Genomic DNA, 57,671 nt, shown 5'->3' with positions numbered 1-57,671 from the left:
TAGCGCGACGCGCAGTTGCGCCCAACGGACGGTGGTGTTCGTCATGTTCGATCCTGCCGGGTCCCGATGCCCGATTGGGTCTGATTACACCTGCTTGAGTTTGCTTACGCCTGCTCACGCCCGCTCACGCGCCTCGCGTGAGGCTTCCTGCACGCCGCGCACAGCGGCGGCAACGATCAACCTGGTAAACACGACGCCGATCAGTCCGAGCAGCACCGCGTCGATGCGGCCGAACACGATGGTCGGCACGACATCGCCGTAACCGACGGTCAGAGCCGTGATCGCGCAGAAGTACACGGTCTCGCCCATCGGCGAAGGGGGGCGGTTCAGCGTTTCCACGACGCCGCCGAAATAGAACATGCCAACAGTAAGGATAACGAATATCAGTAGAAGGCCGCCGGGCAGCAGGCGCATATACCAGATGGTCCGGCCCGATTCCAGCAGGATCGCTCGCGCCTTCGGGGCGTGGACCGCTTTTTGGGGCGCGTCGTTCATGGCGTGTTCCTCTCGAGCGATACAGAGCCACGCGGCGCAAACCGCTCGAATATCTGCAGCATCAGGCACGCGTATGCAGTGACGGCAAGAAAGAGCGCCATGCGCACCGCGAATGCTCGGTAGACGTCCTTGCCCGCCGCGCTGTCCTGGACAGACTGACCCAGCAAAATGATCATCGTCACGAGACCGTTCAGCCAGAAGCCAGGCGAGTAGCGCGTTGGACGGATGCGATACAGCTTGCGTGCCACGATCAAGCCGAACAGCAGCATCCACAGATAGAACATCCAGATATTCACAAAGAGCCTGAGCGAAAACCAGAACGCAACGGCGAGCAGCCCGCCAAGCGCCGTGGAGCCGAGCAACTCACGCGCCGCGTCGCGTGCCGACGTGGTGCAGCTTTGCCGGCCGAGACTCACGGACTTCATGATGATCGGCATGTAGCTCGCCGGGTCGTTCATCGCCAGCAGCCAGGCGGGCATGACCACGAGCGCGGCCTGCAAGGCGACGCGCGATGCCATTGCCTGCGGCATGACGCGCGCGGCGGGTTTGGCGAGCACAGGTCCGGTCTCGGGAAAGAGGGCGTGGCTCAAGATCGAAGCGAGCACGGCGAGCAGCAGTCCTTTTACGAGCGCGCCGACCACCGTGGCGGCCAGTTGCTGGTCGGCCACGCCGGCTGCGGTAATCATCGTGAGGCCCGCCGCGAGGAACGTCGCTACGAGGTTGTTGCCGCCGCGCAGCCCGGAGCGAAACGCAAGGAAGAGGCAAAGCCCGACGAGCAGCACGCCGGCGAACGGGTAATAGCGCAGCACAGGAACGAGCAACAGGCCGCTGCCCGTTGTGCCCGCAACGACCAGCGCGAGTGCGAGCGCCGCCTTGAGCGAAAGCGGCCGGTTCTGCGTGGCCAGCAGAAAGACGGCGAGGACCGGCGCGATCACCGGAATCGGGAACTCGAACGCGAAGCTGATAGCGAGCGTGAGCGCCGTGCCCGTGGCCAGGCGCAGCGCGCGGCGGCCGGGAGGCGATGGGCTCGTTTGCATTGGGGCCGCTCAGTAGAGGTAGGCGAGCCAGCTCATCACGCGCAGGAACACGCGGCCGAGCGGGTTGAGCGGGTTGCCTGTGCCCGGAAACGCCATCACCTCGGCCTGGCCGCCCACACGAACATTGCGCAGCCGCGCGCGTTCGTGATCGTCGAACTCGACGATCACGGGAAAGCGTTGTGCGGGCCTCAGCCAGTCGCGGCTGTTCTGCACGGTGGGCAGGGTGCCGGGCGGCGTGCTTTGGCCAACGCTCACGCCATAGCCGATGCTGCGGATGCGTCCCGTGAACACTTCGCCCGGCAGCGCGTCCAGTGCGATCGCGACGGGCGTGCCCGCATGAAGATGGCCCAGATTGTTCTCCGTCATGTCCGCGCTGACCCAGACATCGTGAATGGCGATGAGCGTCATGACCGGATTGCCCGCGGCCGCGAACTGGCCGACTTCGGTGCGCAGGTCGGTGATGACGCCGGCCGAGCGCGCACGAATGCGCGTGTTGGCGAGATCGAGCTCGGCTTTTTCGAGCGCGCCGGCCGCACTGCGCAACTGCGCGTTTTCCGCTTCATTGCCGCCTTGCTGCTCGCGCGCGCGTTCGATTTCGGCCCGGGCGCTTTCGACCTGGCTTTGTGCCTGCTCGTGCGTGGCGCGCGCCACTTCGAGCCGCCGCAGCGAGACTGTGCCCTCGTCTTCGCGATACAGCCGTTCCAGCCGGTCGCTGTCCTGACGCGCCTTGACCTCGTTGGCGAGGGCCGCGCGCAACGAGGCTTGCGCCGATTCGATCCCGGCCGTGCTCGCGCCGATCTGCCGGCGCGTGGATTCGAGGTCGGCGCGCGCGCGGTCGGCGGCAATGCGATATTGCGTGTTGTCGATCTCGAACAGCACGTCGCCCGCGTTGACCTCCTGGTTGTTGTGCACGAGCACGCGCGTCACGCGTCCCGATACCTCGGCTGCAACGGGCACGACGTAGGCCGCTACACGCGCTTGCTGGGTATACGGCGTGAAACGGTCGGCGAGCAGGTACCAGATCAGACTGATGGCGATCAGGATAACGATCCACTTGACCGCCTTGCCGGACGAGTCGGAAGCCGGTGGCGGTGCCGGCGGCGGGCTCGAAGGTTCGGGCGCGCGGCTCATTGTGTCGGCCCATCCGGTTGATTGCCAGGACGCTGCGCGGCGGCGGGAGGCGTCGTTTCGTCGAGCAGGTCGCCCCAGTCCGTGCGCCGCTGCATTTGCGCGCGCGTGGCGGGATCGATGAGCGGCTGCGGCAGATCCCAGCCGCCGTCCACGGCCTTGTACAGCGCAATCAGGCTGCTGACGGCGTTGCCGCGATTGACGACGAACGCGTCCTGCTGCGCGGAGAGTGCGCGCTGCGCGTCGAGCACGCGCTGGAAGTCCGAGTACCCTTCGCGGTAGATCGTATTGGCGAGCGTGAGCGAGCGCTGCGCAGCGCCTTGCGCGTCGTGCAGGATCGTATCGCGCTGCAGCGCCGCGTTCAGCGCCGTAGCGGCGTCGTCAGCCTCGCGCGCCGCTTCGCGCACCGTATCCTGATACGCGACGATCAACTGCTGCAGGCGCGCGTCCTGCACGCGCACGTTGTTCGTAATGCGGCCGTGATCGAACACATTCCATGTGATGCTCGGGCCGCCCACCACGGCAAGCGTGCTCGGCGCCCCGGCAAGCGAGCTGGCGCTCCACACGAGCGAGCCGACCAGTGAAATCGACGGGTACAGATCGGCCTTCGCCACGCCGATCAGCGCCGACTGCGCGGCCATCTGTTGCTCGGCCGCGCGCACATCCGGGCGGCGCAGCAACAGCTTCGCAGGCACATCCTGAAGCACGGCTCGGTTGATGAGCGGGACGAAGCCTGCTTTGGCAGGCTGTGCGTCGAGTTCCGGCAACGGTCCGGGCGGGCGCCCAAGCAGCACGCAAAGCGCGTGACGCGCCAACGCAATCTGGCTTTCGAATACAGGAATGCTGCTCAGTGTGCCGAGATACTGTGATTTCGCTTGCTGGAGATCGAGCTCGTCGGTTTCGCCGCTCTTGAAGAGCTTTTGCGTGATCTCGTAGCTGCGCTTTTGCAGTTGCGCGTTCTCGCGCGCAATGCGCAGGCGCGCTTCGGTCGTGCGCAGCGTGAAATAGGTGTCCGCAACTTGCGCGTGAACAAGCACGAGCGCGTCTTCGCGGTTGTCCTGGGCGGCGAAGAATGAGGCGTCGGCCGATTCGATCGCGCGGCTGAAGCGGCCCCAGAAGTCGAGTTCCCAGCCTATGCTGAAGCCGAGACCATACTGAACGTACGCGCCCGAACGCGGGTCGAAACCGTCGTGGCGCTTGCGTGCCGAGGCCAGCACGTCGGCGTTGGCCTGCTGCACCTGCGGGTAACGCCCCGCGAGCGCGATACCTAGCTGGGCGCGCGCCTCGATCACGCGCAATGCCGCGATCTTCAGGTCGCCGTTGTTTGCATCGGCCGCGGCAATCAGCTGTTCGAGATTGTCGTCACTGAAGACGTGCCACCATTGCCGCGCGTCGGGCGGCTCACCGGGCTGCGCAGCGATCACCGTGACCTGATCGATCGATGCGCTGCTCCAGTGTTCGCTCCAGCTCTCATGTTGCGGCTGAAAGTCGGGGCCCACGTGCATGCACGCGTTCAGCAGCGTGCTGATGCAACAGGCACCGAGAGGCAGCCAGTGAGGGCGCTCGCAGAGGAACACAGGTCGGCCTCGCGGCTCAAGCCTGCTGTTCTTCTCGTGTGCGTTCGGGTTGAGGCTGGTCTTTCACCCAGCGCCAGAACAGTTGATAGCCAACGGCGAGCATTACCGGGCCGATGAACAGGCCGATCACGCCGCCTGTGACCATGCCGCCAATCGCGCCGATCAGCACCACCGGCATGGGCACGGCCACACCGCGCCCGAGCAGCAACGGCTTGAGGACGTTGTCGGCGAGGCCTGCAACGAATTCATACACGGAGAAGACGATCGTCGCCGTGCTCACGCCCTGCGTCATGATCACGAAGATAATGACGGGCACGGTGATGAGCGTGGCGGGCAACTGCATGATGCCGATCAGCAGCACGGCCAGCGCGAGCAAGCCCGCGCCCGGAATGCCCATCACGATGAAGCCAACGCCGATCAGCACCATCTGGATGAATGCGATGCCCACCACGCCCTGCGCAACCGCGCGTATCGTTGCCGTGCAAAGATCGGCGATCTGCGGGCCGTTTTCCGGGCCGGAGATGCGCGAAGCGATCAACACCGTGCTGCGGTAGCCCTTGTCGCCGTGCGCCATGAGAATGCCCGCAATGATCAGGGACACGAAGAAAACCAGCAATGCGGCGCCAAGACCGGTGAGCGTGCCAAGCAGCGCGAGGCCAGCCGCCTTTAGTTGCGGTGCAAACCGCTGCACGAGACCGGTAATGTCGGTCGACGCCTGCATCCAGAAGTCGTATACGCGCTGGCCGACGATTGGCCAGTGTGCGATCGAGTCGGCGGGAGGCGGAATATTGAACGTCCCGCTCTTCGCAACGCCCATGGCATGCTCGATCGAATCGGCCACGGCGACGCCCAGCAGCCAGGTTGGCGCGAGGATCACGCCGAACGCCACGAGAATGATGAGCGAGGCGATGAGTCCATCTTTGTGAGGGAAACTGCGCTGCAGCCGCATTTGCAGCGGAAAAAGCGTGACCGCGAGAATCACGGACCAGACCATGAGGTCGAGGAACGGGGCGAAGATGCGAAAGCAAAACATCGCCAGGACGGCAATCAGCGCGGCGCGGATCAGGACATCGAGCAAGTCCCGGGACTGCGCCTTTGGCGTTGACGTAGTGGGCAGCAGCATGGTCTGTCTCTCCTCTGGCCTGACGCGCAACTCGGGCGCGCCGTGGCTCCTATCGCGTTCCGGCGAGGGCCGCCAGAACCCCAGGTAGTACGAGAAACTGTCCGCTAACGTTGCGTTCGTTCCCGGCATGACCCCGTGACCGGGAGCACAACTGCACGATGTTTGCAGTCGCCTGCGAGTTGTGCGGAACGCGCTGTTGAGTTGAGTCTATTACACGCGATGAAAGGCGACAACGAATCTGCCGCCCGCCTTGGGTCGGCGACGAATCGGGTTAGCCGTGCGCTGAAAATGGCGTCGTGCGCGCGGCGCGAGTCTGATTCCTATTCGCACACCTCAATGTCCCGCACCGCTCGACGGCACGCAGCTGAGAATCAGTCGATCGCCTTTGCCCGCACCGGCGGCCAGTGCCGCGTTGTGGAATTCCTGGCTGCCGCAGCGCCACTCGGCGAGGTAGTCATTGCGACAGCCTCCCGATTGCGCGGCGGTCATCGACACCGGATAGTTGCAGGTTAGCAAACCGTCGCAGTGCTCGGCGAGATCGCGCGTGACATTGCCGTGTGGCGCGCCGCAGTTGCTGCCGTACGTGCCGGCGACGATCGCTATCGTTGCTTCGTTCAAGGCGGCCGCCGCAGCCGGGATGGGAACGCAGACAAGGCTAAGCGCTACCCATGCGCTCGCGAAGGCGATGGCAGTTGGTTTCATGATGCACCTCCCAAGCCGGCGTCGCGTACGCGTGCAAGCGCGGCTTTCGATCGATGTTTAAAGCTTAGGGCGGTTGCGGCGAAGGGCAAGACGGTGCCCGGCGATGGTGCGGGTCTACGCTGCAGTGCACCAGCAGCAGTCATGCAAAGCACACGATTGGTGGTGCGCCGCCAGTCCGGACTGCGCGGGCCGGGCGCGCTGTCTGAGCGGGCGGAGCCGCGCCAGCCGGGCGTTGCGCCGGAGCGCGCGCCGCTTGCGCAGAGTGTGGCACACCTATTGCTTAATCACTGCCGGGGCCAATGACGGCTCCAGTGAATTGCATCATCGTCCCGCCGTGCGCGGGGCTTTTCGGTCTTGCGGGGCAACGGCGTCCCGAAGCAGCACTCCACGGCACAGCGTGCGTGGCAGGTGCGCTTCGGGACGCTTTTTTTTGCTTCGCTCGGTGCGCCCCTGGTCTGGCAAACCCTTGGCGATGCTATTTGCACTACTAAAGATGAACATGCGGGAAACGACACCTGACATCTCGGCGGAAATCGTTGGCGAGCTCATCAATCTGGCCGGGCGCCAGCGCATGCTCTCGCAGCGCGTCGTCCTGCACGCATTGCTTGGCTTGCGTGGCGACGCCGCCGCGCTCGTGATCGCGCGCGAATGCCTCGATACATTTGCGGCTTCGCACGCGCGGCTGGTACAAGGCGACGACCACTTTCCGGGTGTGTTTTCGAGCGCCTTGCGCGAACTCTATTTCGGCGCGCGCAAGGCCGACGAGCGCATTCGCGCATTCACGAAGCTGGCCGAGCATGCGTGCGCGTGCCTCGAACGCTCAGTTCAGCCATCGACGGACGATGGCGTGTGCGAGGCAGCCGTGACGGAACTCACCGCCGCCGCCACGCCGCTGCTCGAACTGCTGCAAACGCTCACCCAGGCGTACCAGGACGAATTGCGCAGCGTGGAAGCGGCGGCGGCGAAGCGCCAGGCCGGCATCGTCGACGAGCTCGCCGCCATTTCCCTGCGCGCGAACATCGTCGCGCTCAATGCAAGGGTGGCGGCCGCTCGCGCAGGCCAGTTCGGCCGCGAATTCGCTGTAATTACAGCCGAGCTGGCGCACGTAATAGGTGAAATGGACCGGCTCGTGCAAGGCGTGGTCGGCAAGCCCGAAACGCGTGACGCCGCGCCCGAAAGACATTCTGGATTCCGAAATCAACGGATGCATGCCCGACTTGCGGGTTGAGATCCACTATTGGGGAGAACCTCGTGAAAGACCTGGTAAGTTCGCTCAAGAGCGGTAACTGGCGCGCATTGATCGCGTGCTTCCTGTACTTCGACACCGGCTTCACGGTGTGGGTGATGTTTGGCCCGCTCGCGCCTTTCATTCAGAAGGACATCGCGATGACGCCGGCCGAGCTGGGCTTGCTCGTGGCGGTGCCCGTGCTCGGTGCGGCTATTTTGCGCGTGACGCTCGGCAATCTGTATCAGGCCTGCGATGGCCGCCGTGTTGCGCTGATGGGCATCGCGCTTTCCGCCATTCCCGCCGCCGTGCTGTTGCTGATGCCGGGCACGCCGTCCTATACCTTGCTGCTCGTGCTCGGTGTACTGCTCGGCGTGGGCGGCGCGAGCTTCGCTGTGGCGTTGCCGATGGCTGGCAGTAACTACCCGCCGAAGGTGCAGGGCCTCGTCCTGGGCCTCGCTGCAGCCGGCAATATTGGCGCCGTGCTCGACGGCTTCCTCTTTCCGGGCCTCGCCAGCCACTATGGCTGGGCGCGCGCCACGGGCGCGGCGCTGCCGCTGCTCGCGCTGGCCGCGACGGCCGTGATCTTTTGGGCCCGCGATCTCGGCCACAAGTCCGGCAGCGCGGCGAAGGCATTGCGCTCGTTCGGTATCACGCTCGCCGGGCTGATCGCGCTTGTGCTCGCCGTGCACGCCGGCGTGTTCGGTGCGGGCAAGACCGGCGTGCTTTTGTTGCCGGTGTTCGGCGCGCTGCTCGCCATTGCCGTGCTGCCGCGGCACTATCGCGCGGTGCTGACGGAAAGCGACACGTGGGTCGTGATGCTCGTGTACAGCATCACGTTCGGCGGTTTTGTCGGCATGTCGTCCTATATCTCGACGCTGCTTATTTCGCTCTACCAGGTACCGAAGCTCGAGGCCGGCGTGGTGATGTCGCTGCTCGCGCTGACCGGCGCGATGGTGCGTCCGCTCGGCGGCCTGATCGCCGATCGCATTTCGGGCGTGCGAGCGCTCGTGGTGCTGCTGGCCGCGATTTCACTGTGCGACTTCGCCTTCGCGATGTGGATGCCGCCGTTCGCCACGGGTATTGCGCTGCTTGCGTTCACCTACGTGTGTTTCGGGCTTGGCAACGGCGCGACGTTCCAGCTCGTTCCGCGCCGCTGGCAGGGCCGCACCGGGCTGATGTCGGGCATCATCGGCGCGGCGGGCGGGATCGGCGGCTTCTACCTGCCGGTCATCATGGGCATTGCCAAGGAAAGCACCGGCAGCTACCAGATGGGCTTCGCGACGTTCGGCGTGATCGCCGCAGCCGCGTTCGCTCTGGTGGTGCTGCACCGCGCACGCTGGCTCGAATGGGCGTTGCCACAAGAGCCTGCGATGGCGCCGGCTGTCGTGCAGGGCGCTCAAGCGAGCGCAAGCAACTAAGGCACCGCGGCACGCGCGCGAGTGACGCTCCGCTATAAGCGGACGACGATCTTGCCGAGGGCGCGGTTGCTTTCCAGCAGGTAGTGCGCTTTCCTGATCTCGTCGAACTCGAAGGTGTACGCGTGCAGCGACGCAATGCTCCGGCTGGCGATGCCCGAAGCGATCAGGCGCAGCGGAGCGTAGTTGAGCGGCAACGCCTTTGTGCCGAGCAGATCACTCGTAAAGAAGCTGAGCCGGACCGCGGGCGGCAGATCGCGCGCAATATCGAAGGGCGTGAGAAGAGGTGGCCCGGCCAGTGTGCCAACTACGGTTACGCCGCCGAACGGCCGCACCATTTTCGCGGTGTCGCACACGTTGGCCGCGCTCACGATCTCGAGCGCGGCGTCGACATGCAAGCATTCACGCGCGACTGCGGCGGCGACTTCTCCGCTGTCGATCAGCACTTCGTGCGCACCGGCATGGTAGAGGCGTTCGACGTGGCTTGCCGAACGTGTCGTGGCCAGCACGTTGAGCCCGAAGGCATTCGCATAGGCGATCGCAGCGAGGCCCACGGCGGACGTCCCGCCGCGCACGAGCAAGGTCTGCCCGGCTTTCGCCTCGAGGCTCGCCGCAAGCGCCCCCCACGCCGTGAGATAGGCGAGCGGCAACGTGGCCAGTTCTTCCCATGGCAAGATCGTGGACCCGAGCGCGACGACGTTGCGCCGCAAAACCGTGACTTCCTCCGCGTAGCTGCCGTTGCGCGAGACCTGCAGGCCGCCCATCGCAGTGGCAACACGTTCCCCCACCCGGAATGTCTTCGAGGGGTCCTCCGCCACCACACCCACGGCCTCGATCCCCGGCACGACCGAGCCGGCAATCGGCCCGAGGCGTCCCGCGCGTAAATCGGCTTCGGCGCGGTTGATGCCGAACGCGCATACGCGAATGCGTACCTCGTCCACGCCAGGCGCGGCCGGCGCGATCTCGCGCATCTTCAGGACCTCCGGGCCGCCGGGCTGTTCGATGACATAGGCTTTCATGCTCGATCTCGTTTGGGTGGCAGGTTGCGCATGGGGTGAGCGTGCACGCAGCGGGTGTGGAGTTCATCATTTGCTTTCTGTCTGCAGGCAGGGTTCCTCGCCGGGTTTGAGCAATGCGGCGTCCTTTGCTCGCAGGATGTAGCCCAGGCCGCGCAGGGTCAGGATCTGTGCGCTCGAGTTGGCGAGATGCTTGCGCAAGCGGTGGATGTAAATATCGATTGCATCCCGGCTTGGTTCTTCGTCGAGGCCGAACAGGCTTTCCATGAGCGTGCGCTTCGAGACGGTCCTGCCCTGACGGAGCATGAGCGCCTCGAGAATGCAATGTTCGCGGCGACGCAGCGTCAGCGGCGTGTCGTTGTGGCAGAAGGCGCGCGTGTCCGTGCGATAGTGCAGGTCGCCGCAGCTCAGGCGCGCTGCCTTGTCGCTCGCCTGGCGGCGTATCAGCGCCTTGATGCGCGCGAGCAACTCGCGGGTGTCGAAGGGCTTGACGAGGTAGTCGTCGGCGCCGGCGCTGAAGCACGCCACCTTGTCGTCGATCGAGCCGTTCGTTGCCATCATCAGAACGGGGAGGTTGTCGCGGCGGCGCCGCAAACGTACAAGTACGCTCATACCGCTCAAGCGCGGCAAGTCCATTTCGAGCAGTGCGAGGTCATAATGTTGTGACTTCAACACGAGATCCGCGCTTTCGCCGTCGCCCACACAATCGACGGTGAAATTCTCGCTGCGCAACAAACTGACGAGCCACTGGGAAAGCCCCGAATTATTTTCGACGAGCAGCAACTTCATCTTGTTGTTCCTTACCTGCGCCCTATGATTTGCTTGATTTATATAGGAATACTATTCGAACGAATACCGAAGCAGGTAGTGGCGCAATGCTTGAAAGAAATGCTGCGTGAGCAGTCTTTGCAACGGCAGATCGCCTTTCTCAAAGCTGCCTGCTACGTTGATGTCTGCATTCTAGTCAAGGCAACCCTTCCCGGCGCTTTCATGGAGCGCAATATTTAATCGGGGATTTCCATAGGGCATGTACGAAAATAGTAGGGCGAAGGTCAGGAATTCTTTAGTACGACAGTGATACGCGCTGTTTTGCTTACTGTTTTTATTTTTCGTATTGAAATGAAAGCATCGCGCGCTGCGATAGTGCGGGGAGAATTACGAAAGATTTATGTCAGTGGATGTTGAGAAGATGTGTGGTCAAGGCCTGATCTATTTAATATATTCGTATTCCTATGTATAGCGTGATAATCAGGAGATTAATGACGCGGTCACGCACTCAGCCGTTGCGCCGTGATTGGCCTCTTGTTCGCGTCCATGGGGAATGATGCAGTTGAAATAACGAACGAAGACGCCTCGCCAATCGCATTGCCCACGAGAATGATGGCCGGGCTGCCAAGGTTCTCCGCGCGCGCGCGTGCCGCGATCGTGCCGAGCGTGCCCGTTACGCGGCGCTCGTTCGCGCTGCCCGCCCATTGCACGACGGCTGCGGGCGTGGCCGCCGGGAGTGTGTTGGCAAGGGTTGCGCACAGCGACTCGATCCGGCTCATACCCATATAGATGGCGAGTGTCATGCCTGTCGCGGCGAGTGCCTGCCAGTCGGGCTCGCTATGGTCGCGCAAATGCGCCGTCACGAAGATCACACCCTGACTATGATCGCGGTGCGTGAGCGAGACGCCAAGCCCGGCGGCCGCCGCGAACGCCGAAGACACGCCGTTCACGATCTCGACCGCCACGCCCGCGTTGCGCAATGCCGCGAGTTCTTCCCCTGCGCGGCCAAACAGCAAGGCGTCGCCGCCTTTCACGCGCACGACGTGCAGCCCCCGGCGCGCGTATCGCTGCATCAGGCGCTCGATGAAGGCTTGCGGCGTGGAGCGGCAGCCGCCTCGCTTGCCCACGCGGATCACGCGGGCCTGTGGCGCGAGCGTAGCGATCTCCGCGTTCGCGAGATCGTCGAGCAGCACGACGTCGGCGCTCGCAAGCGCCTTGGCCGCCTTCAGTGTGAGGAGGTCGAGATCGCCCGGACCCGCGCTCACCAGCGTGACCTTGCCTTCGTTGCCCGTCGTCATCGTTGTGTTCCTTTCCTGTTTCGCGTACCCACGTTGGGAACGCCCAAAAACAAATGGCGTCCGCTCGCCGCTTGCGACGAGGGGACGCCATTGTCCGGTTAGAGCGAATCACGCCGCGCACGTCGCGCGGCCCATAGTTGCATCGCCCGGCGACGCTGCCGGACGCTCGGGCTAACGCAAGTTCCAGACCAGCGCGCGCGCATTCGCCCCGCCCGCACGCTGGCAGGGCGCCCCCCAATTGACGACGCCGCAACCCGCAAGCGGGAGGCGCACAGCGAATGTGCTGCACGGCACCAATCTTGTGCCCGCTTGCATCACGATGCGTGCGCCGCATCAGTGCCGGACGCCCTGCGCGCATACCGCCGAAGTCCGCCAGACGGGGCGTTGTGCGGGATGCGCGCGAATTGGCACAGTGCTTGCGTATTGCTTCACAGCAAGTGCCATAGCGAATCAATGGGGATTCGGCTGCAAGCAGCAAGCGCGGCGCACAAGGGTTTCGTATTCAGGGCAACGGCGTCCCCCGAATCTGGCTTCTTTAGAAGCTGGAATCGCGGGACGCCTTTTTTATTGGCAGAGGCTCATGGTGCAAGCAACGAACGAAGTGAACAGTTCGGCCGCGATGGAGATCGTCGTCGTCGGCCACGGCATGGTGGGCCACAAATTTCTCGAATGCATCCTTGCGGACGGCGCACCCAACGCGCGCGTGACCGTGCTCTGCGAAGAGCCGCGCCCCGCTTACGACCGCGTGCACCTCTCCGAATTCTTCGCGGGCAAGTCGGCTGACGACCTCTCGCTCGTGGCGCCCGGCTTCTTCGAGCGCGAGAACGTGCGCCTCGTGCTCAATGCCAAGGCGGTGTCGATCGATCGCGAGGCGCGCACCATTACGGTGTCCAACGGTGAGACGCTTGCGTACGACAAGCTCGTGCTGGCCACCGGTTCCTCGGCGTTCGTTCCGCCCATCGCGGGCAACGATCGCGCCGATTGCTTCGTCTACCGAACCATTGCCGACCTGGAAGCAATGCAGGCGCGCGGCGCGCACGCGAAATCGGGCGTGGTGGTGGGCGGCGGCCTGCTCGGCCTCGAATGCGCGAAAGCCCTGCGCGATCTGGGCCTCGACACGCATGTGGTGGAATTCGCACCGCGCCTCATGGCGGTGCAGGTGGACGACGACGGTGGCCGCATGCTGCGCGGCAAGATCGAAGAACTCGGCGTGAGCGTACACACGCAGAAGAACACCTTGGCGATCGTCGACGGTGAAACGGCCGCCAACCGCATGCAGTTCGCCGACGGCACGCACCTCGAAGCCGACATGATCGTGTTCTCGGCCGGTATTCGTCCACGCGACGAAATCGCCCGCGCCTGCGGCCTCGATATCGGCGCGCGCGGTGGCATCGTGATCGACGACCAGTGCCGCACGAGCGACACGAACATCTACGCCATCGGCGAATGCGCGCTGTGGCAAGGCCAGATCTTTGGCCTCGTCGCCCCCGGCTACGACATGGCGCGCATCGCCGCGAAGGCGCTGGCGGGCGTTGCGGCGGACTTCGCGGGCGCCGATATGAGCACCAAGCTCAAGCTGATGGGCGTGGACGTGGCGAGCATCGGCGACGCGCACGGCAAGACGCCCGGCAGCCGTTCGTTCCGCTACGCCGACGAGCGTCGCCAGGTCTACAAGAAGATCGTGGTGTCCGATTGCGGCAAGAAGCTGCTCGGCGCGGTCATGGTGGGCGACGCAAGCGAATACGGCACGCTGCTGCAGATGATGCTCAACGGCATCGAGCTACCCGAGTCGCCCGAATTCATGATCCTCCCGCAGGCCGACGGCAAGGTGAAGCCTGCCCTCGGCGTGGAAGCGCTGCCCGACGCCGCGCAGATCTGCTCGTGCAACAACGTTTCGAAGGCCGAAATATGCGCGGCCGTGCGCGACGGCGCGACGACCATCGCCGCCGTGAAGGGCGCATGCAACGCTGGCACGTCGTGCGGTGGCTGCGTGCCGCTCGTCACGCAGGTCATGAAGTCGGAAATGAAACGCCAGGGTCTTGCCGTGAACAATCACCTGTGCGAGCACTTCCGCTATTCGCGCCAGGAGCTGTATCACATCGTGCGCGTGGAAGGCATCAAGACGTTCGCCGAACTGCTCGCGAAACATGGCAAGGGGCTCGGTTGCGATATCTGCAAGCCGGCCGTGGGCGGCATTCTCGCCTCTTGCTGGAACGAATTCGTGCTGAAGAAAGAGCACGCGAGCCTGCAGGACTCGAACGACTACTACCTCGCCAACATTCAGCGCGACGGCACGTATTCGGTGGTGCCGCGCATGCCGGGCGGCGAAGTCACGCCCGAAGGCCTTATCGCCGTGGGGCAGGTGGCGAAGAAGTACGGGCTCTACACGAAGATTACGGGCGGCCAGCGCGTGGACCTCTTCGGGGCGCGTGTCGAGCAGTTGCCCTTCGTGTGGGAAGAGCTGATCGCAGCGGGATTCGAATCGGGGCACGCCTACGGCAAGGCCTTGCGCACGGTGAAGTCGTGCGTGGGCTCGACGTGGTGCCGCTACGGCGTGGGCGACTCGGTGGGCTTCGCGATCGAACTCGAGAACCGCTATAAGGGCCTGCGTGCGCCGCACAAGATCAAGTTCGGCGTGTCCGGCTGCACGCGCGAATGCGCGGAGGCGCAAGGCAAAGACGTCGGCATCATCGCGACCGAGAAGGGCTGGAACCTCTACGTGTGCGGCAACGGCGGCATGAAGCCGCGCCATGCGGAGCTGCTCGCTGTCGATCTCGATCAGGCGACGCTCGTGCGCTACGTCGACCGCTTCCTCATGTTCTACGTGCGCACGGCTGACCGTTTGCAGCGCACGAGCGTGTGGCGCGACAACCTCGAAGGCGGCCTCGACTATCTGATCGACGTGATCGTGCACGACAAGCTGGGCCTTGGCGCCGAACTCGAAGCAGAAATGCAGCTCGTGGTGGACACCTACGAATGCGAATGGAAGAAGGCCGTGACCGATCCTGAAACGCGCCGCCGCTTCCGCCACTTCGTCAATAGCGATGCAGGCGACCAGCACGTCGCCTTCATTGAAGAGCGCGGCCAGATCCGGCCGGCCACGCCCGAGGAGCGCACGCAGGTGTCGCAAGCGGCGCCGCATTTCACGCGACATGAAGCGCTGAGCGCGATTCCGGTAGTCGTCGAAACCGTCTGATTCCCTTTTATCGAACCGAGGAGTACGAAATGAGCAACGAACTTAGGCAAGGCGACTGGGTTCCCGTCTGCACGCTCGACGATATCGTGCCGAACACCGGCGTGTGTGCGCTCGTGAAGGGCGAGCAGGTCGCTGTGTTCCATGTCGACGACGGCGGCGCGCGCGTGTACGCCATCGGCAACTACGACCCGAACTCGCATGCCGCGGTGCTTTCGCGCGGACTCGTCGGCAGTTTTGGTGAGCGTGTCGTAGTCGCTTCGCCGATCTACAAGCATCACTTCGATCTGGCCACTGGCGAATGTATCGAAGCGCCCCAGCATTCGGTCAACGCGTTTGCCGCACGCGTGGAAAACGGTCAGGTCTGGGTTGCCGCCTGACATGACGAAGGCGCGGCGCGCACGTAGCGCCGCGCACCCTGAATCTGTTTCAAGCTGATATCGATCGACCGCATGAGCAGCGAGAGCGTAAAAAGCGTTTGCCCGTACTGCGGCGTAGGCTGCGGGATGATCCTGCACGTCGAGGACGGTCAGGTCGCGAAGATCTCCGGCGACGCCGAGCATCCGACCAACTTCGGCCGCCTCTGCACGAAGGGTTCCTCGGCGCACGTGGCGCTGCGCAAGTCGGGGCGTCTCGAGCGTGCCTTCGTGCGCCATGCGCGCGACGAGGACCCGGTGCCGCTGCCGCTCGCGCAGGCGATCGCCGATACCGCGCGCCGCCTGCGCGCGACGCTCGACGCGCACGGTCCCGACGCACTGTCGTTCTACGTATCGGGGCAAATGTCGATCGAGGCGCAGTATCTCGTGAACAAGCTCGCCAAGGGCTTTGTGCGCACCAACAATATCGAATCGAACTCGCGTCTGTGCATGGCGAGCGCGGGCAGCGGCTACAAGCTTTCGCTGGGCGCGGACGGCCCCCCGGGCTCGTATCAGGACTTCGACAAGGCAGACCTGTTCTTCGTGATCGGCGCGAACATGGCGGACTGCCATCCCATCCTGTTCCTGCGCATGATGGACCGCGTGAAAGCGGGCGCGAAGCTCATTGTGGTGGACCCGCGCCGCACGGCGACCGCAGACAAGGCTTCGCTCTTTCTGCAGATCGCGCCGGGCACCGACCTCGCGCTGCTCAATGGCTTGCTGCACCTGCTGCACAAGAACGGTCACACCGACGCAGACTTCATTGAACAGTACACCGAAGGATGGGACGCGCTGCCCGCGTTCCTCGACGACTACACGCCGCAGAAGGTCGCTGAAATTACGGGCCTGGCCGTTGACGACATTCTCCGCGCGGCGCAGATGATAGGCGAAGCGCCCGAGTGGATGAGCTGCTGGACCATGGGCCTGAACCAGAGCACGCATGGCACGTGGAGCACGAACGCGATCTGCAACCTGCATCTGGCGACGGGCAAGATTTGCCGCCCCGGCAGCGGCCCGTTCTCGCTCACGGGGCAGCCGAACGCCATGGGCGGGCGTGAAATGGGCTATATGGGGCCGGGCCTGCCCGGCCAGCGCACGGTGCTCGCGCAAGACGACCGTGCATTCGTGGAAGCGGCGTGGGGTGTGGCGCCCGGCACGCTGCCCGTGAAAGTGGGCGGCGGCACCATCGACATGTTCTCGCGCATGGCGGCGGGCGAGATCAAGGCGTGCTGGATCATCTGCACGAATCCCGTTGCGAGCGTCGCAAACCGGCAGACGGTGGTGGCTGGCCTGAAAGCCGCCGAACTGGTGATCGCCCAGGACGCTTTTCTGGACACCGAAACGAATCAATACGCCGACGTGCTGCTGCCCGGTGCGCTCTGGGCCGAGGCCGAGGGCGTGATGATCAACTCCGAGCGCAACATGACGCTCATGCAGCAAGCCGTCGAAGCGCCAGGCGAAGCGCTGCCCGACTGGCAGATCATCGCGCGCGTGGCCTGCGAGATGGGTTTTGCGCACGCGTTCAGCTACCAGAGCGCCGCCGAGGTATTCGACGAAATCACGCGGTTTTCGAACCCGAAGACGGGATACGACCTGCGCGGCGCAAGTCACGCGAAGCTGCGCGAAACGCCGCTGCAATGGCCCATCGCACCGGACGCCATGAACGATCGCAACCCGCTTCGCTATGTGAACGATGGCGTGAGCCAGACGCTGAAGGAAAACGCAGACGGCACACGCCCTCGCATCGCTTTCGCAACGCCCCACGGCAAGGGTGTGTTCTTCGCGCGCCCGCATGTCGCGCCCGCCGAACTGCCGGATGGCACGTATCCGGTCGTATTCAACACGGGCCGGTTACAGCATCAGTGGCACACCATGACGAAGACCGGCAAGGTGCCGATGCTCAACAAGCTCAACCCGGGCCCCTTCGTCGAGATTCACCCGGAAGACGCCGCCGCGCTCGGCATTGCCGCGAAGGATCGCGTGGAAGTGCGTTCGCGCCGCGGGTGGGTGGTGCTGCCTGCCGTCGTGACGGAGCGCGTGCGCCCCGGCAACTGTTTCGCGCCCATGCACTGGAACGACGTGTATGGCGAGGAACTCTGCGTGAACGCGCTCACGAGCGATGCGGTTGACCCCATTTCCCAGCAGCCCGAATTGAAATTCTGCGCGGTGGCGCTCTCGCGCGTCGGTCCGCAATCTGCGCCGCGCGAGAGCGAGCGCACGCCGGATGCCGCCGATGCCTTTGCCGATGCGGCCACGCTCGACGCGAGCCCGCCGCAAGCCGTCAACCCGTTTCAGGAACTCGACATGTCCCGTATCGATGCCTTTTCTCAGCTACTCGGTCTCGACGACATCGCCGCGCCACAACTGAGCGACGCAGAGCGCCAGTACCTCTCGGGCTTTGTCGGCGGCCTGCGTTCGTTGAGGGCAGCCGAGCCCGTTGGCGTGCCCGTGCTGCCCGCGCATGCCCCCTTTCCGGCCGGCACGCGCGTATGGCTGGACGGGCTGCTGGCGGGCTTGTTCAGCCGCGGCGAGCCTGGCGCGCGTACGGCTTCGCTCGCCGTGCCGGCCGCTCCTGAAGAAAAGCCGCATGGTGTGCGCATTGCGCACACGCGCCCGAAGGTCGTGTTGCTGTGGGCTTCGCAAACGGGCAATGTCGAATCACTCGTCGAGCAGTACGCCACGCAGCTCATGGAATCGGGCTTCGAGATCCGCACGGCCAGCATGGCCGATTACCCGCTCGCCAGCCTCGAAAAAGCACAGTACGCACTCCTGATGACGAGCACCTTCGGCGACGGCGACGCGCCGGACAATGGCGAGGCGTTCTGGAGCGCGCTCGCGGAGGAGAATGCGCCGCGTCTTGCATCGCTGCGCTTCTCGGTGCTCGCCTTCGGCGACCGCAACTACGACGCGTTTTGCGGTCACGGCCGCAAGCTCGACGCGCGCCTCGAGGCGCTGGGCGCCACGCGCCTCATGGAGCGGGTGGATTGCGACAGCGAGTACCAGAGCGCCGCAGACGCATGGCTCGATCGGATCGTCGTGCGTATCAAGCAGGAAGATGCGGCGCTGCACGCCGTGCCCGCCGACGGTTCGATTCCCGAGGTGCTGCCAGGATGCGCGGCGACCAAAGCGCGCCCGGCCGCCTCGAAGCTCCTGAGCAACGTGCGCCTGAACATGAAGGGCGCGACGAAGGATACGCGCTACTTCTCGCTTGCAACGGGCGAGGCGGGCCTCGACTATGAAGCGGGCGATGCGCTCGGCGTGTGGCCGACCAATTGCCCCGCGCTCGTGGACGAATTGCTGGGCCTCACGCGCCTCGCCGCCGACACGTCGGTTGCCGTGAGCGGCCAGGGCGAGATGCGCCTTGGCGAGGCGCTCAGCAAGCACTACGAGATCGCGCGCCCGAGCCCCGATGCGCTTGCGTTCATTGCTTCCCGCACGCGCTCGCGCGGTCTGGCCGAGATGCTGGACGAGGCGCGCAAGGGCGATCTGCGCAACTGGCTCTGGGGCCAGCAGCTCGCCGACGTGCTGCACGAATACCCCATCGACATGACCGCGCCGGAACTGCTCGGCATGCTCAAACGCCTGCAGCCGCGGCTCTATTCGATTTCGTCGAGCCCGAAGGCGCACGCGGGCGAGGTGCATCTGACCGTATCGGCCGTGCGCTATAACAACGGCCGCCGCGAGCGCAAGGGCGTGGCGTCGACCTTCCTCGCCGACCGCGCGCACGAGGGCAGCGTGCCCGTGTTCGTGCAGAAAAGCACGCATTTCCGGCCACCGCGTAATGGCGACGCGCCGATGATCATGGTCGGCCCCGGCACCGGTGTCGCCCCGTTCCGCGCATTCCTGCACGAGCGGCAGGCGCGTGGCGATACGGGCCGCAACTGGCTCTTTTTCGGCGAGCAGCACGCAGCCACCGACTTCTACTATCGCGACGAACTGGAGCAAATGCGCAAGGACGGCCACCTCGACCGCCTCGATCTCGCGTTCTCGCGCGACCAGACCGAGAAGGTGTACGTGCAGGATCGTATGCGCGAGCAGGGCGCGCAGCTATGGGCGTGGCTGCAGGAAGGGGCACACCTCTACGTGTGCGGCGATGCGAGCCGCATGGCGAAGGATGTGGATGCGGCGCTCCGGGACGTGGTGGCGGCCCATGGCGGCATGAGCGCCGAGGCCGCGCACGACTATGTCAGTGCGCTCGGGCGGGACAAACGCTACGTGCGCGACGTCTATTGACGGGGCAACACGCGACTACCGTCGTGCCCGGCGAACGGCGGCCGCCCGCGCGCCACGTTTTCAGCGCGCGAAAGCGCCGCGTGCGCGCCTGGCTCGCGCGCACGAAACTTTCATCTTCATTGCCGAGCCCGGCATAAAGGCCGCCCTCGGCGCCTTTGGCCACAACGGGTTCGGGCAGCAGGACGGCGATGAGAAACGTCAGGCACGAGCCTGCGAACACCGCCGCCACGCTCATCGAGATCGACTCGAACATCCGTTTGCTCCCCGGTAGAATGGTGTCCGGCAAGCGATGCCGCGCGCCATGCGCACGGGATCGCGGCCGTCGCAAACTATTTTGCGCAGGGCGCGCGCTCGCGTCCAAGACGATATTTGGATCGTCGCGATAAGCGCACCTTATGAAAAGAATCCGGAGACATTCGGGAGGCAAGCCATCTTGATGCTTCGCTCGATACGCTACGTGCTCACCGTGGCGGAGTTGAAGAATTTCACGCGCGCAGCCGAAGTGCTGCACGTTTCGCAGCCGGCGCTCTCACAGCAGATCCGCCAACTGGAAAACGAGCTTGGCGGGGCGCTGTTCGACCGCAGCGGCCGGGCCATCAGCCTCACCGAATTCGGGCGCGTGTATATCGACCACGCGCGCCAGGCGCTCGCGCATCTCGACGCGGGCAAGCGTGCGCTGCACGACGTGCGCGACCTCACGCGCGGCCTGCTGCGGCTCGCCTATACCCCCACTTTCGCGGAATATCTGATCGGCCCCGCGCTGCGCAGTTTTCGTGAAGCGCATCCGGCTATCGCGCTCGACGTGAGCGAGCGGCCGCTGGAAGACATCGAAGGGGGACTCGAGCGTGACGAAATCGATCTCGGCATTGGCTTCACGGACGTGCGCTCCGATGAAATCGAAGTGCGTCCGCTCTTTGCCGAGCACATGGCGCTGCTTGTGGCCACGCGCCATCCGCTCGCGCGGCGCCGCGCCGAGGTGACGGCTGACCAGCTTGCGGCGATGCCGCTTGCACTGCTGAGCCCGGACTTCGTGGTGCGACGTTTCGCCGATGCGTATTTCCGCGCGCATCAGTTGATTCCGCGCGTCATGCTGCAGGCCAACTCGGTGGGCACGGTGCTCAAGCTCGTGAAGGACGGCACGCTCGCCACGCTCTTGCCATCGGCGGTGCTGCGCGAGCATCGCGGGCTCGTCACGCTGCCCGTCATGCCGGCGTTGCCGCAGCGCACGGTTGCGCTCCTCAAGCGGCGGCACGCATCGAGCACGCTCGCCGCCAACGCGTTTTCGGACGTGCTGTTCGGGTTGATTGCGCAGGAGGGGCTGGGCGAAGCCTGAGGCATGCGTCGCATGCCCCTTTCGGTTCGTTGATCCGCTCAGGATTGTCCGGACGAAAGCAGGTTGTGGAAGAAGTCCACCGCGTGCTGGCGAGTGCTCATCGCGCCGAGCGTGGCCGCCGGGTCGAGCCCGGTGCGCCGTGCCGTGCCGCTTACGAGACTCTTTTGCAGGTCGTTCAGCGGGCGGGCGAGGTTGGTCGCAATAAAGCCGGAGGCAGGCGGCGCGGCGATGGCTGGCAAGTCCGTGCGCGGCGTGTCCAGCGTGAGCAACGGCGCCAGCGTGGGCGCGGCCGCCACGCGCTTGCTCGCGAGCATGTCGGCGGGGGCGATGTCGAGCCAGTCGCGCAGCGTGGCGAGAATCGACGTGTGGTCGTAAGGCGTGGCGCTGGGCGAGCGAAATACCGTGCCCGGTGCGATATAGGGCGAAACCACGACCGCTGGCACGCGCACGCCAAAGCTGTCGAAGGCGAAGTTCTGGTCTCCGGGGTTGCTTGCGGTATCGGGCGCCACGGCGTTGGCGGGTGGCAGGACGTGATCGTAAGTGCCGCCGTGCTCGTCGTAAGTGATCACGAGCAGCGTTTCGGGCCATGCGGGCGAGGTGCTCAACGCATGCCAGATGTCGTAGAGAAAGCTTTCGCCCGCATAGACGTCGTGTGGCGGGTGCTGGTCGTTGGGATCGAGCAGAAAGCGCGGCTCGATGAACGAATACTGCGGCAGCGTGTTGTTCTTGCAGTCCGAGACGAAGTTGCCGAAGCGCTGGAAATTCGCTTTATATTTTGGATCCCATAACGTTGGGAACATGGTGAGCGTGAGCGACGGCGCGACGAGCGCGGCGCTGTACACGGCCCAGCTCATGTCCACGTCACTCAACACGTTGAAGATGGTGCGCACCTGCCAGTCGAACGGATCGGGCGGGGCGCCGTTGTCGACATGCCCGTTCGACGTGCCCGCGTGGGCAAACGCGCGGTTCGGCCACGTCTGGCTCGGCACGCTCGCGAACCAGGCGTCCGAAACGGCGTATTCGCGTGCGAGCGTTGCGAGCACCTTCAACTGGTCGGGGCTGTGGCACTGCATGACCTGGCTTGCATCTGTCGTCGCGGTCGTTTCGTAGTCTTGTACGAAGCCGGACATGGGCTCGGCCCCAGCGGCGTTGCCGAACAACTGGATGTGCACGTTTGCGAACGTTTCCTGCGGATCGGGGTCGGGCAGCGTGGCCGTGGAGGCCGGTGTGGTCGCGGCGATAGTGCCGCCTGCCCGGGTCGGGTTGCTCAGGCCCGCCTTGAGGCCGTCGAATGGCCGGTCCGCGCTGGCGGCGGGGAGGAAGTGCGTGGGGCTGCTGCCGTTCGTGTACAAGCCGCCAAGCATCGTGTCAAACGAACGGTTTTCGAACATCACGACAACGACGTGCTTGATGTTCTGCATGGGCATGGGTCTCTCCGTCGCGGGGACTGACGCAGAGTATTGGTGCAGCCGCACGCTTTGTGCAAGGTGCGGGAACCCTGAGCGAAGGGACCTGCCGGTGACTTACCCGCCCCTACCGCGTCCTCGCGCGCCAGATTTCATGTCCGGCGTAGATCGCCGTAAAGACGCCCAGCACAATCGCGCCGACCGCAACCGACTGGTCCCCGCTGCTGGCTGCCACGGCGCGCAGCCAGAGGTGTACACCCGTACCTGTCGCAACGAGTCCGAGCGCGAGGCCCGTGACGGCCAGATTCGCGCGTCGCCGCGCGTGTTGCCAATGTTTCATATTGCCCCCGAGGTGCTTGAGTTTGCGCGTCTGCACGACGCTGTATGGCCACCATACGCCGCCAGAATTCATTCGACATCTGCCGCCAAAAATGTGGAGGCGTCCAGGCATGCAAAGCGCGAATGATGGAGCGAGAAAAACCGCCAAAACCGCCGTGGACAGCGCGGCGCCGAGGCCTGTGGGATAATTACGGGTTCTGCCCAGAGCGCAGCTCAAGAGGTTGTTCGCAAGGGCATGCGTGGGGCCTTTATTCCCGTGGCCCGCTTCCTTTCTGCGATTTTTCTCCTACAGCCACAATGCCCGCATACCGTTCCAAAACCTCCACCGCCGGCCGCAACATGGCAGGTGCGCGCTCCCTCTGGCGCGCCACCGGCATGAAAGACGAAGACTTCTCCAAGCCGATCATCGCTGTCGTCAACTCGTTCACCCAGTTCGTTCCCGGCCATGTGCACCTGAAAGACCTCGGCCAGCTCGTTGCGCGCGAAATCGAAGCCGCGGGCGGCGTAGCCAAGGAATTCAACACGATCGCCGTCGATGACGGCATCGCCATGGGCCACGACGGCATGCTGTATTCGCTGCCGAGCCGCGACATCATCGCGGATTCGGTGGAATACATGGTCAACGCGCACTGCGCCGACGCCATGGTCTGCATCTCGAACTGCGACAAGATCACCCCGGGCATGCTCATGGCCGCCATGCGCCTGAACATTCCCGTGATCTTCGTCTCGGGCGGCCCGATGGAAGCGGGCAAGACGCGCCTCGCGAACCCCGTCACCAAAGCGATCGAAGTCAAGAAGCTCGACCTGATCGACGCCATGGTCATTGCGGCGGATACCAAGTACTCCGACGCCGAAGTGGCCGAAGTCGAGCGCTCCGCCTGCCCGACCTGCGGTTCGTGCTCGGGCATGTTCACGGCCAACTCGATGAACTGCCTGACCGAGGCGCTGGGCCTCTCGCTGCCGGGCAACGGCACCGTGGTCGCCACGCACGCGGACCGCGAACAGCTCTTCAAGCGCGCCGGCCGCCGCATCGTCGAACTCGCGCGCCAGTACTACGAGCAGGAAGACGAGCGCGTGCTGCCGCGCTCGGTGGGCTTCAAGGCGTTCGAAAACGCCATGACGCTCGACATCGCCATGGGCGGCTCGACCAACACGATCCTCCACTTGCTGGCCATTGCGCAGGAAGCGGGCATCGACTTCGGCATGACCGACATCGACCGCCTTTCGCGCGTCGTGCCGCAGCTGTGCAAGGTCGCGCCGAACACGAACAAGTACCACATCGAAGACGTGCACCGCGCGGGCGGCATCATGGCGATCCTTGGCGAGCTGGAGCGCGCGGGCAAGCTGCACACCGACGTGCCGACCGTGCACACGCCGACGCTCGGCGACGCGCTCGAGCAGTGGGATATCAAGCGCACCGAGGACGACGCGGTCAAGACGTTCTACATGGCCGGTCCGGCTGGCGTTCCCAGCCAGGTCGCGTTCAGCCAGAACACGCGCTGGCCGAGCCTCGACTCGGATCGCGCCGAAGGCTGCATCCGCTCGTATGAGCACGCGTTCTCGAAGGAGGGCGGCCTGGCCGTGCTGACGGGCAACATCGCGCTCGACGGCTGCGTCGTGAAGACGGCAGGCGTGGACGACAGCATTCTCGTGTTCGAAGGCACGGCTCACGTGACCGAGTCGCAGGACGAGGCGGTGGAAAACATCCTCGCCGACAAGGTCAAGGCCGGCGACGTCGTGATCGTGCGCTATGAAGGCCCGAAGGGTGGCCCCGGCATGCAGGAAATGCTCTACCCGACGAGCTACATCAAGTCGAAGGGCCTCGGCAAGGCGTGCGCGCTCCTGACCGACGGCCGCTTCTCGGGCGGCACCTCGGGCCTGTCGATCGGCCACTGCTCGCCGGAAGCGGCAGCGGGCGGCGCGATCGGCCTCGTGCGCGACGGCGACAAGATCCGCATCGATATTCCGAATCGCACGATCAACGTGCTGGTTTCGGACGAGGAACTCGCGCGCCGCCGCGAAGAGCAGAACGCCAAGGGCTGGAAGCCAGCGAAGGCGCGTCCGCGCAAGGTGTCGGCGGCTTTGAAGGCGTATGCGAAGCTCGTGATGTCGGCGGACAAGGGCGCCGTGCGCGACCTCTCGCTGCTGGACGACTAAGCCTGAACGCAGGGGCGGGCCGCAAGGCTCGCCTCAAGCAGAAAGGGCAAAAAAAATCGAGCCTCCCGATCACATCGGGAGGCTCGATTCATTTGGTGGTACGTCCCCCGCGACAAGCGCAGGGGCGGGTTCCATCAATTACTTCGCAACGGCTGCGAGCGCGGCGTTGAACGTCGTGCTCGGGCGCATGACTTCAGCGAGCTTCACGAAGTCCGGCTTGTAGTAGCCGCCGATGTCGACCGGCTTGCCCTGAACCGCAGCCAGCTCGGCAACGATCGTCTGCTCGTTGTCGGCCAGTGCCTTCGCGAGCGGTGCGAATTGCGCTGCGAGTTCCGCGTCGTCCTTCTGCGCGGCCAGTTCCTGTGCCCAGTACATCGAGAGGTAGAACTGGCTGCCGCGGTTGTCCAGCTCGCCGGTCTTCGGCGACGGGCCCTTGTTGTTGTCGAGCAGCTTGCCGGTGGCGGCGTCGAGCGTCTTCGCGAGCAGCTTGGCGCGCGCGTTGTTCGTCTTGATGCCGAGGTCTTCCAGCGACACAGCCAGCGCGAGGAATTCGCCGAGCGAGTCCCAGCGCAGGTGGTCTTCCTGAACCAGCTGCTGCACGTGCTTCGGAGCCGAGCCGCCTGCACCCGTTTCGTACATGCCGCCACCCGCCATCAGCGGAACGATCGAGAGCATCTTCGCCGAGGTGCCCAATTCCATGATCGGGAACAGGTCGGTCAGGTAGTCGCGCAGGATGTTGCCGGTGACCGAGATCGTGTCCAGACCGCGGATCACGCGCTCGAGCGTGTAACGCATCGCACGGACTTGCGACATGATCTGGATGTCGAGGCCGTTCGTGTCGTAATCCTTCAGGTACGTTTCGACCTTCTTGATCACTTCGTTTTCGTGCGGACGGTACGGGTCGAGCCAGAACACGGCCGGCGTGTTCGAGTTCTTCGCGCGCGTGACGGCGAGCTTGACCCAGTCGCGGATCGGCGCGTCCTTCACGAGACACATACGCCAGATGTCGCCTTGCTCGACGGGCTGCGTGAGGGCTTCGAGGACTTCGCCCGTGGCGTTGTCGACGATGCGCGCCGTGCCGTCTTGCGGGATCTCGAACGTCTTGTCGTGCGAACCGTACTCTTCAGCCTTCTGCGCCATCAGGCCGACGTTCGGCACCGTGCCCATCGTGCGCGGGTCGAATGCGCCGTTGGTCTTGCAGAAGTTGATGATTTCCTGGTAGATGCGCGCGAACGTGCTTTCCGGAATCAGGCACTTCGTGTCGGCCGGACGGCCGTCGGCGCCCCACATCTTGCCGCCTGCGCGGATCATGGCCGGCATCGAAGCGTCGACGATCACGTCGTTCGGTGCGTGCAGGTTCGAGATGCCCTTGGCCGAGTCGACCATGGCGAGCGCCGGACGGTGCTCGTGGCAAGCGTGCATGTCGCGAATGACTTCTTCGCGCTGCGATTCCGGCAGCGTTTCGATCTTCGTGTAGAGATCGACGAGGCCGTTGTTGACGTTCACGCCGAGCTGTTCGAACAGCTTGGCGTGCTTCGCGAACGCGTCCTTGTAGAACGTGCGCACGGCGTGGCCGAACACGATGGGGTGCGAAACCTTCATCATGGTCGCCTTCACGTGCAGCGAGAGCATGACGCCGGTCTTGCGTGCGTCTTCCATCTGCTCTTCGTAGAAGGCCAGCAGGTGCTTCTTGCTCATGAACATGCTGTCGACGATCTCGCCGGCTTGCAGCTTGACCTTCGGCTTGAGCACGATGGTCTCGCCGCCCTTCGTCACGAGCTCCATGCGGACTTCACGGTCCTTGTCGTTCGTGATCGACTTTTCGCCGTGATAGAAGTCGCCGTGCTTCATGTGCGCGACGTGGGTGCGCGAAGCCATGCTCCACTCACCCATGCTGTGCGGGTGCTTCTTCGCGTAGTTCTTCACTGCGAGCGGTGCGCGGCGGTCCGAGTTGCCTTCGCGCAGCACCGGGTTCACGGCCGAGCCGAGGCACTTCGAATAGCGCTTCTGGATGGACTTTTCTTCGTCGGTCTTCGGATCTTCGGGGAAGTCAGGGACCTTGTAGCCCTTGCCCTGGAGTTCCTTGATCGCGGCGACGAGCTGCGGCACCGATGCGCTGATGTTCGGCAGCTTGATGATGTTCGTTTCCGGCAACTGCGTGAGACGGCCCAGTTCGGCCAGATTGTCCGGCACGCGCTGGTCTTCCGTGAGGAATTCCGGGAACTCGCCGAGGATACGGCCCGCAACGGAGATATCGCTGGTCTCGACGTTCACGCCGGCCGGCGCAGCGAAGGTGCGGATGATCGGCAGAAACGCGCTGGTGGCGAGCAGCGGCGCTTCATCGGTCAGGGTATAGATGATGGTGGGTTGCTGGGTACTCATCGGCTTCTTGGCGGGGTTCAAAAACGGGGTGATAACACCACCGGCTGCGCGCAGTCGGCGAAACACCTGGATTTTGCCTGAATTTGCAGCCGGCCGGGGGCCAACAGTGCATGTATTTCATATCGTGGAATGTGCTTGCGCAATGTTAATTGACCAGAAAGTCGGAGCGTTTGCCTTGATTGGCCGGCCGCGCGCTGAAAACGTTTCCGCGCTGGAGCCCCGTTGCATAAGGCTTTGCAGGGTGATTCCGGGGATTCGCTCACCGCCCTGAGATTTTGTGGATCGTACCCTTGATAATGTGTCAAGTTGGTAAAGACCCTTGTGAAAAGAGAAGTGAATCGGGGAGTCTTATATAAGAATTTTGCTCCGTCAGCCTCGCTCGAGCGCGCAATAACGGTTGCCTTGCTAATCAATTCGTGGTCTCATTCGTTCCATGTTCGATCATTGCCTTTACTTCAATTCGTCGGCGCTCGCGCGGCTCGTCGAGCGCGAGTGGAGCGCCGCTTACGCGCCGTTCGGCCTCACGCCCGCGCAAGGCTTCGTGCTGCGCGTGGTGCTGGCCAAGCCTGGGTGCCTGGCGAGCGATGTCGCGCAAACGCTCGGCATTGCGCGGCCCACGGCCACGCGCCTCGTGGACACCCTGTGCGAGAAGGACCTGCTCGAGCGCCGCCAGGGCGAGGCCGACGCCCGCGAATGGGGTCTCTTTCCCACGGCGAGCGGCGCGGCGCTCGACGGCCCGATCAACGGTGCGAGCGCCGAAGTCGCGCGCCGCCTGCGTGCGCAAGTGGGCTCGGACCTGTTCGAGTCGACGGTCACCGGCATGCGCAAGATGCGCAAGGGTCTCGCCTGAGGCGTTCGCGCCTTTTTTAAAACCTCAATGATTGTCTTGCTAATCAATAAGGAGAAGAACGATGAGCGAAGCGGCGCTGAAAGGGACGGCGGAGGAGGCCTGGCGTTGGGCAATTGGCGTGGCGATCGCCGCGCTGGCGGTGGGAGCGGTCGTCGCGGCAATTCTTTACATGCCGCGTGCCGTGGAGGTGAACAACCGCGCGTGTATTGCGGCCTACGCGAATGACCTGCACGCGGACCTCGCGGCGTTCGCACAGGATCCGGCGTGGCAGGCGCAATACGTCGAGGCGCTTACGGCGTGCGCGCGCTAAATGGGCACATCAAGCGGGCACGCCGCGCACCGCATTACTTGCGATTGAGGAACGCGAGCAAGTCGGCGTTGACCTGATCGGCCAGCGTCGTGCACATGCCGTGCGGGGCGCCCGGGTAGATCTTGAGCGTCGCGTCCTTGACGATTTTCGCGGAGAGCTTGCCGGCGTCGTCGATCGGCACGATCTGGTCGTCGTCGCCGTGCAGGATCAGCGTGGGCACGTCGAACTTCTTGAGGTCCTCCGTGTAATCGACTTCGGAGAACTCGTGCACGCAGTCATGCAACGCGAGGATGCCGCCCCACATGCCCTGCTGCCAGAACGAGTCGATCACGCCCTGCGAGACTTTTGCGCCGCTGCGGTTGTAGCCGTAGAACGGCACAGCCAGGTCCTTGAAGAACTGCGAGCGATCGTCGATCACGCCCTTGCGGATGCCGTCGAACACATCTTTGGGCAGGCCGCCCGGATTCTTCTCGCTCTTGATCATGATGGGCGGCACCGCGCCGATCAGCACCGCGCCCGACACGCGCTTCGTGCCGTGGCGGCCAATATAGCGCGCGACTTCGCCGCCGCCCGTGGAGTGGCCAACGAGCGTGGCGTCCTTCACGTCGAGCTTGTCGAGCAGGTCGGCGAGGTCGTCGGCCCACGTGTCCATGTCGTTGCCCTTGGCGGGCTGCTCGGAGCGGCCGTGGCCGCGGCGGTCGTGCGCGATCGTGCGAAAGCCGTTTTGCACGAGAAAGAGCATTTGGGCGTCCCAGGCGTCGGCCGTGAGCGGCCAGCCGTGGGAGAAAACGACGGGCTTCCCGCTGCCCCAGTCCTTGTAATAGATCGACGTGCCATCGCGGGTGGTGAAGGTGCTCATTGGAAACTCTCCAGTTTCTAACTACAGCATCACGAAGCAGACAGACGCCGGCGCGCATGCGCGCGCAGTCGCGTTTCGCGCGGCAGTACGTGACGGCGTCCAGGGATGGGCAATGCAGGTGGAACGTGCCCGAACCTGAGCCTCATGGAAAGAGGCGCAAGGCACGCGAAAGAGTATAGAGAGAACGCCTGATCGACGACGCGAGGGTGTGCGGCCCGGCGTGGCTAAGCCATTTCCGCGCCAACCGCATCGCGCAGATAGTCGCCGAGAAACTCGACGAAACTGCGCAGCTTCGCCGAAAGCTTGTTGCGCTCGAGATAGATCGCATGAATATCGGCGTTCGGCAGCGACCATTCGGCAAGCAGCGGCACGAGTTCGCCGCGCTCGATGTGCTCGCCGATTTCCCACTGCGAGCGCACGACAATGCCGCGTCCGTCGAGCGCCCAGCGCAGCACGGTGCTGCCGTCGTTGCTCGAGAGCGCGCCGTCGACCTTCACGGTTTCCGTGCGCTTGCCGCGCGAAAAGTGCCAGGTGCCGTATGCCGAGTCGTTTTCGCGCAGCACGATGCACGCGTGGCGTGTCAGATCGTGCGGTGCCGATGGATTGCCATGCCGTTTCAAATACGCCGGCGAAGCGCACACGATGCGCTGATTTTTCAGCAGCAAACGCGCGTTGATGCGCGCGTCGGGCACCTCGCCGAAGCGAATGCCGAGATCGAAGCCTTCTTCCTGCAGGCTGAGCGGGCGCTCCGTCAATTGCAGCTGGATTTTCATCGAGGGAAACCGCTCGACGTAAGCGGAAACCGCGGGCGCGACGTGCGCGCGGCCAAAACCGAACGACGCGTTCACGCGCAGCAGCCCGGCCGGTTCGCCGCGGCTGCGCGTGACGAGCTGCTCCAGCTCCGAGAGCTCGTCGAGGATGCGCGAGCCATTCGCGAGATACAACTCGCCTTCCGGCGTGAGCGAAAGACGCCGGGTGGTGCGGTTCACGAGCCGCACGCCCAGGCGCTGCTCCAGTTGCGCGAGACGCTTGCTCACAGCGGGCGGCGTGACGCCCAGTTCGCGCGCGGCCGCCGCCAGATTGCGGTTGCGCGCCACGAGCGCAAAGAGATTCAGATCGGAAAACGCGTCCATCGAGCCGCTCCCGTTGCCGTGCGTGATTCGTTCCTGAAAGTTACGACCGGATTGCTTTTGCGGAAACCCAATCGCCCAAGGCATCAATTAGACTGCATGCAACCTCGGGAGACAAGCATGTTCGAAGGTTTCACCAACGTGTCGGCGGACATTGAAGGCGTCCGCATTCACGCAATCAAGGGCGGACGCGGCCCGGCGCTGCTGCTCCTGCACGGCCATCCGCAAACGCATGCCATCTGGCACAAGGTGGCGCCCACGCTCGCGGAGCACTTCACGGTCGTTGCCGCCGACCTGCGCGGTTACGGTGACAGCGGCAAACCGCAGGGCACGTCCGACCACGCCAACTATTCGAAGCGCCGCATGGCGCTCGATCAGGTTGGGCTCATGCGCGGCCTCGGCTTCGCTTCGTTTGCGGTGATGGGCCATGACCGGGGCGGTCGTGTCGCCGCGCGCATGGCGATCGATCATCCGGACGTGGTCACGCAACTCGTGACCCTCGACGTCGCGCCAACGGTCGCGATGTACGAACAGACGTCGTTCGAGTTCGCGCGTGCTTACTGGCACTGGTTCTTTCTCGTGCGCCCGGCGCCGTTTCCGGAAACGCTTATCCGCGCCGACCCCGATCTGTATTTGAAGCAGACCATGGGCGCGCGTAGCGCGGGGCTCGCGCCTTTCGCGCCCGAGGCCTACGCGGAATATTGGCGCTGCCTTTCGGACCCCGCAACCGCACACGGAATCTGCGAGGACTATCGGGCGTCGATCACGATCGACCTCGAACACGACCGCACGGATCTGGCGGCGGGCAAGCGCATCGAGTGCCCGTCCCTCGCGCTGTGGGGCGCGCAGGGCACGGTTGGCCAGTGCTTCGATCCGCTGGCGGAGTGGCGTAGCTGGAACGCGAACGTAAGCGGCGAGGCGCTGCCGTGTGGCCACTACATCGCGGAAGAAGCGCCCCAGTTGCTCCTCGAACGCGTGCTGCCTTTTCTGCAGCGCTGATTCGATCGTCATTTTTTAGTCGGGCTTCATTATGTCCTCACAAACGCTTTACCGGAAACTGGTTGATTCGCACACCGTATCGATCATCGACGCCGAGCACGTTCTGCTCTACGCCGATCTGCACATCATGAACGAGTACACGAGCCCGCAAGCGTTCGCGGGCTTGCATGAGAAGGGCCTGCGCGTGCGCCGCCCGCGCCAGCAGATGGGCGTGGTCGATCACGTCATTCCCAGCAAGCCGGTGGCGGTAGCCGCACGCACGATCGAGATCGTCGATGCCGCGAAGCAGGCCGCGAACTTCACACACAATTGCGTGGAGCAGGGCATTCATCTGTTCGATATCCACGACCCGATGCAGGGCATTGAGCATGTGGTCGCGCCCGAAATCGGTCTGATTCGTCCTGGCATGGTCGTGCTGTGCGGCGACAGCCACACGACGACTTACGGCGCACTGGGCGCGCTCGGGTTCGGCATCGGCACCTCGGAAGTCGAACACGTGTTGGCGACGCAGACGCTGGTGTACCGCGTCGCAAAGGACATGCGCATCGTCGTGGACGGCGCGCTGCCGCCGGGGACGACATCGAAGGATCTCGTGCTGCACATCATTGCGAAGATCGGCGCGCAGGGCGCACGCGGCTACGCCGTGGAATATGCGGGCGAAGCCATTGCCGGGCTCTCAGCCGAGGCGCGCATGACCCTGTGCAACATGACCGTGGAGGCGGGCGCGCGCGCCGCGCTGATCGCGCCCGATCGCACGACGCTCGACTACGTGGCCAGCAAGGTGCGCGACCTCGATGCAAAGACGCTCGACGCCGCATGCAACGCATGGTCGAAACTGCGCTCCGATGACGACGCGCATTTCGATATCGAGCATCGCTTCGACGCCGCGCGCGTTGCACCCTACGTGACATGGGGCACGAGCCCTGACCAGGCCGTGCCGGTGGACGGCCGCATTCCCGAAGCGGCCGAAGGCGCGGGTCTCGACGCCGCGACGCTGCACAAGGCGCTCGATTACATCGGCCTCGCCGCAGGCGCGCCGATCGAGGGCACGCCAATCGACCGCGTGTTCATCGGCTCCTGCACGAATGCGCGCATCGAGGACCTGCGCGCCGTCGCCCATGTCGTGCGCGGCCGCAAGGTGGCCGCGACGGTGCGCGCGATGGTCGTGCCGGGTTCGGGTATGGTGCGCGACCAGGCGGAGCGCGAAGGCATTGCGCAGACGCTGATCGACGCGGGGTTCGAGTGGCGTCAGCCGGGCTGCTCGATGTGCCTCGCGATGAACGACGACGTGCTAGCGCCAGGCGAGCGCTGCGCCTCGACGACGAACCGCAATTTCGAAGGGCGCCAGGGGCGCGACAGCAAAACGCATTTGATGAGCCCCGCAATGGCCGCCGCCGCCGCGCTGGCGGGCCGCATCGTCGACATTCGCAAGGAGCTTGCACATGGCTAAGCCGTTCACGATCTCGGGCGTTGCCGCGCCACTGCCCGTCAACAACCTCGACACCGACCAGATCATGCCCAAGCAGTTTCTGCTCGGCATCGACAAATCGGGGCTCGCGCGCGGGCTGCTGTACGACTTGCGTTTCGTTGCCGATGGCCGCGTGCGTGAGGATTTCGTGCTCAATCGTCCTGAGTATCGCGACGCGAAGGTGCTGATCGGGGGCTCGAACTTCGGCTGCGGATCGAGCCGCGAACATGCCGTGTGGGGCTTGCAGCAGGCGGGTTTCGAAGCCGTGATCGCGCCGAGCTATGGTGAGATTTTCTACTTCAATTCGACGAACAACCGCTTGCTGCTCGTCACGCTGCCGCCGGAACAAATCGAGGCGCTGGTCGCGGAGATCGCGAGCGGCGACGACAAACACGTATCGATCGATGTCGACAACGAAGTGGTGATCGCGCCTTCGGGGCAGCGCTATGCGTTCTCGCTGCCGGCACGGCAGAAGCAGATGCTCGTGGAAGGGCTCGACATGGTCGGTATGACGCTGCGCCAGCAGGAAGCGATCGACGCCTTCGAGGCGAAACATTGGGCGACGCAGCCGTGGTGCCGCATCGATCTGCCGGCGCAGCAGCAACGCGCTTAATCCCCTTGCTATAACCAGACCGTTCGTGCATCGCGCGCAACGGCACAGGGGCGCACTCACCGCCATGCGCGGCAAGTGCGCCCATACGGAGACAACCCATGAGCATTGCCGCAGTCCATCCGCAGGACGCCGCCGCGCTGGAGCCCAGCGTTGTGCGCAAGGTCTCACGGCGCATCACGCCGTTCATCATCGTCCTGTATTTCCTGAGTTTTTTGAACCGCGTGAACGTCGGCTTCGCGGGGCTCACGATGAATCACGACATCGGGCTCACGCAGGCCATGTTCGGCGTGGGCGCGGGGATTTTCTTCGTCGGCTATATCGCGGCGGGCATGCCGTCCAACCTTGCGTTGCAGCGCGTTGGCGCGCGCAGATGGATCGCACTGCTGATGGTTGCATGGGGTCTGCTTTCCGCAGCCACGGCGTTCGTCACGGGCCCATACAGCTTTTATACGCTGCGTTTCGTGCTCGGTCTCGCTGAAGCGGGCTTCTTTCCAGGCATCATTCTTTACCTGAGCTTCTGGTTTCCCGCGCGCCACCGTGCATTCGTCACGGCCATGTTCATGACCGCCGCGCCGCTCTCGAACATGATCGGCTCGCCCATTTCCGGCGCGCTCATGAACCTGGAGGGCGTGGCGCATCTGCACGGCTGGCAGTGGCTCTTCCTCGTGGAAGGCGCGCCGACCGTGCTGCTCGGCATCGTTTCGTACTTCTATTTGACTGACCGGCCCGAGGACGCACAGTGGCTCGCGCCCGCCGAGCGCCAGTGGCTGAGCGCCGAAATGCGGCGCGAGCGCGAAGCGAAAGCGGCACAGAGCAAGTCGAGCGTGTGGGGCGCAGTGAAGGACCCGCGCGTGCTGCTGCTCGCGCTCGTCTATGCGGGCACGTCGACCGGACTCTACGCCATTGGCATCTGGGCGCCGATGATCATCCACCGCTTCGGCTTCAGCTACTTCGAACTGGGTATCGTGAACGCGATTCCGAACCTGTTCGCGGTGGTGACGATGGTGCTCTGGGCGCGCAACTCGGACCGCACGAACGAGCGCCGCCTGCACGTTGCGATTGCGTGTCTCGCGGCCGGCATCGGCATGCTGATGTCCGGTCACGCCGCCAATGTCATTGTGCTGATCATCGGGCTCTCGATCGCGAACTTCGGCATCAACGCGGCGAAGCCGCCGCTCTGGAGCATGCCCACGCAGTTTCTCTCGGGCTCTGCCGCCGCCGCGGGCATTGCGCTCATCAACGCGATGGGCAGCCTCATCGGCGGCACGATCGGCCCGATGGTGATTGGCCGGTTGCGCGACGTGAGCGGCGACTATTCACTGGGGCTGTATTTCGTCAGCGCCACGCTGCTTGTTTCGGCCGTGCTTGCCTATGCGTTCGGACTGCGTGCCCGGCGCGCGGCGGTTCGCGTAAGCCAGTGATCTGCGCCGGCCCTCGCTGCTTGCGGCGAGGGCCAGAAGAGGCACTGTACGGTTCGGAGAGCTTGAAACGCGCGATACGCGATAATTGCCCTTTATCGATTCCCGCATCTCTCGTATGTCGACGCCTGAACCGGTCTCTTCCGGGCACTCGTGGTGGGGCGTGCTCGTCCTGGCGCTTTCGGCCTTTATTTTCAACACGACCGAGTTCGTGCCCGTTGCGCTGCTGAGTGCCATTGGCGACAGCCTTAACATGCAGCCGACCGACGTCGGCCTCATGCTGACGATCTACGCGTGGACGGTGGCCGTGGCGTCGCTGCCCTTGATGCTGCTCACACGCAACGTCGAACGCCGCAAGCTGCTGACCTGGATATTCGGGCTCTTCATCGTCAGCCATATCGTGACCGGCGTGGCGTGGAATTTCACGGTGCTGATGGTGGGCCGCGTCGGTATTGCATTTGCGCACGCGATATTCTGGTCGATCTCCGTTTCGCTGGTGGTGAGGCTCGCGCCGCCCGGCAACAAGAGCCGTGCGCTCGCCATGCTCGGCATGGGCACATCGATCGCGATGGTGGCGGGCATTCCGCTTGGGCGCGTGATTGGCGAGACGCTGGGCTGGCGGCAGACTTTCTTCGTCATCGCGGGCGCGGCGGCGGTTGCGCTGCTGATGTTGCGCATGTGGCTGCCCGCCTTGCCGAGCCAGCAAACGGGCTCGTTCAGCAGCGTACCCGTGCTGTTCAGAAAGCCGATGCTGGCCTCGCTTTATCTGCTGACGATACTCGTCGTGACCGCGCACTTCACGTCGTATACGTATATCGAGCCGTTCATTCACACCGTGGGTCACGAAAGCAGTCAGCGCATCACCTATATCCTGATCCTGTTTGGCGGTGCAGGCATTCCAGCGGCCATTTGCTTCAATCGCCTTTACCCGCGCGATCCTGCGCAATTCCTGCAGGCGGCTGTGATCGCCGTGTGCGTATGTCTGCTCGTCCTGTTTCCCGCTGCGTTGAGCATCGTCACGTTGTCGGTTCATACGCTGGTCTGGGGCGGCGCGATCGTTTCTTTTGGCCTTGCGATGCAGGCATGGGTGCTCAAACTCGCGCCGCAAGCCACGGACCTCGCGGTCTCGATCTATTCCGGGCTCTATAACGTGGGGATCGGCGCGGGCGCGCTGCTGGGCAACCATATCGCCAACGGCTTTGGCGTGTCGTGGGTCGGCTCGTTCGGCGGCGTGGTGGGCGGCCTTGGGGCAGCGGTGTGCTGGCTCGCATTGCGCATGTATGCGCGGGCGCATCCTTCGGACCATTGAAGCGCGGCTTGGCAAGCTGCTGATCGATGGCCCTTTAGCCAGACTGGACATTTCGCGGCGGAGGCGGCGCGAAGTCGGACTACTATGGCACTGCTGGCCGCGTAAAGGTCGTTTGACTCAGCCAGGCGCCGGCCTGGAATCTTCCGATTGAGTAAGGGATACCCATGTTTACTCTCGCAGTGTGTGCGGAGATGGTCTTTTGTGACTTGCCGGTGATCGAGCGCGTCAGGCGTATCAGCGAACTGGGCTTCGAGGTCGAGATCTGGGACTGGACCCGGCACGATATCGGCGCGCTGGCGCATAGCGGCGCGAAGTTTTCGTCGATGACGGGTTATATCGAAGGCGACCTGATCACCGAGCGCGGCGCCGATGCGCTTGTGCGCACGGCCGAGCAATCGATCGAAGTGGCGAAGCGCCTTGCGTGCCCACGCCTTAACCTGCACGGCACCGGGCTCGATGGCAACGGTTTGCCCGTTATACCGGTGCCGGTCGTGAGCGGCGAAATGTGGCTGGCCGCGCAGAAAACGCTCGCACGCATTGCCGAACTGGGCGCGCGGCACGACGTGGTGTTTTGCCTGGAAAACCTCAACACTGAAGTCGATCATCCGGGCGTGCCGTTCGCGCGCGCCGCCGACACGCTGGCGCTCATCAAGGCCATCGACAATCCGCATCTGCGGTTGAATCTCGATCTCTATCACGCGCAGATCGGCGAGGGCAATCTGATCGAACTCGTGCGCCGTGCCGCGCCTTATATCGGCGAGATTCAGGTGGCCGACGTGCCGGGGCGCAAGGAGCCCGGCACCGGCGAGATTCACTATCCTGTGATCGCACGTGCGCTTGCCGCGCTCGACTATCGCGGCACGATCGGCCTCGAAGCCTGGGCGAGCGGCGACGCCGAACTCGCGCTCCAGCGCTTTCGCGAGGCGTTTACATTGGCGTAGTGGGAGGCGCTTCGTCTTCTGCGCGCGGAAACGTCAGCACTACGGCGAACCCACCCGCGGCGGGAAACGCAAAGTTCACGCGGCCGCCGTGCGCCTTCATCACCGCTTGTACGATGGCGAGCCCAAGGCCGGAGCCCGTCGTGCGCTCCGCGCCTTCCTGGCCGATGCGCTCGAACGGACGCAACGCGGCGTCCCAGTGTTCGCGCGCAATGCCGCTGCCGTTGTCGGTCACGGTCAGCGTGACAGCCTCCAGCGAAGCGTTCACGGTCACGACGATATCGTCGGCCTTGCCGTGCAGCAGCGCGTTGTGCAGCACGTTCGAAAGCGCTTCCTGCAGGCTGACGGCGTCGCCCGCGATCCACACTTGCGGCGCGCTGCTTTCGAACGCCACCTTCACGTCGCGTTCGTCGGCGAGCGGGATCGTGCGGCCCAGCACTTCCCTCGCGAGCTTCGCCAGGTCCACGCGCTGCAACGGCACCACTTCCGTGCGATGAATCACCATGGCGTGATTGAGCAGCTGGCCGGTGAGCCGGCCCACGTCCGAGCAGGTGGCCCGCAACGCTTCGAGCCGTGCGGCGTGGCGCACGGGATCGGACTCGGTGCTGAGCAATTCGATTTGCGCGTCGAGCCGCGCGATCGGTGTGCGCATCTGGTGCGCGGCGTCGGCGATAAAACGCTGCATGGCCGTCATGCGTTCCGCGAGGCGCCCGATCAATCCGTTGATCGCGCCGATCAGCGCGTTGATCTCGCTCGGCGTGTCGTGCGACACAGGCCGCAGGTCGGCGGGATCGCGCGCGGCGATGATTTGCTCGATCTGCGCGAGCGGGCGCAGGCCGCGCCGGATCGCGAGACCGCTCGCACCAATGGCGAGCACGCTCATCAGCAGAATCAGCGTCCAGACCTTGAAGCTCATGTCGTTCGTGAGCTGCTGGCGCGCATGCGTGGTTTGCGCGACCGTAACGAGGGCCCAGCCGGGCGGCCGCGCGTCGGGCATGTAGCGCCCGATGGTGGCCGTGCGCACGCGCTCACCCTGATAGCGCCCATTCGCGAATGTCGGACCCTGGCGCGCACTCATCGTGTTGGCCGGACCGGGAAGGTCGCCATAACCCGCTACCACGAGGCCGCGCGCATCGACCACCTTGTAGTAGACGATGTCATAGCGCGAGAGCGTGGAGAGGGCGGCCACCGGCGGATTGAGCGCGAGCACGCCGCCCTGCACATAGAGATTCTCGGCGACCTGGATGGTTGCGCCCGCAAGCAGTTGATCGTAGGCGCGCTCGGAAGCGACCCCCGCGTAATAGCGCGCGATGCCCGCGAGCGCCGCCGCGCCCGACGCCACCACGAGCGCGATGAAGAGCAGCGTGCGGCCGAGCAGCGTTTTGGGGAACCAGTCAAAGCGCGGCAATTTGGTATCCCATGCCGCGCGCGGTGCGAATTTCGACCGAGCTGCCTTGCAGTTTCTTGCGCAAACGCGTGACGTACTGTTCGACCGCGTTCGCGGTCGGCTCGTTGCCATAGCTGAACAACTGGTTCAGCAGTTCCTCTTTCGGGAAAATGCGTTGCGGACGGCTGGCGAGGATTTCGAGCAAGGCGAATTCCTGACGCGAGAGCGAAAGCGCTTTGCCGTCGAGTTCGGCGAGCCGGCTGCTGCGGTCGATCGCAAGACCGCCGAGCCTCACGACGTCGTTCGCGTGCCCGCTGTTGCGGCGCAGGAGCGCCTGCACGCGCGCTTCGAGTTCGCGATAGTCGAACGGCTTGACGAGGTAGTCGTCGGCGCCGAGGCCCAGCCCGCTCACGCGATCGTCGATGGCCGAGCGCGCGGTGAGAAGCAGCACGGGCGTGGTGGAGCCCGCCGCGCGCAGGTTGCGCAGGATCGCGAAGCCGTCCATGGCGGGAAGCATCACGTCGAGCACGACCAGGTCGAAGCGCTCGACGCCTAGCAGGCTGTTCGCCGTGGCGCCGTTCGCTTCGAGGTCCACCGCGTGACCGAGACGCGTGAGGCGGCTGCGGACCGCCGCGCCGATTTCCGCGTCATCCTCTACCACCAGAATGCGCATGATGCCGTTCCTGCCGAAATCTTCATGGGTACGATTGCGGGTTTTCCCGAGGTCTGCCAGCCGTGTTTTCTCAGCATTTTCTCAGACTCGCCCGGTAATCTCGCGAACCATGGAAGATGCAGCGACGTGATTACGACACGAACCACCGGAGACGGCAAGATGCGCATGCAGTCGCCGAGGCGGCGCGCACTCGTTGCGGCCGGGCTTGGCGCGGCGGCGCTCGCCGCTGCGCTCGCGCCTGCCTGGGTGCGGGCCACGCCGCGCACGGTGCGCATTTCGAAGGGCTACGGCCTGCTGTATCTGCCGCTGCTCGTGATGGAAAAGATGCGGCTCTTCGAGCGCCATGCGGCCCGTCAGGGGCTCGTAGACGTGAGCGTCGAGTGGCTGAGGCTCGACGGCGGCAATTCCGTCGACGACGCCATGATGGCAGGCACGCTCGACTTCGCCGCCGTGGGCGCGCCCGGGTTCATCGAACTGTGGGCGCGGGCGCGCGGCATACCGAACGTCGAGGTGATCGGCATTAGCGGCCTTTCGGCCACGGCGCTCTCGCTGAACACGAACCGGCCGCAGATCGCGACGCTGCACGACTTCACGTCCGCCGACCGCATTGCGGTGCCGGGCATTCGCACCTCGCTTTCCGCCGTCGTGCTGCAAATGGTGGCGAGCAAGCTGCTTGGCGCGCAGCACTTCGCGCAGCTCGATTCGATCACCGTGGGCTTGCCACATCCGCAGGCCATGCAGTCGCTGATCCGGCACGAGGGCGGCATTACCGCCCATTTCGCATCGCCGCCATTTTCGACACTCGAATTGCAGCAGCCGGGCATACACCGCGTGGTCAATTCAGTCGACGTGCTCGGGCCGCTTACGCTCGACGTGGTATTCGCGCCCAAGCGCCTCGTCGATACGGAACCGGCGCTCGTGCGCGCGTTCCTTCACGCGCTGGACGAGGCGAACCGGATGATCGCGCAGGACAAAGCGGCGGCGGCGCAAATCTATGTCGATTCGTCGGGCTTCGGGGCATCGCGCGAGCACGTGGTGCAGACGCTCGCCGCGCCGGAGTCGCGCTTTTCGGTCTGGCCCGAGCAGTTGATGGAGTACGTGGACTTTTTGTACATGGTGGGCACGATCAAGGCGAAACCGCGCACGTGGAACGACATGTTCGTGCCGATGCTCGGGGAGTTCCGTCCGTCTTAGGCGGGCGCGCAGGCAACCAATAAATAAACGTAGGAGAACAGAGTGAATCCAGATAAAACCGTCGATCAACAATCCGCTGAAGAGCGGGATGTCATGTCGAAGATCGCGCGTCGCCTGATGCCGATCCTCGTGGTGATGTTCCTGATCTCCTTCATCGACCGGCAGAACGTCGGCTTCGCAAAGTTGCAGATGGTGCACAGCCTCAACATGACCGAAACGGCATTCGGTCTTGCCTCGTCGCTATTCTTCATCGGCTATCTGCTGTTCGAAGTGCCCAGCACGCTCGCGCTGCATCGCTACGGCGCGCGCGTGTGGCTCGCGCGCATCATGCTCACCTGGGGTTTGATTACCGTGCTGATGGGCTTCACCACCTCGATGAAGGTGTTCTGCGGGCTGCGCCTTGCGCTGGGCGTGGCCGAAGCCGGCTTCTATCCGGGCGTGATTTATTACCTCACGCTGTGGTTTCCGCAGAGCTACCGCGCACGCGTGCTCGGCATCTTCACGCTGGGCAGTGCGCTCGCGAACATGCTGGGCTCGCTCGTGGGCGGCTGGCTGCTGAGCCTCAACGGCGTATGGGGCCTGGCCGGCTGGCAGTGGGTGTTCATCGCCACGGGCCTGCCCGCCGTGCTGGTCGGCATTGCCGTGTTCAGGCTGCTGCCGGCGTCGTACCAGGAAGCGCGCTTCCTCAACGAGCGCGAGAAGCAGATCGTGGCGGCCGCGCACGAGCGCGAGAAGCCCGAGCACGCCGAACACGCACAGCCCTGGAAGGCGCTGCTCGATCCGCGCGTGATGCTGTTCGCGGCGACCTATATGCTGATGTCGACGTCGCTCTACGGCGTGACTTACTGGCTGCCCACGCTCGTGAAGTCGTTTGGCGTGTCGAGCAGCGTGAACGGGCTGTTGAGCATGCTGCCGTGGGCACTGGCGGTCTTGCTGCTGCTGTGGCTGCCGTCGAAGCTGCGCCGCGCGAAAAGCATTCTTCGAACGATGGCGATCGTCGCTGCGCTGGGGACGCTCAGCTTCCTGTTGAGTCTGCTGCTGCCTTCCACGCCGCTGCGTTTTATCGCGCTCGTACTCGGCGGCGCGTGCATCCCGCTGCTGTACCCGTGCTTCTGGTCGATGCCGCCGCGCTACTTCACCGGCGCGCGAGCGGCGGCGAGCGTGGCGGCCATCAACTCGATCGGCAATCTCGGCGGCTTCTTTGGCCAGAACCTCATGCCGCTCGCAGGCAAGCTCACGGGCACCGCATTCGGACCGATGATCGTGCCGATCGTGTGCCTGGCGGTGCTCGGTCTCGGCGTCGTGGTGGCGTGGGGTCGTTCCGGGCGCGCGATGGAGGGTGTGCCGGCCTGAGCCTCGGTTGCCCCTGATTTGACGGCGGTGGCGGCATGCGTGCGCGGATGCACGCGTGCCACGCGCGCGAAACACGTCGACTCGCCTTCCTGCCGCTTCGTCCCAATCACTACCACGTTGACGAGATCTCGACCCCATTTATCTCATGATTGGTGTAATTCGACAGCAATCCTCAACCTTTTCGTTGGCAGGCGTGCTGGTGGCTCGCAAACGATACCTGTCCTGCATGGCATCGCTAAGCCATTGAAAGAAAGGGGATTGTATTTTTTACAGGTGCATTCCAGTTGCAATAAAACTTGGCCCGACGCGTGCTCGTTAAATTATTCGACTTGCAATCGATATCTGTCCCCGCTTTGCAATCTAAGTTGTCCGGGACCGCTTAGCGCAAATGCCGTGAACTTGAGGGCGGCGTTCAGAGCGAGTTCAAAGCCGCCTTCTTTTATATATAGCGACGAAAAAAAACCGCCCAAATGAGCGGTCTGCTGGCTAGAAGTTGCGGCTCCGGCGAAGCGGGAGGAGTGAAATTGTTATGTAATGTTTTCTTCAGGTTTCCAACAAGGGGCGCGATTGTCTTGTCTGCATTACAGCCGCCACGACTTTGCCCCATTTGCCGGATAGCCGGCAGCTCTGGTAGAACGAACTCACGGCAGACGTTGTTCCGAAACTGGCGTTAACGCGAGCCCAGCCGACGCCCGTGCCCAGTTTCATGAGAATGGCTCCGACGAAATCACGGGCACGTTTGCCGCTGATAAGCCTGGGGCCCGGCGGGAAAAGATGCTCAATACAAGACCATTCCTTGTCGGAAAGCTCCCAGCCTAAAGCTCCCACCACGAGGTTAGGGTCGGTCAACACTGGGTTCAACTGTTCCCATGGTTTGCAGCCATCGAGCCGAAACTTTTCCGGCTGGAGTCCGGCCCAGTCGAATGGGGCTTCCAAAGGTGAACAGGCGGTAATGTACATCCGCGACGCGATGAGCACGTTCTGACGCAATTGCCCCTGAAGTGAGATTTCCACACTGGCATTTGGTAGGCAAATGCCTAGCGTGCCCTGTGTCGCGTACCGATAGACCGAATCGAATGCGGCGCGTGCTGAGGGAAAGCAATACATCCATTGAAGTCGTCTCAGACTGGTCGCAGCAATCGGGACGTGCTGCCGCATTTTTCGATGTATCAGCGTAACGGTGGTGGACTCGTTGGTTTGCTGGGGGGCAACAAGCATATCCAGCCCTGCTGGGCGAAACAAATATTCCCACACGGTCGCGTTTGGTTTAAACAGGGCTTTTAGTACAAGAATTGCAGGTATCACTATCAAAAGCCCATTGTGGTCAAAAGTATAAATTTGATGGCTTGCGGCGGAAGCTTCCATGGACATCCCAATCTCGTTGAGGTATGCATCCGCATTTCCAAGTTTCCAGTGCGCAAACATCGTTGTTGCGGATAGTTTGCTCTTCGGCACTATGGGAACATCAAGCCGCCACATGCTTTCTAGGTCCAACCAATCGATGCTTCCATCCGCCTTCACCACCTTCGCCTTCAAAATACCGTTTCGTCGCTCCGGATTCTGTAACCACATGTCCTACGCTCCATAGTGTCATGGAGCGTGTAGCTACAGAAAGCCCGGAAAATTTATAGACTCGTCATATAAATTTTAGATTGCTAAGAAAATATTGATGAGAGGAGAAAAAGCCGAAGCAAAATGTGGCGTAGCGGGCGGAGGACTGACGGACGTGCGCCACGCATCATTCTCGACGGCCAACCGTCGCTATCTAATGTTTGTAGGCTCAAGCCCATCTTCCGCAAGAATTCCGTCCCGTAGAACCGACAAAACTGCATCAACATCGGGTCGACATCGCCATTTGAGTACTTCCTGGTTTTGACCACAGATGATGCGGGCGCATCGGAATACATGTTGCTCCAGGTTTGCGCGGGCAAGCTCATGGCCTCCTCGACCGCCGCGGCGAGGCATCGCATACCATTCTCGTCGAGTCCCCAACTATACGGCTGCCCAGAAACTTCTTGGGGTAGCTTGGCGCTCTCGGTCGTCAGCTTAGGTAGAACGGAGGTGCTTGATACGAGAAGCGGCTCGCCGTGCTTTGGGCATATGAAGACGCCGGGCAGCATATGTCTGCGATGCCAGTAGCTTTCGCCGATGCAGCGATAGTCTTCATCGCAGCACTGGGGGCAATAGCGACGCAGAGCTAATTCGTCGATGTGCAAGCCCAGCGCTGCGCGTAGTCGGAGACTGTTGCCGTGCGCGGGGGCGGTTAGCCAGTCGCTTTCGAGTACTCGCCTTCTCGGCGTGGTCATGCCGATGGCGACATATGGGAAAACTGTGTGCTCTGTTAGCAGTATTTCGGCGGGTATTCTTGTAAGGCGAGAGATTCCCTGAAAGAACGATGGGTAGACGAAAGAAAATTCACCCCACCCATCGTCGAGGTAATGAACTAGGCCCCTTGGCGACAAGCCAAGGTGATGGCAGGCCCGGATGAGCAGACTGCCTAAAATCTCATCCGGGTAGGGCGCAGGGAAATACCGCATCAAACATATTCGAGGAGCTCATGCAGTGGGCGCGCTGCCCCCATGCCCACAAGCTGCTGAAGATTGCTGGTGCCGGCTTCGCGTGCTCGACTAATTGAGTTGCGGTAGTCGTCGGGTGCCAGTTCTACGCTTGCGGGCCTCTCGGCTTTAATTTGCCTGCGCCGGACGGGGCGCGGGGGTTTAGCAAGCTGCAAAGCCGCGCTGGCGCCTTCGACTACACCGACAGCTTTGCCTTCGTCGGCGACTTTCTGCGCCATTGAATGAGCACGCTCACTATCGATGCCCGCTTCAACGAGAACGCTTGTAACGCGCGGTATGAAAGAAGAGCTGTCAGTCCTAATCGCGGCGCCTCGCTGTCTTACCCCTTCATAGGCATTTTGTGCGTCATGCAGCAGCGATTTCATGCCCAATGGGGTAATGTCTTCATACCGGGAAAGTGCTTCAATGTCACCGCTACGGATTGCATCGAGCATCGGCTCTAGGCGTCGCAGCTCATTGGCCATGATTGCATAGAGCGTCTCCACGCCGAAAGATTCGGTGCCGTCGAGAATGCCGCGCCACTGCGCACATGCGAAGAGCTTAATGGCGACATCTGGAATACCCTGCGTTAGCTCGTAAATGCAGTTCGACATCTCAGCGTCCAATGGTACGGGTTTCCTAATCCACTGGAATGTCCAAAGTGCTGTAAAAAAATCCTCCCATTCGTCGGGCGTATCTATGTTGTGACTAGTCTCCAAAGCACCCCACGAGGGAAAGCCAGCCGCCGAACTGCGACGTGCTGAGCTGCAGTCTATACCCAGCACATGTTCCGCCCTGTTGGTGCCCACAAAAACGATAGGAACGTTCAGTTCGTTTGCCGCAGTCACTAGCGCTGCCATCAGTGATGCGTTCGTCCTCCCGGCATTCTTGAGGTTCTGGATTTCGTCAACGACCAAGACCCCAACATAGTGGTTGTGCATCGCACGTGCGACGTGGTTCAGCAGTACTTCGGCGGAATTCGAAGCCCTATACAAACCGATGTAATTCGAGTCGGGTACTAACAAATCCAGTTTCCGAAGAATGGAAAGAGCGAGCCCCTTGACTGAAATTCCATCGTGCGGACATTCGATATGCAGATAGGGAATCTGGATGATATTGTAGTCAGGGTGATAGATTGCTTCCGGGTAACGGGCGAAAATCCGTCGAACGGCTGTTGTCTTGCCCGACCCAGGAATACCTATTAGAGCGGAGGACAGCTGCGCATCAACAACGCGCACGGAATTACTCTTAATTGCGCGACCTTGCTGTTTGGCCTCGTAGAGGCGCTGATACGTCTGGATGTGCTCTGTTGAGCGTATGCCGCGGCGAGCGTAGCCCGAACGAATAAGGGTGTCGAACGCGCGTGTGAGCCGGATATGCCGCTGCAGCGGGCACAAAAAGGACGCAAGCTCTGCAACCATGCACAGTCTGTCGCTCGCCGGCCATCCGCGTTGGTCGACGCTAAAGGACGGGAAGTCAAACAGGTCTTCCGCGAGTTCCTCGTCTGAGGGGATTGGAGGAAGGGCCGCGATGAGCGGCCTATCGCGGTATTGCGGGATATGCTGTTCGGCGTAACGCGCCTCGACGGCGTAAGGGTTAGCGCTGGATGAGTTCATTGGTTTTCTCCGAAAGTCGTTGACGAAGCATGATTGCGAGGGACGAGTCAGCCAGTGCTGGACCCGCGGAAATAGGTGGAGCATCTGCGGGAGTAAGACTCTCTCGAGCGCTGTCTGACGATGAGCACTGGTTCACATCAAGCTCGTTTGTCGTTGGCGGGAATCGGACGTCAGTTTGACGGCGCGTCCGCTTCTCAGCATTTCGGGCTGCGGCCGTGTCAGCGCGACGCGCGGAGCGTGCGGCACCAGTCAGTGCTGCTTTGGTAGCCTTCTTCGCCCCTTCGATAACAACGTTCGCAAGAACTTGACGGTCAATACTGGCTTGCAGCTTGTCGGCCCACTCTGCCCGCTTCAGCCGCCGCGCGTGCGCTCTGACGAAATTGACTTCGGCGAACGAGTAGCCTGCATATTTTTTACTGTCGTCTGTAAGCTCACAGGAGTACGTTTTCCCTTCACTACCGTGGACAATGATATTGTCCACGAGGCGAGGGTCATACGAGCATTCCACCTTAAAGCTCTTCTTTAGACCGGCCTGAATCATCCATTGATGGATAGGTTTGTCTTTAGATGTGTATTGGCAGCCACGGAAGTTGATTCCTTCTTGAGTCACGATTGCTCTATCCCTCGGCATCAACTGCATGTGGAGGTAGTCGTATGCGTATCGCGCGCCCCCGCATCCGTTGTGCGCAGCTTCCCTTTCCCACAGCTCAGAGGGAATTGCGTTCCAATCCGCCAAAGTCTGCTCGGGAGAGAGCTCGTAATTCTTCATAACGGTGATGTTGTGCTCGATGATGACACCCAGGATGAGCTTTGTGCATTCCTCGAGGGTTAGTGACGCGTCAAGATGGTATTTCTTTCCGCGCCGCTTCTTTGCTTCGCGAGGCGGTTCATACCCCGGGGTGCCGCTCTTTATTGCGGTGTGCGTAGCATGGAACTTTGACTCGACAAGTCCCTTTCGGATTGGAAGAAGCGCTTGCGTGTTTGAAATCGTCGACTCCATACCATCACAAATTCGGTCGCTGTTGAACGAGGCCATTTCGCCGCGGTCTGCAAGGAACTTGGACGGATAAACGCAATGGGCAGGCCAATGCCTCGGGTCGTAAGGGTGACCATATTTTTCGCAGAGCGCACGTTTGTCGGCGGCGATACTGAGAATTGCCAGCATGGCGCCGGTCCAAGATGCATTCTCGAGGCCGAGGTAAAATCCGACGCAGAGGCGGGTCTTCCGGTCGTAAATCAAGTACAGCGTCGGCTTGCCAATAATGCGTTCGCGATTTGCAATTGCAACGAGGAATAGGTCAAGGATAGTTGCATCAATTTCGTAAATGTGACCTGGCGCGACAGCCTCTTCAAGCGCGCTACCGACCATAGGCTTGTGCTCGCGCTCGAACTCTTTGTTGCCGAGCTGGCCGCGTATCACTTCTTCCGGAGTGAAGTGCTTTCGGAGGATGTTACGAAGCTGATGGATAGAAGGGTGCTCCCCTTCCGGCCGCATCGTGACTTTTCCGTCGCCATCCTCAAAAGAGTAACGACTTGCAATCAGGTCTCGGTGGACCGAGGTCAAGGTTGCATGAGCCCTTTTACGTAGCGCTCTTGAATGAACGCCTTGGCCGTTTTGACGTCGTCCAGACCCATCTGGAAAGTCTTGTATTGGCTGTCGGGAGATGGCCGCCCACGTCCCATTGTGCCAATCGGTTTGCTTTTCCCATTTCGGGCGCTGCCGGGGATGAGGACGAGTTTGCTCTGTCCCTGTGTCCACCACAGGTTCAAATAGCGATAGATGGTCGTCTTAGAAATCTTCAGTTCGTGCGCGCGAGCGCGTACGAGTTTGCTTCTCTTCGACTCGCAGAGGATGTCGGTATTCTCCGTGCCGTCTTCATTTAGAAGCAGCGGGCGAATGGCCTCATAGGCAGCATTGGCGCGGCTGCGAGCCCTTTCGGAGTAAAAAGCGAAGTCGGGCGATTTGTGACTGGTTGTGGTTCGAGGCGAGTGGCTGCGAAGTACGCCGAAGTCGCGCTCCACGGGCCATTGTCGGGCTTGAGAAAGATTAATTACCCAGCCTGCGTTAACTGACGTGGTCTTCACAACGCGATACTGACAACCATCGTTTCCGTCGAAGATGTCATTCTTCAATAGGTTCATGCTAATCTCTGATGAGTCGGTTTTTTGAGCGCTTTTCGCGTCTAAAAATGCCTAGTGTTGTTGTCCAGAGTTTGCCAGTACCGCTCGGAGGGTTGCGCAGAATTCGTCGATGTTTTCAGTCGCTGAGTGATTGAAATTGTTCGCGACGCTGCGCGCACGCTTGCGAGCTTTGGAGCGTGTCGCGAGACGCGCAATGTCGATTGATGAATTGAGCAGCGTAAATTCTGTCTCAATTGAGCTGCGGTCTGTAGTGCGGACGTTCATATTAAATGCCCATATAATATCGATGGTTCTGCAGGATGAATCCTGTTTGCTTTTAAGCTGCGCGCCGGCTGTCATGCTCAAGATTCCCTGGGAGACTGCTTACTGAGAGCTTATTCACATCGATATTGCTAAGGTTGCATTTCAACCTATGCTCCCAAAGAAGCATGCGTGCTAAGCGAGAGCCTTCGCCTGCTCGCATTGCGTGCCGTTCATCGAACGCGCGGCAGTACTCGGACAGCGAGCAAGTGAATGTTCCGTTCGTAAGCTCGTTGTTCATCTGTTCGAGCTTCTCTCTGAAGTAACCCTCGTAGGGTTCCGGTTCGTCATGCTTGAGGATGCCGCTACGAATCCACTCAACATTTCTCACGGTTTGGTCGTGGAGCTGTGAGTGCAGGACAAGGTGATGCGGCACGTTCATACCGGCGAAATAGGCGCGGGTAATCTCGAGCTTTTCGATTGTTCGTTCTGCGTTCTCGCTGTCCATGTCCTCGGAACGCTTGCAATCAAAAGCTTCGATACGCGCGTTGCCAACTCGCCTGTCCACGCCGAGGAAGTCGACTGTCATCACCATGGGGATGGTGGTTCGTGGGTAGCATGGGTGTGCGATTCCAAGCGCTGCCGAGATTTCAAGCGTAATTTTTCGGTCGAGCGGGTACCCTTCGTACAACTCGGGAAATTTCCGTGAATACTCCAGGAGTATGAACGTACGCCATTCGACGTCCGAGAGCAGATGGATGGTTCTTTCGTACGTTGGACTCCACGCGCGGTGAGTGCGTCCCAACGAGGCCACGTCATGGACGCCGACCCAAGGGACGTAATTGGGACCTTCTCCTGAACCTCGACCTTCCTTAATAAGTCTGGCAATGGTCGCTTCCGACCACTTCTGAATTCCTTTGCTCATCACGACTCCCGTAATTTTTCCACGAGCAAGCTGTGCTCGGGACATATAGCGAGGGGAGGACCAGGCGAAGCTTTTCTAAATTTTAGAAGTGACGGTGCACCGCACTTTCTTTAGGAACGGCGGATGCCTGGGTTAGGCACTGAGGAGAGCGCAGCCCACGAGCGAGGAAAAGGTCGGCGCAATAAACGCTTCCGCCGGCGTTAATACCTCGCTGGAGGGTCGGCGCGCGCCGCGAGCCGGCTTGCGCGTGCGACCTTGCTCAAATTTGAGGTTGGCGCGAGTCGTGCTCTGCAGGGATTGCAAGCATAAGCAAACGGATATCTCAAATATGGATAAAACATCGCATATATGAGATTATAGAAGCGTAAACAGAATAGGCAAGGAATAATCCGCCTTTTAAACGGGGTCGGGCGGAGATGGCTGACTGGTACCAAATCGCGGGCAACGTCCTGCGAGCAGAACTTGCAAGGCAAGGTGTGACATACCGGCAACTGGCAGCAGCAATGGCCCTGATTGGCGTAGCCGAAACCGAGCGCTCAATTGCGAGCAAGCTGTCCCGCGGTAGCTTTAGTTTTGCCTTTTTCTTGCAAGCCATGACGGCGCTCGGCCGAACTGACTTTCGGGTGGACCTCACCGACGTGCTCTAGTCGCCGCGGCTTTCGGCATCCCGTCGCCCCCGCACGCCATTTCCGCGAGCGTAGGCTTAAAGGTTCCCCCCTCCCTCTGTACCCCATTTTCTAGAAGTAAAGGCGCTGCAGAGCGTGCCTACTGCCCTCGACTGCTGCATTTCGGCTTGTATGTATTTGCATAATCTCATATACGCGACTATTGTCGCGTATATGAGATTATGCGGCGCCAGCCTAGCTTGGAGTGGAGATGCTGACAATAACTGCAGAACTGCTCTCGGTGGTGGGCCTCAGGTCGCACGGTTGTGGGAGCGGTCGAAATCGCCAAGGTTGGCGGCGACACCGCTTGTGCGTCATACGACATCCGCGTCTACGAACTCCGTGATGAGCCTGTCGGACTCGCGCGGCTAGTCGAGTAACACCTTTTGCCGGCAGCGAATGGGTCCTCGTGATTCGAGGCATAGCCGTCGCGCTTACCGGTAAAGGGGAGTTAGCGACACGGCCGGTACACCGATGGCGTCGCGAGTCCGAAGACCGACTATGCCGGCCGTTCTGCGACGATGTTTTTCAGTTCCGAAGCTACGCGTACCCCTGGAATGCTGACGACCGCAGTGGTGTAGGGCATGTGAACGCTTTGGCGGACAGACTGCGCCTCATTCGGAAGCGGACCGATGTTCGAAAACCTAGCGCCGTTGTTTTTCGTTCCTGCCGGCTGCGCGCTAGTCGGCTGGGCGCTCGGCCGACTCATCAGGGGGCGCACTCCGAAGGTAGAAATTGAACGGCCACGCATTGCTTTTAGTTCTGCATACCTTCGAGATGCGCACAATGACCGAGTTTCCAAACTAAGCCGATACCGCTGCGCTTTTGAAGCCATATATTTTTGTCTCTGTGAGGTCGCCGAAACGGGGGGGCTTGCGGTCAATGGGCGGGTGCATCCAAGCGATGAGCTTATGTGCGCTGCGCTCGCTGCGTTAGGTGCATCAGTTGAGGACCAAACGGAGGTCGCATTGCTTGCAAAGTGGGCGGCCGAAACAACCGCGACTTTACCCGGAATAAGTATCCAGGAAGCGTGCAAACTTGCGGTGCGTGTTTATCGCAAGTCCTCGACTTTGCTCTCTTCGCCGGCGACTCAATAGCATAGGCCAGTGGCAGCCTCGCCTGGCCTGCTCGGGACGGATGACAGCGCCCAACAAAGAGGTTTCGAGGACATGATGATTGAAGCGACGCTACGGATTGCAATTTACGTTGGCGAATGTTCCTTACAAAACGGCTAATGCGGGTGCGGGTCAATACCTGTCGAGCCGCTCGAAAACGTCTTGGCTGTTGCCACTAAGCCTCCTGGAGGCCGCAAATGCTAAAAATCTCAATTTTTGACGGAGAGTTTGTACCCGGCGAGGCTCCTTTGCCACTACTGTGCGAAATTGATGGCAGCGTAGCGCCGTACGATAAGGAGCCCTACGGGCCCCTCGAGGAGGCAGAGAAGGTGCTCGAGTTGTGTGGTGAGCGATATACCGTCGGGCGGCCGAGTGGTAATGGCATGACCGTGGTCGTAGGACGAAAATTCGAAAGCAACGAGATGCCAGTGGTGAGACTGGACATACACGCTCGCAACGGCATTGCTAGAGCGAGCATTCAGACCTACGATTATCCGCGCTGGGATGCCGAGCCGACATACTACGCGCCCGAGGACGATGCCGTCACAATCCTACGTAAGATTATTGCCTCGCTATGACGGCAGGGTAGACACATTAAGCGAATCAACTCAAAGCCGAGGTCGACCGTGTACGCCAAATCTTCGCCTCGATAGCTCCTCGATGATGTCCATCTCAGTCCGTGGTGCCTGGCGGAATTCGAGCTTGCAGGTACGTATGCGACGGCGTCGACTCGTACGTCGGGGGGAGCTTTTGTCGCCTGAGCGGTTTTGTCAGAAAGCAGGCATTTCGCGCAGCTGCTTGTTGTACCTAGTGCAGTGCGGCGAGTTGTTTTCGGTGCCAGTTGGCAACTGGCGCTATTTTCCTGCGGTACTTGCGGACAATTCGTTGGACCGCCATCGTTTGGGGAAGCTGCTTCGACCGTTGCCCGTGGGCATGACACCAATTGCGAAGTACTTCTTTCTTGTCAGTAGGAGAGGTTCGCTAGGAGACAAATCTCCGGTTCAGGCAACGCGTCGAGCAAAGCGCTACCGAGTCGCTCTGCGTATTGCGAACGCTGAGATGGACACAGTTGTACTTAGGATGGCGCTCAAGGCCGGTGAGCACTCGGGTGCGGCTTCGAGGTTCGACGGTCATGCGTTCCTTCGGCGCATGCTGGAAACGTAGTCCTGGGAGGATGCGACGATGTGCTTGTGGTCAGCAGTAAGCTGGTTGCGGCGGCCCGACTTGTCTATGGCGCTAGTCTTAAACCGCGGAGGGTGATTGCGTTCGAATCACAATCACGCATGACGCTAAGGTACTAGGGCGGCGCGGGGAGGAGAAAATGTTGAAACTCAGGTTTTATCCGAATTCACGTGGCGTTTGGGTTGGGGAATTGCTTGGCGACGCAACCAGACTGCTCGCCACGACGCATCCCGCGACAATTGCCGCTGCCATTTTCGCGATGGACCAGTACAAACTATGCGTCGAGACGGATATGGGAAGTTTCGAGATGGCGTTTCCCTTTGAGATGGGCGAGGGAGAGCCGTTGGGCGAACTGATGCAAGACGAGCAAATGAGGGAATGGATGAGGCTGTTCTCTACGTTCTCACGCTTCGATTTCGCTAGGCCGCTACCGTACGATACAAAGGCGGATGTTCATTTTCGTGTGGCAGTCCACCATCTTCCACCGGAGCTTGTGAAGGTTCGTCCGTCGGAACGAGAGCTGAAGGACTTTAAACAGCAACTGACGAAGCGGAATCAGTTCATCTACTATCCGTGGTGCTAAGAGGTTTGACTCTTAGTGGGGTAGCGAATGACAAGTCCTGATGACCCGGTAGCAGTGTCGGTCACCATAAATGCGGGCGATTTCACGCTCCTGATGACGGATGAGCGAAAATTTCGGATTCCTTTTAAATGGCTTCAAAATTTGCTAGCAGCGACGCCCGAACAGCGAAACGCGGTTAAAGTCTGCGAATCGGGCACGCGGTTGCTATGGGAGCAAGTAGACCAAGACATCAGCGTGGTCGCACTTATGCTGGATGCCGAACAAATCTTGCTTGAGGAAGGGCTAAGCGCGCAAATACCGGATGACTTTCCACTCGACACGACGCCCGCGTCATTGTCGGGGCGGCAACCAAAACTGGCGGCGCGAATAATCGCCGGTCGAGTTGTCGTGGGGCTGACGGCTCGCGAGCGATACGAGCGCTGGGACGTGTGCGAAGACCTCGTGCACCAACTTGTTCCCAAAGCCCAAAAAGATGCCGCCAAGTATCCCCAGCATTCACACGACGTTACGCTGGGACGGATGAGGCGCGCGGTTGAGGGCAGGCAGTGGACCGAAGGTCTGGAAACCGACTGGCTCATAGAGCGCTTGCGAGTTTTGCTCGACTGGTAGTCGTAGTGCAAGCCGGTTTGCGCGATTGCCAGCAGGCGGCAGGCTTGGTCAAGGCCGGTTCGTGCGTGTCAGAATGTGTGTAATTTCGGCATGAGATGACGACGGAACGGTGGTTGGGGTGGTTGACGTTGTGTGACGTGTATGTTTAGGCGCAGGCTGGCTATGACGTCGCCGCCTTGCCTGCATGCGGTTTGACTGACGCCTCGCGTTTTAACATCAACGGTTGTCGACAACTTTTCAATGCGGACCTGCGTTTAGCGACACCCAACATTGTCGTGCCGGTGGTCCAGCAGGAATGCGAGCAAAGGCGGCCCGCACTGTGTGCATGTGTAGCTGAGGGATATCTCGCGCTAGTCTTCTCCTGTTCCAACGACGCGGAGAACAGTCTTCCATGTTAGTCGGTCGCAAACCAAATTCACGAGCGACGCATGCAGACGGCTCGCTCTACCTATGCCGGCTCGAAAAACAACTGAGGCGACTTCCGTTATCCATGCCACCAATACAGATGTTACAGATGTATTTCTTGACGTTGGTCGCAGGCGCTTGCTGGGCGACAAATCTCCGCTACGGGTAACGCTTCGGGCAAAAAGATTTCGAACCGCGCTTAGCGCTGCAGGCGCCGAAGTAGACGTAGTATCCCTCCAAAGGGCCCTAAAGCGGGGCGAGAAGTCCGGGCCCGCAACCCGATTCGACGCCCACGCATTCTTGCGCCGGATGCGCGCCGAGCGCACGCGATAGGGGGGCGCGCCAGTCGCTCGCATGAATGGACGTCTATCTTTGAGCTCTTCGCTCGCTTAGTGGGAGCTACGAGCTACGACTCCGGTTAAGTGATTCACGGTTGCTGCATTGCCCGTGAAGTTTGCGCGCGCTAACCATTCTCGAGTTTGTGTGTCTTTGCTAACACATAGCAAAGGAAATGATTTGATTATTGGGATAAATAAAATTAACTGTTTTCAAATTACCTATCAAAATTCATCCATCAACTAAGTATTAAGCAACAAAAACAATGTGTGTGATTTTTTACTTCCGCTTGTCGTTAGACCGCGGCGTAGTAGGTGACTTGCACGCAGGTGGAGAGGTTAATAAACAAAAAAGGTTAGCTAATCTGATGAACAGGTAATTCTGGATTGCCCTGCCGAGGCCTCACCCAGAGTGAACTAGGATTTCCGTCGGGCTGCTCGCCAAGTGCGCTGATTGGGCGGCGGTCCGAAAATGTAAGAAGGAGACGACAATGGCTGCGCGTATGGACAACTCGAAAAAAAGTGGGCGCCACTACTCGACTCGGTTATTTCGGGGAGCGCTCGCAATTACAGTGCTTTGCTTGCTGTTGGCATCCTGCAAGAAGGCACCTGACCGAGTTGCAGCATCTGCTTCCGATGCCGCCGCAGCCTCGGCTCCTGCAGCTGCGGCGGCAGATGTCGCGCCGCCGGCTGATAGAACTACTTCGACTGAAGAAGCGAGCAAGGCCCCGCCGGCCGCGGCGGCCGATGTGCAAGGAGAGCGCGAACAGCTAGCTCAAGTTAGTAAGTGCGAGACCGAAGTTTCCAGCAATTCTTTCCCCAATCCGGTGCCTCAGCCGTCCGCAGAATCCCAACCCCTCGATGTGAAATTTGCGACGCCAGCTCATGGGAGAGCACTTACCTTCGGTGATATAGAGTTAGCGCTAAATAAGCTATTGAGAAAAGCTAACTATGGCTCGCAGCAATATTATCCGTTTCCATGTGGATTTGCTTTAGTAACGAGGGTAGAGCAAACCGACTCATTGTGGACGCCGCTGAAGCCGCCTGCTAGATGGGCCGTCAAGGTTAACTACGGGGAGGCGTGGTCAATGGAATCGGTTATTAAACAATTTGCACGCGCGCCAAAAGGCTACTACCAGATATTAGTATTTTTGGTGACGGACATGCCCGTTATAGGTAGTGGAAATTACCCAGAATTGTCATTCTTTGATAAATCTCTGAAGGGCGGTGCCAATAAACTATCTACTTCTCTCGAGAACAGGAAGGCAAGCGAACATGTGAAATGTACTGTGCTAATCTACGAATTCTGGAAAGCGGATGGGGTCGACGCACAGGCTTTGGAGCCCGGTCAGTTGGATGCGATGGGGCATCTGCAAAGGGCATCCCTTATTTCCGGACTGGAGGTAGTTCAGTGAGAACGCGAACCGCACAGAACATCTTGGGTGGAGTGTGGCTCTGCTTCTTCGTCATTCAGTGTGCGCTCTTGGTAATACGGACTGTATTAGGAAGTGATGACCCAAGCTTTAGTTCCGCCACTAATGAAATGTGGAAGTGGTACCTGCCGATGATGCTTCCCACAATCTCAATCATCCTTGCTACGATTTATGCTTCGAGGCAATCCAACACGAAACATGGTGACGCTGGAATTTATGGTATCGTGATTGCAATCTTGTTGTCGACGCTTTACCTGTTGAGCGTATCTGGTCTATTGATAATGCCACCGACAGTAGGCCTGCTACCAGATGACCACCTCAAACTGCTGCACGAATCAGTATATTGGTTGGGAGTATTGCAGTTGTGCGTTGGTGCCTCAATCGGTCACTTCTTTGGCAAAGTTCCGGCTGGGCAGGAGCGGAAGTTGGGCGGCAGCAAAGAGGAGAATAGCGAGTAGTAGTCGAGAATCTATTGGGCACGTAAAGACGCGCAGTGGGTTTTCGGACGAACGCCCTGCCGGAAGATTTTGCCGTGAGATACCTCACGCAGCGGCAGCACGCCGAGCTGATTCAAGCAAAGAAGAAGCGCACTTTAGGCGCGCGTCTTCCGTCCGCCACACGGGACGAGCATTCTTGTTCAAAACGGGAATCGAGCTTTCGTTACCTCGCCGATTTAGAGATGCTCACTCTATAACAGCGCCAATCTTGTCCAGTGTCAACGACGGAACGAAGTCCTTGTCCTGATACACAGCAGCGAGGTCCTCTTGGGGATTTCGTGGTTTTCGTCAGGAAGGTCTGTCCCGGCGGCCGCGAGCGCCGCATCCCAAATGGCTGCTAGGTAGCGGGCGCCTGCACCCATCACCGCCGCGGTTTGCTTACCAAAAGCGTCCCAAAGCCCGTCGACGACCTTTACAGATGTGCCGCCACCGAGCCTGATGTACTCGTCGATGGGCGTACTGGGCGGCAAAGTCTCCGCGGAATAGGCCATCAACGTCACAGTTGCGAGTGCCGCGTCTCGGCCATCCTTGATGTTTGGAATTATTTCAGCGAACCTCGTGGCTGCAGGCAGAATCGCGTCGAGCAACTCCTTCGAATGACGGTCGACCATCTTGTTGTCATAGGTCGAGTGGACGTCCTTGCCAGGTCAACTCTTAGTCGTCGCACCTTTGGCATCGCGATAGCCGTCGGAATGATAGAAACCGTGCAATGGCTGGCAGGCATCGCCGACGTAGTGCGCGAGCACGCCGGCAGCACACAGGAATTTCGTATCATTCTTTGCTTGGAGCTGGCGTACCATCTCGCCAAAGATTTGCCAGACCCGGAACGGCAGTAGGCCTTGCGATTTCGCATCGGTATGGCGGTTTTTCTGATACCAGGTTCGCCAGTTCTCAACACTCATGAACTCTGTTCCCGCGAGCGTCAGGTCTCGAAGCGTTTTGCCTTCGCTATCAGGCTCGTCGATGTCAGCATAGTGGTTCGGGTGTTCCGGTCCGGCGTTTTGCGCGTAGTCGCGGCCGCCAGGTACCCTATCCGAGGTCTTTTTCCATACGAGGCCTGGCACGTCCGCCAGTTCTACAAACTCCCCATTGGAGAGTTTGTCTCGAATTTGCTGAGGGCTCAGTTGGTCCGGGCGGAAACTTATCCGCTCAACGTTGACGTCAAGAAAAGTCTCCAGCGCCGGCGAGGTCAAGGCCTCAATGGCCGCCGTCGCGATGCTGTAGTGACCGGTTTTCCCCCAGAAGGGATTGGCGCCAGTGTTGTGCGCACGGACAACCGAACGCGGAGCTCCAGAATATTGCGAAGAATGTATCGTATTTACATGAATGCAAACCGGAGACGAATCGGTTTTGATAAGGCTGAGCTACACTGCACTTCGATAACGCATCCACGTTTTCTCTTGTCGATATGTTGTCGAACGAGGTAATCGCCGTCTCAAATCGGTTTGTTCGTGGTCGTTGGCGACACGTCCAATCTGTCGTGCTCGATGCATACGATGGAACTCCTGACGAAAAGTGTCCGACGCAAAAAATATGTTCGACACCGAACAAAAAAACAGAATCCTTAAGGTTGTTTCGCCTATATTGTATGGAAGTTGAAGGTATTCTGTAGTTGCGCTTAC

At 61.7% G+C, this 57,671-nt stretch carries 50 protein-coding genes; 25 read left to right on the top strand and 25 right to left on the bottom strand.

The window, feature by feature from the left end; genetic code table 11:
* Positions 1–114: 114 nt before the first annotated feature.
* From U5A57_RS09980 to U5A57_RS09955, 6 genes are all read right to left on the bottom strand, one after another.
* Positions 115–495, bottom strand: coding sequence for a potassium channel family protein (locus U5A57_RS09980; protein ID WP_321910355.1), 381 nt, complete (start codon positions 493–495; stop codon positions 115–117).
* Positions 492–1,532: a DUF2955 domain-containing protein gene (locus U5A57_RS09975; protein ID WP_321910353.1), complete on the bottom strand. Its 1,041-nt coding sequence runs from the start codon at positions 1,530–1,532 to the stop codon at positions 492–494. The genes U5A57_RS09980 and U5A57_RS09975 overlap by 4 nt, the downstream gene beginning before the upstream one ends.
* 9 nt (positions 1,533–1,541) lie before the next feature.
* The gene (locus U5A57_RS09970) at positions 1,542–2,663 is read right to left on the bottom strand and encodes an HlyD family secretion protein (RefSeq protein WP_321910352.1); all 1,122 of its coding nucleotides are present in this window, start codon (positions 2,661–2,663) and stop codon (positions 1,542–1,544) included.
* Positions 2,660–4,210 carry a TolC family protein gene (locus tag U5A57_RS09965; RefSeq protein WP_321910421.1) on the bottom strand — a complete coding sequence of 517 codons (1,551 nt, stop codon included), beginning with the start codon at positions 4,208–4,210 and terminating at the stop codon, positions 2,660–2,662. The genes U5A57_RS09970 and U5A57_RS09965 overlap by 4 nt, the downstream gene beginning before the upstream one ends.
* A 43-nt stretch (positions 4,211–4,253) precedes the next feature.
* Entirely contained in the window at positions 4,254–5,360 is a 1,107-nt protein-coding gene (locus U5A57_RS09960) for an AI-2E family transporter (protein ID WP_321910350.1), read from the bottom strand.
* A gap of 333 nt (positions 5,361–5,693) precedes the next feature.
* Positions 5,694–6,062, bottom strand: coding sequence for a hypothetical protein (locus U5A57_RS09955; RefSeq protein ID WP_321910349.1), 369 nt, complete (start codon positions 6,060–6,062; stop codon positions 5,694–5,696).
* A gap of 499 nt (positions 6,063–6,561) precedes the next feature.
* Between U5A57_RS09955 and U5A57_RS09950 the strand changes: the two genes are divergently transcribed.
* Positions 6,562–7,290, top strand: a complete 729-nt coding sequence (locus U5A57_RS09950) for a type IV pili methyl-accepting chemotaxis transducer N-terminal domain-containing protein (protein ID WP_321910347.1) — start codon at positions 6,562–6,564, stop codon at positions 7,288–7,290.
* A 23-nt stretch (positions 7,291–7,313) separates the two neighbouring features.
* Positions 7,314–8,708: an MFS transporter gene (locus U5A57_RS09945; RefSeq protein WP_321910345.1), complete on the top strand. Its 1,395-nt coding sequence runs from the start codon at positions 7,314–7,316 to the stop codon at positions 8,706–8,708.
* Between the two features lie 32 nt (positions 8,709–8,740).
* On the opposite strand, the gene U5A57_RS09940 is transcribed toward U5A57_RS09945, so the two are convergent.
* Positions 8,741–9,724 (bottom strand): zinc-binding dehydrogenase, encoded by a 984-nt coding sequence (locus U5A57_RS09940; RefSeq protein WP_321910343.1) that lies wholly within the window; start codon positions 9,722–9,724, stop codon positions 8,741–8,743.
* 66 nt (positions 9,725–9,790) lie between these two features.
* On the bottom strand, positions 9,791–10,510 hold the full coding sequence (locus tag U5A57_RS09935; protein WP_321910342.1) for a response regulator: 720 nt from the start codon (positions 10,508–10,510) through the stop codon (positions 9,791–9,793).
* Between the two features lie 90 nt (positions 10,511–10,600).
* Between U5A57_RS09935 and U5A57_RS09930 the strand changes: the two genes are divergently transcribed.
* Positions 10,601–10,729, top strand: coding sequence for a hypothetical protein (locus U5A57_RS09930; RefSeq protein WP_321910341.1), 129 nt, complete (start codon positions 10,601–10,603; stop codon positions 10,727–10,729).
* 260 nt (positions 10,730–10,989) lie between these two features.
* On the opposite strand, the gene cobA is transcribed toward U5A57_RS09930, so the two are convergent.
* Entirely contained in the window at positions 10,990–11,787 is a 798-nt protein-coding gene (gene cobA / locus U5A57_RS09925) for a uroporphyrinogen-III C-methyltransferase (protein WP_321910339.1), read from the bottom strand.
* A gap of 619 nt (positions 11,788–12,406) precedes the next feature.
* On the opposite strand from cobA, the gene nirB reads away from it, so the two are divergent.
* The 3 genes from nirB to U5A57_RS09910 all read left to right on the top strand — a co-directional run bounded on the left by nirB (position 12,407) and on the right by U5A57_RS09910 (position 19,629).
* The gene (gene nirB, locus U5A57_RS09920; RefSeq protein WP_321910420.1) at positions 12,407–14,983 is read left to right on the top strand and encodes a nitrite reductase large subunit NirB; all 2,577 of its coding nucleotides are present in this window, start codon (positions 12,407–12,409) and stop codon (positions 14,981–14,983) included.
* A 29-nt stretch (positions 14,984–15,012) separates the two neighbouring features.
* Positions 15,013–15,360, top strand: a complete 348-nt coding sequence (nirD, locus tag U5A57_RS09915; protein ID WP_321910337.1) for a nitrite reductase small subunit NirD — start codon at positions 15,013–15,015, stop codon at positions 15,358–15,360.
* Between the two features lie 72 nt (positions 15,361–15,432).
* Positions 15,433–19,629 carry a sulfite reductase subunit alpha gene (locus U5A57_RS09910; RefSeq protein WP_321910335.1) on the top strand — a complete coding sequence of 1,399 codons (4,197 nt, stop codon included), beginning with the start codon at positions 15,433–15,435 and terminating at the stop codon, positions 19,627–19,629.
* On the opposite strand, the gene U5A57_RS09905 is transcribed toward U5A57_RS09910, so the two are convergent.
* Positions 19,583–19,882, bottom strand: a complete 300-nt coding sequence (locus U5A57_RS09905; RefSeq protein WP_321910333.1) for a hypothetical protein — start codon at positions 19,880–19,882, stop codon at positions 19,583–19,585. The two genes, U5A57_RS09910 and U5A57_RS09905, sit on opposite strands and share 47 nt — an antisense overlap.
* Before the next feature lie 183 nt (positions 19,883–20,065).
* Here U5A57_RS09905 and cynR point away from each other — a divergent pair, with 183 nt between their 5' ends.
* Positions 20,066–20,962, top strand: coding sequence for a transcriptional regulator CynR (gene cynR, locus U5A57_RS09900; RefSeq protein ID WP_321910331.1), 897 nt, complete (start codon positions 20,066–20,068; stop codon positions 20,960–20,962).
* A 38-nt stretch (positions 20,963–21,000) separates the two neighbouring features.
* On the opposite strand, the gene U5A57_RS09895 is transcribed toward cynR, so the two are convergent.
* Positions 21,001–22,389, bottom strand: a complete 1,389-nt coding sequence (locus tag U5A57_RS09895) for an alkaline phosphatase family protein (RefSeq protein ID WP_321910328.1) — start codon at positions 22,387–22,389, stop codon at positions 21,001–21,003.
* A 106-nt stretch (positions 22,390–22,495) separates the two neighbouring features.
* Positions 22,496–22,708 (bottom strand): hypothetical protein, encoded by a 213-nt coding sequence (locus U5A57_RS09890; protein WP_321910326.1) that lies wholly within the window; start codon positions 22,706–22,708, stop codon positions 22,496–22,498.
* Positions 22,709–23,004: 296 nt separating this feature from the next.
* Between U5A57_RS09890 and ilvD the strand changes: the two genes are divergently transcribed.
* Complete coding sequence (gene ilvD, locus U5A57_RS09885; protein ID WP_321910324.1) at positions 23,005–24,864, top strand: dihydroxy-acid dehydratase; 1,860 nt, start codon at positions 23,005–23,007, stop codon at positions 24,862–24,864.
* Positions 24,865–25,002: 138 nt separating this feature from the next.
* On the opposite strand, the gene U5A57_RS09880 is transcribed toward ilvD, so the two are convergent.
* Positions 25,003–27,246 carry an NADP-dependent isocitrate dehydrogenase gene (locus U5A57_RS09880; RefSeq protein WP_321910322.1) on the bottom strand — a complete coding sequence of 748 codons (2,244 nt, stop codon included), beginning with the start codon at positions 27,244–27,246 and terminating at the stop codon, positions 25,003–25,005.
* Positions 27,247–27,679: 433 nt separating this feature from the next.
* Here U5A57_RS09880 and U5A57_RS09875 point away from each other — a divergent pair, with 433 nt between their 5' ends.
* Positions 27,680–28,096 (top strand): MarR family winged helix-turn-helix transcriptional regulator, encoded by a 417-nt coding sequence (locus U5A57_RS09875; RefSeq protein ID WP_321910319.1) that lies wholly within the window; start codon positions 27,680–27,682, stop codon positions 28,094–28,096.
* Positions 28,097–28,157: 61 nt separating this feature from the next.
* On the top strand, positions 28,158–28,406 hold the full coding sequence (locus U5A57_RS09870) for a hypothetical protein (RefSeq protein WP_321910318.1): 249 nt from the start codon (positions 28,158–28,160) through the stop codon (positions 28,404–28,406).
* Between the two features lie 34 nt (positions 28,407–28,440).
* On the opposite strand, the gene U5A57_RS09865 is transcribed toward U5A57_RS09870, so the two are convergent.
* A complete protein-coding gene (locus U5A57_RS09865; RefSeq protein ID WP_321910316.1) occupies positions 28,441–29,265 on the bottom strand; it encodes an alpha/beta hydrolase in 825 nt (274 codons plus the stop codon).
* A gap of 224 nt (positions 29,266–29,489) precedes the next feature.
* Positions 29,490–30,398: a LysR family transcriptional regulator gene (locus U5A57_RS09860; RefSeq protein ID WP_321910314.1), complete on the bottom strand. Its 909-nt coding sequence runs from the start codon at positions 30,396–30,398 to the stop codon at positions 29,490–29,492.
* Between the two features lie 117 nt (positions 30,399–30,515).
* Between U5A57_RS09860 and U5A57_RS09855 the strand changes: the two genes are divergently transcribed.
* The 6 genes from U5A57_RS09855 to U5A57_RS09830 all read left to right on the top strand — a co-directional run bounded on the left by U5A57_RS09855 (position 30,516) and on the right by U5A57_RS09830 (position 37,143).
* Positions 30,516–31,394 carry an alpha/beta hydrolase gene (locus U5A57_RS09855; protein ID WP_321910313.1) on the top strand — a complete coding sequence of 293 codons (879 nt, stop codon included), beginning with the start codon at positions 30,516–30,518 and terminating at the stop codon, positions 31,392–31,394.
* 31 nt (positions 31,395–31,425) lie between these two features.
* On the top strand, positions 31,426–32,844 hold the full coding sequence (gene leuC / locus U5A57_RS09850) for a 3-isopropylmalate dehydratase large subunit (RefSeq protein WP_321910311.1): 1,419 nt from the start codon (positions 31,426–31,428) through the stop codon (positions 32,842–32,844).
* Entirely contained in the window at positions 32,837–33,475 is a 639-nt protein-coding gene (gene leuD, locus U5A57_RS09845) for a 3-isopropylmalate dehydratase small subunit (protein ID WP_321910308.1), read from the top strand. The genes leuC and leuD overlap by 8 nt, the downstream gene beginning before the upstream one ends.
* A 98-nt stretch (positions 33,476–33,573) precedes the next feature.
* Entirely contained in the window at positions 33,574–34,896 is a 1,323-nt protein-coding gene (locus U5A57_RS09840) for an MFS transporter (protein WP_321910307.1), read from the top strand.
* Positions 34,897–35,011: 115 nt separating this feature from the next.
* The gene (locus tag U5A57_RS09835) at positions 35,012–36,202 is read left to right on the top strand and encodes a sugar transporter (RefSeq protein ID WP_321910305.1); all 1,191 of its coding nucleotides are present in this window, start codon (positions 35,012–35,014) and stop codon (positions 36,200–36,202) included.
* A 164-nt stretch (positions 36,203–36,366) separates the two neighbouring features.
* Positions 36,367–37,143, top strand: coding sequence for a TIM barrel protein (locus U5A57_RS09830; protein WP_321910303.1), 777 nt, complete (start codon positions 36,367–36,369; stop codon positions 37,141–37,143).
* On the opposite strand, the gene U5A57_RS09825 is transcribed toward U5A57_RS09830, so the two are convergent.
* Positions 37,130–38,548, bottom strand: coding sequence for a sensor histidine kinase (locus tag U5A57_RS09825; RefSeq protein WP_321910301.1), 1,419 nt, complete (start codon positions 38,546–38,548; stop codon positions 37,130–37,132). The two genes, U5A57_RS09830 and U5A57_RS09825, sit on opposite strands and share 14 nt — an antisense overlap.
* A complete protein-coding gene (locus U5A57_RS09820) occupies positions 38,535–39,200 on the bottom strand; it encodes a response regulator transcription factor (RefSeq protein ID WP_321910299.1) in 666 nt (221 codons plus the stop codon). The genes U5A57_RS09825 and U5A57_RS09820 overlap by 14 nt, the downstream gene beginning before the upstream one ends.
* A gap of 165 nt (positions 39,201–39,365) precedes the next feature.
* Between U5A57_RS09820 and U5A57_RS09815 the strand changes: the two genes are divergently transcribed.
* Together U5A57_RS09815 and U5A57_RS09810 are read left to right on the top strand one after the other, a co-directional pair.
* A complete protein-coding gene (locus tag U5A57_RS09815; RefSeq protein WP_321910419.1) occupies positions 39,366–40,394 on the top strand; it encodes an ABC transporter substrate-binding protein in 1,029 nt (342 codons plus the stop codon).
* Positions 40,395–40,487: 93 nt separating this feature from the next.
* Positions 40,488–41,747 (top strand): MFS transporter, encoded by a 1,260-nt coding sequence (locus U5A57_RS09810; protein WP_321936607.1) that lies wholly within the window; start codon positions 40,488–40,490, stop codon positions 41,745–41,747.
* A gap of 543 nt (positions 41,748–42,290) precedes the next feature.
* Here the strand turns inward: U5A57_RS09810 and U5A57_RS09805 are convergent.
* The 6 genes from U5A57_RS09805 to U5A57_RS09785 form a co-directional block, all read right to left on the bottom strand.
* Positions 42,291–43,319 (bottom strand): transposase, encoded by a 1,029-nt coding sequence (locus U5A57_RS09805; protein WP_321910295.1) that lies wholly within the window; start codon positions 43,317–43,319, stop codon positions 42,291–42,293.
* An 83-nt stretch (positions 43,320–43,402) separates the two neighbouring features.
* Positions 43,403–44,284 carry a TniQ family protein gene (locus U5A57_RS41665; protein ID WP_415774597.1) on the bottom strand — a complete coding sequence of 294 codons (882 nt, stop codon included), beginning with the start codon at positions 44,282–44,284 and terminating at the stop codon, positions 43,403–43,405.
* Positions 44,284–45,918 carry an ATP-binding protein gene (locus U5A57_RS09800; RefSeq protein WP_321910294.1) on the bottom strand — a complete coding sequence of 545 codons (1,635 nt, stop codon included), beginning with the start codon at positions 45,916–45,918 and terminating at the stop codon, positions 44,284–44,286. The genes U5A57_RS41665 and U5A57_RS09800 overlap by 1 nt, the downstream gene beginning before the upstream one ends.
* Positions 45,899–47,482, bottom strand: a complete 1,584-nt coding sequence (locus U5A57_RS09795) for a transcriptional antiterminator (RefSeq protein WP_321910293.1) — start codon at positions 47,480–47,482, stop codon at positions 45,899–45,901. The genes U5A57_RS09800 and U5A57_RS09795 overlap by 20 nt, the downstream gene beginning before the upstream one ends.
* Positions 47,479–48,060: a hypothetical protein gene (locus tag U5A57_RS09790; RefSeq protein ID WP_321910291.1), complete on the bottom strand. Its 582-nt coding sequence runs from the start codon at positions 48,058–48,060 to the stop codon at positions 47,479–47,481. The genes U5A57_RS09795 and U5A57_RS09790 overlap by 4 nt, the downstream gene beginning before the upstream one ends.
* Before the next feature lie 316 nt (positions 48,061–48,376).
* Entirely contained in the window at positions 48,377–49,225 is an 849-nt protein-coding gene (locus tag U5A57_RS09785; protein ID WP_321910289.1) for a TnsA endonuclease N-terminal domain-containing protein, read from the bottom strand.
* Positions 49,226–49,641: 416 nt separating this feature from the next.
* Here U5A57_RS09785 and U5A57_RS09780 point away from each other — a divergent pair, with 416 nt between their 5' ends.
* The 7 genes from U5A57_RS09780 to U5A57_RS09755 all read left to right on the top strand — a co-directional run bounded on the left by U5A57_RS09780 (position 49,642) and on the right by U5A57_RS09755 (position 56,010).
* Entirely contained in the window at positions 49,642–49,872 is a 231-nt protein-coding gene (locus U5A57_RS09780) for a DUF6471 domain-containing protein (RefSeq protein ID WP_321910287.1), read from the top strand.
* A 1,330-nt stretch (positions 49,873–51,202) separates the two neighbouring features.
* Positions 51,203–51,583: a hypothetical protein gene (locus U5A57_RS09775; protein WP_321910286.1), complete on the top strand. Its 381-nt coding sequence runs from the start codon at positions 51,203–51,205 to the stop codon at positions 51,581–51,583.
* 743 nt (positions 51,584–52,326) lie between these two features.
* Positions 52,327–52,770 (top strand): hypothetical protein, encoded by a 444-nt coding sequence (locus U5A57_RS09770; protein ID WP_321910285.1) that lies wholly within the window; start codon positions 52,327–52,329, stop codon positions 52,768–52,770.
* Positions 52,771–52,797: 27 nt separating this feature from the next.
* Positions 52,798–53,379 (top strand): DUF2442 domain-containing protein, encoded by a 582-nt coding sequence (locus U5A57_RS09765; RefSeq protein ID WP_321910283.1) that lies wholly within the window; start codon positions 52,798–52,800, stop codon positions 53,377–53,379.
* Positions 53,380–53,829: 450 nt separating this feature from the next.
* Positions 53,830–54,117, top strand: coding sequence for a type II toxin-antitoxin system ParD family antitoxin (locus tag U5A57_RS41660; RefSeq protein ID WP_415774596.1), 288 nt, complete (start codon positions 53,830–53,832; stop codon positions 54,115–54,117).
* 493 nt (positions 54,118–54,610) lie between these two features.
* A complete protein-coding gene (locus U5A57_RS09760) occupies positions 54,611–55,534 on the top strand; it encodes a hypothetical protein (RefSeq protein ID WP_321910281.1) in 924 nt (307 codons plus the stop codon).
* On the top strand, positions 55,531–56,010 hold the full coding sequence (locus U5A57_RS09755; RefSeq protein ID WP_321910280.1) for a hypothetical protein: 480 nt from the start codon (positions 55,531–55,533) through the stop codon (positions 56,008–56,010). Before U5A57_RS09760 ends, U5A57_RS09755 begins: the two co-directional genes overlap by 4 nt.
* Before the next feature lie 257 nt (positions 56,011–56,267).
* On the opposite strand, the gene U5A57_RS09750 is transcribed toward U5A57_RS09755, so the two are convergent.
* The gene (locus U5A57_RS09750; RefSeq protein ID WP_321910278.1) at positions 56,268–56,660 is read right to left on the bottom strand and encodes a hypothetical protein; all 393 of its coding nucleotides are present in this window, start codon (positions 56,658–56,660) and stop codon (positions 56,268–56,270) included.
* A gap of 36 nt (positions 56,661–56,696) precedes the next feature.
* The gene (locus tag U5A57_RS09745; protein WP_321910276.1) at positions 56,697–57,242 is read right to left on the bottom strand and encodes a hypothetical protein; all 546 of its coding nucleotides are present in this window, start codon (positions 57,240–57,242) and stop codon (positions 56,697–56,699) included.
* Between the last annotated feature and the right edge of the window lie 429 nt (positions 57,243–57,671).

The organism is Paraburkholderia sp. J11-2 (genome assembly GCF_905220185.1).
Lineage (GTDB): Bacteria > Pseudomonadota > Gammaproteobacteria > Burkholderiales > Burkholderiaceae > Paraburkholderia.
This window is presented reverse-complemented; position numbering and strand designations above follow the sequence as displayed.

Excerpts from the sequence above, each read along its gene's own strand:
- U5A57_RS09980 (WP_321910355.1), bottom strand. The coding sequence starts at position 495 with ATGAACGACGCGCCCCAAAAAGCGGTCCACGCCCCGAAGGCGCGAGCG.
- U5A57_RS09975 (WP_321910353.1), bottom strand. The coding sequence starts at position 1,532 with ATGCAAACGAGCCCATCGCCTCCCGGCCGCCGCGCGCTGCGCCTGGCC.
- U5A57_RS09970 (WP_321910352.1), bottom strand. The coding sequence starts at position 2,663 with ATGAGCCGCGCGCCCGAACCTTCGAGCCCGCCGCCGGCACCGCCACCG.
- U5A57_RS09960 (WP_321910350.1), bottom strand. The coding sequence starts at position 5,360 with ATGCTGCTGCCCACTACGTCAACGCCAAAGGCGCAGTCCCGGGACTTG.
- U5A57_RS09955 (WP_321910349.1), bottom strand. The coding sequence starts at position 6,062 with ATGAAACCAACTGCCATCGCCTTCGCGAGCGCATGGGTAGCGCTTAGC.
- U5A57_RS09950 (WP_321910347.1), top strand. The coding sequence starts at position 6,562 with ATGCGGGAAACGACACCTGACATCTCGGCGGAAATCGTTGGCGAGCTC.
- U5A57_RS09940 (WP_321910343.1), bottom strand. The coding sequence starts at position 9,724 with ATGAAAGCCTATGTCATCGAACAGCCCGGCGGCCCGGAGGTCCTGAAG.
- U5A57_RS09935 (WP_321910342.1), bottom strand. The coding sequence starts at position 10,510 with ATGAAGTTGCTGCTCGTCGAAAATAATTCGGGGCTTTCCCAGTGGCTC.
- cobA (WP_321910339.1), bottom strand. The coding sequence starts at position 11,787 with ATGACGACGGGCAACGAAGGCAAGGTCACGCTGGTGAGCGCGGGTCCG.
- nirB (WP_321910420.1), top strand. The coding sequence starts at position 12,407 with ATGGAGATCGTCGTCGTCGGCCACGGCATGGTGGGCCACAAATTTCTC.
- nirD (WP_321910337.1), top strand. The coding sequence starts at position 15,013 with ATGAGCAACGAACTTAGGCAAGGCGACTGGGTTCCCGTCTGCACGCTC.
- U5A57_RS09910 (WP_321910335.1), top strand. The coding sequence starts at position 15,433 with ATGAGCAGCGAGAGCGTAAAAAGCGTTTGCCCGTACTGCGGCGTAGGC.
- U5A57_RS09905 (WP_321910333.1), bottom strand. The coding sequence starts at position 19,882 with ATGTTCGAGTCGATCTCGATGAGCGTGGCGGCGGTGTTCGCAGGCTCG.
- cynR (WP_321910331.1), top strand. The coding sequence starts at position 20,066 with ATGCTTCGCTCGATACGCTACGTGCTCACCGTGGCGGAGTTGAAGAAT.
- U5A57_RS09895 (WP_321910328.1), bottom strand. The coding sequence starts at position 22,389 with ATGCCCATGCAGAACATCAAGCACGTCGTTGTCGTGATGTTCGAAAAC.
- U5A57_RS09890 (WP_321910326.1), bottom strand. The coding sequence starts at position 22,708 with ATGAAACATTGGCAACACGCGCGGCGACGCGCGAATCTGGCCGTCACG.
- ilvD (WP_321910324.1), top strand. The coding sequence starts at position 23,005 with ATGCCCGCATACCGTTCCAAAACCTCCACCGCCGGCCGCAACATGGCA.
- U5A57_RS09880 (WP_321910322.1), bottom strand. The coding sequence starts at position 27,246 with ATGAGTACCCAGCAACCCACCATCATCTATACCCTGACCGATGAAGCG.
- U5A57_RS09875 (WP_321910319.1), top strand. The coding sequence starts at position 27,680 with ATGTTCGATCATTGCCTTTACTTCAATTCGTCGGCGCTCGCGCGGCTC.
- U5A57_RS09870 (WP_321910318.1), top strand. The coding sequence starts at position 28,158 with ATGAGCGAAGCGGCGCTGAAAGGGACGGCGGAGGAGGCCTGGCGTTGG.
- U5A57_RS09865 (WP_321910316.1), bottom strand. The coding sequence starts at position 29,265 with ATGAGCACCTTCACCACCCGCGATGGCACGTCGATCTATTACAAGGAC.
- U5A57_RS09860 (WP_321910314.1), bottom strand. The coding sequence starts at position 30,398 with ATGGACGCGTTTTCCGATCTGAATCTCTTTGCGCTCGTGGCGCGCAAC.
- U5A57_RS09855 (WP_321910313.1), top strand. The coding sequence starts at position 30,516 with ATGTTCGAAGGTTTCACCAACGTGTCGGCGGACATTGAAGGCGTCCGC.
- leuC (WP_321910311.1), top strand. The coding sequence starts at position 31,426 with ATGTCCTCACAAACGCTTTACCGGAAACTGGTTGATTCGCACACCGTA.
- leuD (WP_321910308.1), top strand. The coding sequence starts at position 32,837 with ATGGCTAAGCCGTTCACGATCTCGGGCGTTGCCGCGCCACTGCCCGTC.
- U5A57_RS09840 (WP_321910307.1), top strand. The coding sequence starts at position 33,574 with ATGAGCATTGCCGCAGTCCATCCGCAGGACGCCGCCGCGCTGGAGCCC.
- U5A57_RS09835 (WP_321910305.1), top strand. The coding sequence starts at position 35,012 with ATGTCGACGCCTGAACCGGTCTCTTCCGGGCACTCGTGGTGGGGCGTG.
- U5A57_RS09830 (WP_321910303.1), top strand. The coding sequence starts at position 36,367 with ATGTTTACTCTCGCAGTGTGTGCGGAGATGGTCTTTTGTGACTTGCCG.
- U5A57_RS09820 (WP_321910299.1), bottom strand. The coding sequence starts at position 39,200 with ATGCGCATTCTGGTGGTAGAGGATGACGCGGAAATCGGCGCGGCGGTC.
- U5A57_RS09815 (WP_321910419.1), top strand. The coding sequence starts at position 39,366 with ATGCAGTCGCCGAGGCGGCGCGCACTCGTTGCGGCCGGGCTTGGCGCG.
- U5A57_RS09810 (WP_321936607.1), top strand. The coding sequence starts at position 40,488 with ATGTCGAAGATCGCGCGTCGCCTGATGCCGATCCTCGTGGTGATGTTC.
- U5A57_RS09805 (WP_321910295.1), bottom strand. The coding sequence starts at position 43,319 with ATGTGGTTACAGAATCCGGAGCGACGAAACGGTATTTTGAAGGCGAAG.
- U5A57_RS41665 (WP_415774597.1), bottom strand. The coding sequence starts at position 44,284 with ATGCGGTATTTCCCTGCGCCCTACCCGGATGAGATTTTAGGCAGTCTG.
- U5A57_RS09800 (WP_321910294.1), bottom strand. The coding sequence starts at position 45,918 with ATGAACTCATCCAGCGCTAACCCTTACGCCGTCGAGGCGCGTTACGCC.
- U5A57_RS09790 (WP_321910291.1), bottom strand. The coding sequence starts at position 48,060 with ATGAACCTATTGAAGAATGACATCTTCGACGGAAACGATGGTTGTCAG.
- U5A57_RS09785 (WP_321910289.1), bottom strand. The coding sequence starts at position 49,225 with ATGAGCAAAGGAATTCAGAAGTGGTCGGAAGCGACCATTGCCAGACTT.
- U5A57_RS09780 (WP_321910287.1), top strand. The coding sequence starts at position 49,642 with ATGGCTGACTGGTACCAAATCGCGGGCAACGTCCTGCGAGCAGAACTT.
- U5A57_RS09775 (WP_321910286.1), top strand. The coding sequence starts at position 51,203 with ATGCTAAAAATCTCAATTTTTGACGGAGAGTTTGTACCCGGCGAGGCT.
- U5A57_RS09770 (WP_321910285.1), top strand. The coding sequence starts at position 52,327 with ATGTTGAAACTCAGGTTTTATCCGAATTCACGTGGCGTTTGGGTTGGG.
- U5A57_RS09765 (WP_321910283.1), top strand. The coding sequence starts at position 52,798 with ATGACAAGTCCTGATGACCCGGTAGCAGTGTCGGTCACCATAAATGCG.
- U5A57_RS41660 (WP_415774596.1), top strand. The coding sequence starts at position 53,830 with ATGCCGGCTCGAAAAACAACTGAGGCGACTTCCGTTATCCATGCCACC.
- U5A57_RS09760 (WP_321910281.1), top strand. The coding sequence starts at position 54,611 with ATGGCTGCGCGTATGGACAACTCGAAAAAAAGTGGGCGCCACTACTCG.
- U5A57_RS09750 (WP_321910278.1), bottom strand. The coding sequence starts at position 56,660 with ATGGTCGACCGTCATTCGAAGGAGTTGCTCGACGCGATTCTGCCTGCA.